The sequence below is a fragment of the Lentimicrobiaceae bacterium genome, from assembly GCA_023227965.1.
Classification (GTDB): Bacteria; Bacteroidota; Bacteroidia; order Bacteroidales; family JALOCA01; genus JALOCA01.
The window spans coordinates 1-52434 of the sequence record JALOCA010000023.1; the positions used below are offsets into that span (position 1 = coordinate 1).

Here is a 52434-nt window from a genome sequence, read left to right on the forward strand (position 1 = left end):
ATATCACTCGTTTTCAAAAGGAGGATGGAAATCTAATTTATAATTTTGATGATTATCAGATTGGTGATATGATAAGGGAAAATTCGTTACAAAGAAATTATTATGGTTATTCGCTTGACAATGTACCTGAAAGAGGTATGAAAATAAAGGATAACTATCTTATTTTTACTAATAATAACTTAGAAGAAAAAATTTACAATCTGAAAGATAAAAGGAAATTACTGGGTGAGCATAATATATTAAATATAATGGCGGCTGCAATTGTGTGTAATTTGTTGAATATTAAAAATTCTGATATTTCAGCCGGAATCAATAGTTTTTCTCCTCTGCCACATCGTTTGGAATATATTGGTGTATTTTGTGGCATACATTTTTATAATGATTCAATTGCTACAATACCGGAGGCGACCATTCGGGCAGTACAAACACTTAAAACAGTTGATACACTTATTGTTGGAGGTTTTGACAGAGGAATAAATTATCAGCCATTAGTGGATTTTATTGCTGCGTCAGAGATACAGAATATAATATGTACAGGGGATGCCGGAAAAAGGATTTCATATCTTTTGAATGAAAAAGAAAAAAAATATTTGTTTACGGAATCTTATGAAGAAATTATTCAATTGGCTATGAAGTATACTCGTAAAAATACAATTTGCCTGCTTTCACCTGCTGCAGCAAGCTATGATAAGTTTAAAAATTTTGAGGAGAGGGGAAATGTATTTAAAGAACTATTAAAGAATTATTAAAATTTTAAATTATATTCTTCTAAAAATTTTTGTTCTAATAAATTACTTTTTTTAATTGAATTTTTCATCCATAAAAGTAAAACATCTATTTTTTCTTCTTGAGTAAGTTTCCATGATAATTCTTGGTTTCTTATCTTATTTGCAAAATAAAACATGCTTATTGCAGCAGAAACAGAAATATTAAAACTTTCTGTAAATCCGTACATTGGAATTTTAACAAAATAATCTGCTTGTTTGTATGCCTCTTCTGAAAGCCCATTAAGTTCAGTGCCAAAAACCAGAGCAAATGGGGAGTCAATGGGTAGTGTATCAATCGAATAAGCATCCTTGTGCAAAACAGTAGCAACTATGCGGTACCCTTTATCCTTTAACTGTTGCAAACAGAATGTAGAGGCATCCTTTTTTTGTTTATATCTGTATAAACTTAGCCATTTACTTGCTCCCAGTGCTATATCGGAATTTATCTCAAAATGATTGGAGTTTTCGATGATATGCACATCCTGTACTCCAAAACAGTCACAACTGCGAAGAACGGCGCTTGCATTATGGGATTGAAAAATATTTTCAAGTACTATTGAAAAATATTTTGTTCTGTTTTCTATTATAGTATTAAATTTCTGCATTCGTTCAGATGTAATGAAAGAAGATAAATAATCTGACATCTGCTGTTTTGCGGTAAAAGAAAGGTTTTTGTGCATGAGAATATGTGTTAATTAAAACATAATTAATGAAATAATGGCGAAAAATAAAAAATTTTCAAGAATGAATAAAAAAAATTAATTTTGCCGCTCAAATTTAATAACTATGGCAAAAAAAACCGATGCTACAGAAGAAAAAATTCAGGCAGTAGAAGACGCCTTAGGAAAAACGGAATTATTCATTGAAAAAAATCGCAAAATTATTTCTATAGTGATAGGAATAATTCTTGTGGTATTGTTAGGATATTTCGGGTTCAAAAAATTCTATTTGGCACCTCGTGAAAAAGAAGCACAATCTCAAATGTTTATGGCTGAGAAGTATTTTGAACAAGACTCATTGGATAAAGCCTTAAACGGGGACGGAAATTATTCAGGTTTTTTAAAAATCATTGAGGACTACAGTATTACTAAATCTGCAAACTTAGCACATTATTACACAGGTATCTGCTTTCTGAAAAAAGGACAATTTGAAAAAGCTATTGATTATCTTGAGGATTTTAATGGTGATGATGAATTTGTAGCCCCAATGGCAGTCGGTGCTCTTGGTGATGCATACATGGAATTAGGAAAGACTGATAAAGCATTGGCATATTATATTAAAGCTGCTGAAAAGAAAACCAATGACCTGACCTCTCCTGCTTTTTATTTTAAAGTAGCATTGACATACGAAAAAATGAAGGACTACCAGAAAGCTTTGGATACTTATAAGAAAATTCAAACTGAATTTCCCAAAAGTGCCGTTGCACGTGATATTGAACGTTATATAGCCAGAGCAGAAGGAATGCTTGAAAATAAATAAAACTGTAAAGTAATTACTTTTCAATATAAATCCTGATATTTGCCTATCAGGATTTTTTTTATGATGAAAAAGGACGTACATATCGTTTTTATGGGAACTCCCCGCTTTGCCGTGGCTTCCCTCGAGATTTTGTTAAAAAACAATTATACGATTTCTGGTGTAGTTACAACGCCTGACAAACCTGCGGGCAGAGGGCAGAAGCTAAGGATGTCAGATGTAAAGGAATATGCGTTACATCATCACCTGCATATTTTGCAACCAGATAATCTTAAAAATCCAATATTTATTAAGGAACTTATATCATTACATGCTGACCTTTTTATTGTAGTAGCCTATAGAATGCTCCCAGAAGTTGTATGGCGCATTCCTCCTTTGGGTACCGTTAACCTGCATGCTTCCTTATTGCCTGATTACAGAGGCGCAGCCCCGATTAATCATGCAATTATAAATGGGGAAACAGTCAGCGGGGTTACTACCTTTTTTATTGACAATACTATAGATACGGGCAACATTATTTTGAGAAAGGAAGTCCCTGTTTTTCCTGAGGAAACTGCAGGTGAATTGCATGATAGATTAATGCATACAGGAGCAGAAGTTGTACTGGAAACGGTTAAAATACTACAGCAAAATGCCGTAGTTACCTTTACCCAGGAAACATTCTTACAAAATGATAAAAATAGAAAAATTGCTCCGAAAATATTTAAGGAAAACTGTAAAATTAATTGGAATCAGGATGTAAACATTGTATATAATTTTATCAGGGGATTGAGCCCTTACCCAGCGGCTTTTACAGAATTAAATTCACATGAAGGTGAAAAATTTATTATTAAAATATTTCGGGCAGAAAAAATAACAAATAAGCAAATAGCAACTCCAGGTACTGTAATTGTAGAAAACAATATTAATTTGTATTTGGCTTGCACTAACGGTTGGTTAAGGATTACCGAGTTACAGCTTTCTGGGAAAAAAAAGTTGTCTTCTGCTGATTTTTTGAATGGTTTTTCTGTTAATAACCTTTGGACGGCATTTTAGAGTGTCTATGGGAATTTTAGGTTAATAAATTTAAAAAAGTTATAAACAAAACAGCCTTTTTATTAACAATAAAGTTGCACTAATAGCAATATCATAAATTTTTATTAGAAAAAGGCTATATTTGCAATAGCTTTACCTTTTTATTCATAAAAAATTGAGAAAAATGAAAAAATCGGAAATTATTGATGCCGTTGCAAAAGAATCCGGGTTTACCAAGGTTATGTCCAAAAAAGCACTAGAAAATGTATTCACCGTGATTACACAAATCTTAAAAAGTGGCGAAAGTGTTACTATGAAAGGATTTGGAACTTTTAAAGTCATTAATCGTCCTGCAAGACAGGGACGTAACCCCAGAAGCGGGAAAAGTATGATAGTCCCTGCTAAAAAAGTAATAAAATTCAAAGCTGGTAATGAATTAGCTAAAGGAGTGAAGTAAATTATTTAATCTGAGGAAGATACATTTGTTTGTATTCTTCTTCAGATTTTATAAATGAAACGCCAGGGGAGGAGAGCATCTTCCCCAGCGTAAGATATTCCTATTCTTGGTGAAGTAATTATTGATTTTTCGTCAGGATGTAAGGGTGTGCTTTCAATCCAAATCCGGTTACCAAGAAGGTCTTCGCCACTTTGTGAACTATGAATACCTAACAATACGCTTAATTTCCCGGGCCCGTTTGCCGTTTGTTTGGTTATATTTTTACCTTGATTCCTTGCTACTACAATCGGGTTAGGTACTGAAAATTGCACTGCCCTGATAAGTACAGCATCGGGAATACCTTCTTTGTTGGTTACTACATTAAACAGGGAATGTATTCCGTAACACCGGTAAATATATGCTGTGCCGCCAATTTGGTACATGATTTTGGTGCAGGGAGTGTATCTGCCTCCATATGAATGGGATGCACGATCGACAATTCCTTTATAAGCTTCTGTTTCTGTGATAATTGCTGAGACTGTTTCTCCAGTAAAACAGGTAACTAATTTTTTTCCTAACAGGTCTTTTGCAATTTGCACTACACCGTCTCGTAAATAAAAATCCCGGTTAAGCTTCATTTCCTTTTGTCCAGCTAAATAAATTATTTTCAGAAGTGTAAATTTTCCCGTTTTCTTTTAGCCATTGAATGGCTTTAAGTACCTTGTCTTCGGAAATTCCGTGAACTATGCTGGTAATCTGTATAATATCCATTGGATAGCGTTTCAGATGGGGCTTAATAATTTGAATAATAGTATCCATTTCCAATTCGCTAAGTTCTGCTTTATTTCGTTCAACACAAACATCACAGGTTCCACAACGTTTGCCGTTTTTTTCTCCAAAATATTCCAGAAGTATTTGTAACCGGCAACGGTTTGTTGAACTGATATAACTGATAACATGTTGAAGCCTTTGGAATGCTGCTTGCTTTCTTTGAGCGTAATTTGCTTGTGAAATAGTTATATATTGATTATCAAGACGTTCTATTGCAAAGATGATTTCAGGAGAGTCAGGCTGAGGGATATATTCAATTACCTGCATTTTGTGTAGCGAATGCAAATACTTAATTACATCTTCTTTATGTATACTTCCCCTGTTTGCCAGTTCGGTTTCGCTAATTTTAACGAATTCAGAAAACACTCCTCCATAAGATCGTAAAATTAGTTTAATAAATGCCTCGAACCGTCCGTTTTCGACCTGAAAGCGGTACAATTCATCTTTTTGTAGACGAAAACAAATGCGTGAAGGAGTTCCAACGGCATCACTGACAATGATATACCCTTCTCTTTCAAGAATTTTTAATGTATTGTAAACTACGGTGGACTGGAAATTATAATTATTGCAAAATTGATTTATATCAAAAGGGAATGCCATGTCTTTACCTGCACCTAAAGCTATTTGAAAATAGTTACATAAAGCCTGGTAAACTTTCAGTATGGTTTCAATGGGTGGGTAAGTTAGTTCAAAACTATTGGTTAATTCAGCAATATCGCTTTCATTGTACATTAAAACTGCGTAAGCGGGAAGTTCATCACGACCTGCCCTTCCTGCTTCCTGAAAGTAGGCTTCCAATGAATCAGGAACATCGGCATGTACGACAAAACGTACATTGGCTTTATCAATACCCATACCAAAAGCATTGGTGGCAACCATTACCTTTTTTTGATTTTTAGTCCATGCGTTTTGTCGTTCTTCACGGGTTTTCATATCAAGACCCGCATGGTAAAAGGTGGCGCTAATACCATTTTTTTCGAGGAAAGCTGCCAGTTCATTAGTCTTTCGACGGTTACGAACATACACTATTCCCGTGTTTCCTGCCCATCTGGCAATCCTTAGAAGGCGGTTGAGCTTATCTTCTTCTTTTAAAACCACATAGGTAAGATTTTTTCTTACAAAACTCTTTTGAAAAAAAATAGGGTTTCGTAATGATAGTTTTTCTTTGATATCTATAACCACTTCTGGTGTTGCAGTGGCTGTAAGCGCCAGTATAGGTATGTTGGGCAGGTATTCCCGAATGGCTGCAATGGATAGATAGGAAGGCCTGAAATCGTATCCCCACTGCGAAATACAATGGGCTTCATCTACTGTAAGAAGGCATACTTTCATTATTTTCAGCGCCTCTTTGAAAATATCGTTTTCTAACCTTTCGGGAGAAATATATAAAATTTTCACATCTCCATAAATACAATTGTTGAAAACTACTTCCATTTCAAAATGGTGCATACCTGAATGCAAAGCCCTGGCTTTTATCCCTTTTTTTGTCAGGTTCTCTACCTGGTCCTTCATGAGCGCTATAAGAGGCGTAACTACAATGCATACACCTTCAAGAGCTAATGCAGGAATTTGAAAACACAAGGATTTTCCCCCTCCGGTAGGCATAAGTGCAAGGGTATCTTTTCCTTCCATTACCGAATGGATTATTTCTTCCTGTAAAGGGCGAAAAGAAGAAAATCCCCAATATTTAAGCAACAGATTTCGAAGTGGCATTATGCATAAAACTTTATACGAAAGTACAAAATTTGGAGTTTCTTAAACTGAATTAATGCGATTTTAATTAAAAATGTTGGAAAATGCTATTGGCAAACTTTTGTCTGACAATTATTAAATACGTATTTTTGGCAATTCGAATACCAATAATTGATGAAACTATCTGTAATCATCGTAAATTATAATGTAAAATATTTTTTGGAGCAATGTCTGCATTCTGTGATTAGGGCAACAGAAGGTATTGATTCAGAGATATATGTTGTGGATAACAATTCCGTAGATAGTTCCTGTGCCATGGTAAGGGAAAAATTTGGATTTGTACATTTGATTGAAAATAAAGAAAATAAAGGTTTTTCGGTTGCCAATAACCAGGCATTGCGATTAGCAAAGGGAGAATATGTATTGCTACTGAATCCTGACACCATAGTGGAAGACGAAACATTCAGGAAAACACTCTTTTTCATGGACTCGCATCCTGATGCCGGCGGTTTGGGTGTTAAAATGGTTGACGGTAGCGGACGGTTTCTTCCCGAATCGAAAAGAGGGTTACCAACGCCCATGGTGGCTTTCTATAAAGTTTTCGGACTTGCAAAGCTTTTCCCCAGATCAAAAACTTTTGGGAAATACCATTTAGGGCATCTTGACAAAGATAAAATTGCGGAAGTAGATATTCTTGCCGGAGCATTTATGATGATCAGGAAGAGCGTTCTTGATGCTGTCGGCTTACTTGATGAAACCTTTTTTATGTATGGAGAGGATATTGACCTCTCGTTCCGGATTCAGCAGTCGGGAAAGAAAAATTACTACTTTCCGGAAACCCGCATTATTCATTACAAAGGGGAAAGCACTAAAAAAAGCAGTGTAAATTATGTTTTTACCTTTTATAATGCAATGATAATTTTTGCACGCAAACATTTTTCAAAACAAAATGCGACCTTTTTTTCGTTCTTAATACATACTGCTATATATCTAAGGGCTTTTTTAGCCCTTATCAGCCGTTTTTTCAAAAAGATATTCCTTCCGTTTCTTGATGCCGGATTAATTTTTACTGGGATATTTTTCTTCAAAAACTATTGGGAAAAGTACCAGGTTTATAGTTATGGCGGACATTATCCACCTGAATATATGACAATTGTTGTTCCGGCGTACCTCTGTATCTGGATACTTTCGGTGCTTATCTGCGGCGGTTACGACAAACCATTAAGGTTGTCAAAAACAATGCAGGGAATATTTGCCGGTACTGTATTTATACTGGTTTTTTATGCACTTTTACCCGAGCATTACAGATATTCAAGAGCATTGCTGCTGCTGGGGGGAGGATGGGCATTACTTTCAATGATGCTTGATCGTGTAATACTTGCATTTACAAAAATAAAAGGTTTCAGGCTCAGCACAAACCGGAACCTGCGTTTTATTATTGCGGGAGAAAAAGAAGAAGCGGAAAGGGTTGCCGGATTATTACGAAATACTTACATAAACCCGGGTTTTATTGGATTTGTAAGTCAGGAGACGAATCCGGAAACGATAGAAGGCTGGATTGGTAATTTGTCGCAACTGAAGGATATTATTACTATTTATCAGATTGATGAAGTGATTTTTTGCGCCAGAGATATACCTGCCCATACTATTATTGACAAAATATCTGAATTCCAGACAATGGAAGTCGAATGTAAAATAGCTCCCCCCGAAAGCCTCTCTATCATAGGCAGTAAATCCATCAATACTTCCGGAGATTTGTATATCATTGATATTAACTCTATCGGAAAAATTAACAATCGCCGGAATAAACGTCTGTTTGATTTAATAACATCCATTTTATTAATAATATTTTCGCCCGTTGTTGCTTTTTTTCAGAAGAAACCACTCGGTTTTTTAATGAATTGTATAAGGGTACTTTTGGGAAACCGGACATGGGTGGGATATTATACAGACAATGAAATTTCCGTGTTACATTTGCCAAAACTCAGAACAGGAATTCTTTCCCCTTTAAACGCTGTTCAGAATATTTCATTGGATAATGAAACTATCAACAGGCTGAATCTGTTGTATGCCCGTGATTTCAAGATCAACAACGAAATAAAAATTTTTTATAAGGGTTTTTCAATGCTTGGCAGAGTCTGAACAAAACAATTTTTGTGAAAGTTTGTTATTTTTTTTGAATGCAATTCTTTTTTGTAATTATTTGATAAAAATACACTTTCATAATGGCAATGTTCGAAATAATCATGCCTAAATTAGGCGAAAGCATCATAGAAGCCACGATAACAAAATGGTTAAAAACAGTTGGCGACACAGTTAACGAGGACGATTCTCTGGTAGAAATTGCAACCGATAAAGTTGATTCTGAAATTCCTTCACCTGTTGAGGGCATACTAAAAAAAATTTTTTTTAAAGAAGGAGAGACTGTTGCCGTTGGTAAAGTGATAGCACTCATTGATATGGCAGGAGATTTGTTTGAGGAAACAAATAAAGCGCAAGGTTTGGCGAAAACTTCTCAGGAAATAATCCGGGATACAAATACTGAAATAGTTGAAAACAATCAACATACTTTAATAGGTACTGATAAACAGGTGCCTACTTCTGCCAGGTTTTATTCTCCATTAGTAAAAAATATTGCTAAAAAAGAAGCTATTTCCTTAGGTATATTGGAAAAAGTTCCCGGAACCGGGGCAGAGGGTAGGTTAACTAAAAATGATTTAATCAATTATTTAGCCACTAAGGGTGCATCAACTTTGGCTGATCGGGCGCTTGGCACGGAGGAAAATCCGCCGGTGTTAAAAACTACATCTGTTGTAATTGCCGGAACTGACGATATTGTGGTAGAAATGGACAGGATGCGCAAATTAATTTCCGATCATATGGTGATGTCGAAGCAGGTTTCTCCGCATGTTACTTCTTTTCACGAAGTGGATGCTACTTCTATTGTGAAATGGCGTAATGCAAACAAAGATATTTTCCTAAAGAATGAAGGTGAAAAACTAACTTTTACCCCATTTTTTATTGAAGCCGCGGCCAAAACACTTCGCGACCTGCCAGGTGTAAATGCTTCGGTGAATGGTTATAACGTAATTCTTCGAAAAAATATTAACATCGGGATGGCAACAGCTTTGCCCAATGGAAATCTGATTGTTCCCGTGATTAAAAATGCCGACCAGAAAAATTTATTAGGATTGGTGAAAGATGTTAACCGTTTAGCTTATCAAGCAAGAAATAACAAGCTGTTGCCCGATGATATTCAGGGAGGAACGTTTACAATCACAAACTTAGGTACTTTTGGAAGCCTTACAGGCACACCCATTATCAATCAGCCGCAGGTTGCTATTTTGGGAATTGGTGCCATAGTAAAAAAGCCGGTTGTGCTGGAAACCCCTGATGGCGATGTGATTGCTATCAGGCACAGAGTAATTTTATCTTTATCGTACGACCACAGAGTTGTTGATGGTGCTATGGGTGGAATGTTTTTAAAACGGATGGCAGAGCTTCTTGAGGGCTTTGATATCAACCGAAAAGTATAAATTTCCTTTTATGGGTTCTCCTCTTCTTCCTTTAACATGGAATTATTTCCGGTAAGTGTATCAGAACTAAGGCTGTCGTTTTTCGGAAGATAAGTATGGCATGTATATGATTTTGTAATATTTATATCGGGTTTTGGGAAGTGTTCCTTTAGATAATCGAAATGGGGGTCTCCGAGTATTTTTTCAAAGAATAAACCATAAATTGGAAGTGCCGTATGGCATCCTTCACCCAATTCGGCAGTCCTGAAATGAATACTCCGGCTTTCGCCACCCACCCATGCACCTGCTACAAGATTAGGTGTAACTCCCACAAACCACCCATCACTGTGGTTGGAAGACGTCCCTGTTTTCCCGCCAAATTCAATTTTTGAGCGAAATAAATCATACTCAAACAGCGCCTGGGTAGTTCCTCCGGGTTCGTGAAGCCCACCCTGCAACATCTGGCACATGTAAAAGGCTGCTTCCTGCGAAATGACCCGTTTTTTCTCCGGTTTATATTCGTAAAGTACGTTTCCTTTATTATCTTCTATTCGTGTAACTAAAACCGGTTCGATGGCATAACCATCATTAACTGTTGGACAATAGGCATTTACTAGTTCGAGCAATGAAACATCGCTTGACCCCAGGCATACGGAAGGAACATCCTCAAGAGGAGTTTTTATACCCATTTTTTTTGCATACTCAATAACTTTCCGCCAACCTAATTTTTTGGTAATCTGCACTGCTATTGAATTGATACTCTTTGCAAAAGCATATTTTAACGTTACAGATTGCCCGGTAAATTCCCACTCAACATTGTGAGGTTGCCAAACTTTTTTTACACCTTTTTCAATATAATCGTAAGTAACCGGAATATCCTGCATGATATCGCAGGGTCCATACCCATTTTCCATTGCTGCCGTATAAACAAAAGTTTTAAAAGTAGAACCCGGTTGGCGCTTGGTTTGGCGTACATTATCAAATTTGAAATATTTATGATTAATTCCTCCTACCCATGATTTTACAAAGCCTGTATGTTGGTCAATAGCAATAAAACCGGCATGAAGGAAATGGTTGTAATACCGGATAGAGTCCATTGGGCTCAGCGTAGTATCTTTGTCTCCATCCCAGGTAAAGACCGTCATTTTTCGGGGAAGATTCATATAATATGTCAATGAATCAGAATTTTTTCCAAATTTTTTCACCAATAATGCATATCGCTTAGTTCTTTTGGCAATATTGTTAATATAATCAGGAAGTTCCTTGTTATCAACATCTACCCAGGGATTTTCTCCTTCCCAATGCTGAAAAAAGCGTTTCTGCAACCGTTTCATATGTTCTGAAACTGCTTCTTCGGCATAAGTTTGCATTTTTGAGTCAAGGGTTGAATATATTTTCAATCCATCCTCGTACAAATTAAAATTATTTTCCTTCAGCCATGTTTTCAGATAGTTACTTACAGCATCCCGAAAGTAACTTATATCGTCGTCGCTATTGCCTTGTGCTGAAAAATGTAGAGTTAACTTCGTGTTACTTAACGAATCGCAAATTGCAGGGCTAATAAATTTATATTTTTGTAATTGGGATAGCACAATATTTCTGCGTTCGAGAGCCCGTTCAGGATGCAAAACCGGGCTATAATAAGTCGGGGCTTTTAATAAACCCACCAGTACAGCTGATTCTTCAACATTAAGTTGTAATGGTTTTTTTCCGAAAAAAGTTTTCGCCGCTGTTTTTAGTCCAAAGGTATTACTTCCAAAATCATTGGTATTGAAATACATAGTTAATATATCCTTTTTGCTGTACAGCAATTCAATTTTAAAAGCAGCAATCCATTCCTTCATTTTATATATTACTGTTCTTACACCCGGAATATATCCTAATAGACCTCTTGAATAATTTTCGCGGGTTTTAAACAAATTTTTTACTAATTGCTGTGTAATTGTACTACCGCCCCGTTTTTCTCCTTTACTCATGTACCAAAGGATGGAAAAAGTAGCACGCAAATCAACTCCATGATGAGCATAAAAACGTACATCTTCTGTTGCAATTAACGCATTGATAATATTTTGAGGTATTTCTTCATATTTCAGAGGCATACGGTTTTCATCAAAATATTTACCAATAAGCTTACCGTCGGAAGAATATAATTCGGAAGTAATTTTCAGGTCAGGATTATATATCTGATGAATGTGAGGTGATTTCCCGAAAAACCAGAGAAAATTAAAATCAACCAGCAAAAGAAAAATAATAAATATAATAAAAAAATGCAATAAACGCCAAAGTATTTTTTTGTATAAAGGAAGCTCTCTTGAAACAGAAAAGAATCCCCGGAGTTTTTTGCCTATTTGCAGACTTTTAATGTAATTCCAGGTAAAGCTAATTCCTTTATATATTTTTATTTTAACCAATTTATTCATTATTTATCTTTTCAAGATGGATAATTCGTTGTAGAAGTGTAGGATGCGAATAGTAAATAAAGACATAAGCAGGGTGGGGGGTAAGGTTGCTCAAATTATTAACAGATAATTTTTTTAATGCATTTATCAGCGTTTCTGCATTGTAATTATTTCCTGTAAATATGTCAGCCTGGTATTCATGCTTCCTCGAAAGTTTATTTAAGGCAATACCCGTCAGGGTGGAAAGAGGGCTGTATAATAAACCAAAAGCAAGAATACCTATGTGAAAACTTTCTGTTGTTGCTCCCAAAGCTTGGGAAAGCAAGGGAGAAGAAATAAAAAGCGAAACAAGGTAAAGTAGTAATCCTGTATGTGCCACAGAAAGGAGCATGCTTTTAGTGGTATGTTTCAGTTTATAGTGCCCGATTTCGTGAGCAAGTATTGCAACCAATTCTCCGGTAGTATGTTGTTGGATAAGAGTGTCGTAGAGAACAATACGTTTTTTGCGACCCAAACCGCTGAAGTATGCATTGGCTTTTCCAGAACGTTTTGATCCGTCAATTACAAAAATAGCATCAAGAGAAAAACCGGTTTTGCGTGCAAAATCTTCGATAGCATTGCGCAGCTCTCCTTCTTCAAGTGGCTTTTGTTTGTTGAACAGGGGCACGATAAGTGTTGAGTAAAACATGGTCATAAAGATGCTAAACAACGAAATTGCCAACCAGGTGAGTACCCAGAACCATTGCCCGGTTGCCGTGTAAATGAAAACTATAAGTGCAAGAATGCCCCCCCCGATGACGGCTCCAAGCAGCCACATTTTTATCTTGTCGAGGATGAAGGTTTTCACCGAAGTTTTATTGAATCCAAATTTTTCCTCAATAACGAAAGTATGGTATGCAGAAAAAGGAATGGAAAGAATATCGGCGCCCCATCCTATGAAACCAAAAAATAAAATCGCAAGCAAGATAGGATTCATTGTATATGTTTGCAGTAAGGAATTGAGCCAGGCAAAACCTCCCAATAGTAGCATCGCAATCATAATTAAAAATGAAAAGGTATCATATACAAAACTAAAACGATAGTTTTCTTTTTCATATGCCTGTTGTTTACGATATTTTTCGGCATCATATATTCCGGCAAGTTTGTCAGGTAGCATTCCGTTACTTTGGGTAGTATTAAGCCATTCCATTATCCTCTCAAAAAGGAAACTTATGATAACAATACCAATAATAATATTAAAAATGAGAGCTGCCATATAAATAATTATAAAAAATGCTTATACACTGATTGCATTACTTTTAGTAATAGTGTTAATAACTTCCTGCTCTTTTTCGTAAATACCATTCTGTGCTTAACAGTGTAAGTATTAATAATAAAATTAAAAAAATATTATTAAAATTAACATATTTTTTATGTAAAAAAGAAATATTTTTTATATCTTCTCTATTACGAAGTGTTTCACATAGTTTTGTGATTTCGGAAGGATAAAACATTTTTCCCTGATGGTTTTTTGCAAGTGTATAAAGCATGTTGTGATTAGCAACGGTATTTATGGATTCAATATTTAGGGGAACTACAACAAATGTACCTGTTTTCGTTTCTATTCTATTGTTTAACTTTACCTGCGATCTGAAAGTGTAATTTCCCGGTGGAAAACTGCCGGCGTTCAAATAATATGCTTGCGAAGTCTTTGAAAATGTATACGGATATTTTTTTCCTGAGGAATCCATGATTTCTATGCTTACTTCCGGGGTTGTGATGAGTTCGTAACTGTTATTGTACACTTCTGCTGAAAATTCTACCTGCTCATTTTCAAAATATTTATTGTCCCCATTGACCCTAAAAAAGCCCTTATCTTCTTTTACAGTGAGATACTGCATAATTTTCGAGATAAAACCGTCGAAAAGCAAATGGGAATTGTTCTTTACATAATCGTTGATTCTCCATTTCCAAATACCTTCTCCTGCGATGATGCCGGTTTTATTTCCCATTTTATTGTTAAAAAGGATAAGAGGTTTTTCGGTGGCTACACTGCCTATCTTCTGATAAAACAAGGCTACTGAAGCATTGGATGTTTTATAATCGCCATAGGGACAAATTAATGGAGGGGAATTTTCTATTAACTGTTTCAAATCGTTCTCGATAGTGAAAAAAGGAAAATGAGGATTGAAAACCGGTAATGCTTCATTAAAATTGGTTTTTGCCGCAAGAATTTTGGTAACGTTGTTTTGTTGATTGAATCCGGAAATATCTGTTTGTGCTCCAACTATGTAAAGTACAGGGATGTTCTGCTGCGAAATTTGCCTGAAAAGAGCAGATGTATGCTGAAAAACAGAAGGGAGTTGATGCAGAACGATTAAATTGTATTTTGAAAGCGCCTGATTCAATTCATTTACCCGCAGAACATCCACCGTATAATTCATGTTACTTTCAAGTGCCTTTTTAATGGATCCGATATCTGGATGGGGAGAATTATACAAAAGCAGAATTTTTTGTTTACTGTCAATCACCTCAATAAAAATATCCAAAAAATTATTGTCTTTGCTTATCTCACCGAGGGTAGGCGAAATACTGATATGGTAATGTTGCAAACCGGGTTTATCGGCTTTTAATTGCAGGGTAAATGTTTGCTGATAGGTATCTGTGTTTATATTCAGGTTTTGAGAACTAAGAATTTCTTTCCCTCTCTTGATGGTAAGTTGTACCTGGCTTCCTTTGCATTTTGCCGAGGTTATGGTAACTTCTATGGAAAAAGTATTTCCCAAGAAAGAAATCCGGTTGTAATCCACCCGCGAAATAAGCACATCTTTTGGGGGAATGGTATCGCCCATAGCGATGGTAAAAACAGGATATTGAAAGACGTCGGATGCGTAAACAGGATTTTTTCCTTTATTATATATCCCATCGCTGGCTATAACCACAGCTCCTACGTTCCGGTTGGCATATCGTGTAAGTAATTCATCGAATAGCTGTGAAATATCTGTTTGTTTTTCAGAAAAATCAGGAGTGTTATTTGCAGAGATACTATTGCCGAAAGTATATCGTTTTACATCGTATTTTGAAGCTAATTGCTGCGCGAGGCTATCAATCTTTTTTGTATATGCTGTCCGGTAAAATGCAGAATCGACAGATAAAAGCAATGAATGGGAATTGTCCTGTGCTATGATGATAATAGGTTTTTCTACCCTCCGGATAACAGCCATAAGCATAGGTGAAAGCAATAAAAAGGCTATGAATGTTACCGAAACAAAACGAAGTATCGCCAATATCCGAAGCAAACGGGGCGGAAAATCGTTTTTTTTATTTTTAAAATACAATATAAAGGTAAACACAAATCCGGCAAGCAGACAAAAAACAATTAACCAGAATGAAGATTCCGTAATTATGTTCACTTTTCCAGGTTTATAAAACGGATACTATTTTTTTGTAAAAAAACAGACGGTACAAATAAGGTAAATGCTTTCAGGATTTTTAGGTATGCATTCCTCCACAAACACTTATTACTTGTCCCGTAATATAATCGCTGAGGTCAGAAGCAAGGAAAAGTGCAACGTTAGCCACGTCCTGTGGCTTGCCCCCTCTTCTTAAAGGAATTTTTTCAGCCCAGCTTTTTCTAACGTCTTCCGGAAGTTTTGCCGTCATTTCCGTTTCTATAAAACCAGGTGCAATGGCGTTGCAACGTATATTTCTTGATCCTAATTCCTGGGCAATAGATTTGGTAAAGCCTATCAATCCAGCTTTGGAAGCGGAATAGTTGGATTGTCCTGCATTCCCTTCAATGCCTACTACCGAACTCATATTGATGATAGATCCGAAACGTTGTTTCAGCATGACTTTTTGAATGGCTTTGGTAAGATTAAATATAGATTTCAGGTTTACTTTTATCACCAAATCCCAATCGGATTCGTTCATTCGCATTAGCAGATTATCGCGGGTGATACCAGCATTGTTTACTAAAATATCAATTTTGCCAAATTCCTGTACAACATCGTTAATCAGTTTTTCTCCATCGTTATATGAACTGGCATCAGAGGCAAACCCTTTTGCTTTTATGCCCATTTCCCTGAGTTCGTTTTCAAGAGCTATGGTGTTATCGTCGTAAAACAGGTCGGAGAAAGCAATATCAGCACCTTCTTTAGCAAAAGTCAGAGCTATTGATTTTCCTATACCCCTTGAAGCTCCAGTGATTAATGCTGTTTTTCCTTCTAAAATCTTCATAGGTTGTTATTTTAATTTCAGGGTGCAAAGATACATTTTTCATACGAAAATAAATTTTTGATTATACCACGGTATTATACGCCTATGAACTTTATGTGTATTAGCTTTTAAGAGAGGTATTTGTTTCGTTTAATACAAGAATTTTATATTTTTTTATATGTGAACATAAAATCAAGATAAACAATACAATATAATGTGTTTTTTATTAAAAAAATAATTATCGTTTAATGTGATAATATTAATAGTTAAACATAATAATTTTAATTCTTTGCATTCTGATGTTTTTATGTAACCTTAATGACTATATACCGTCAAAAAAAATAAAACATATTACCATGAAAAAACATTTATTCTTTTACATTTACATTTTATTGATTTCTCTCTCTCTTTCTGCTTTTTGTACAGTAGTTCCTGAAAAAAATAATCAGGGAATATATTACAGGGTATTAATCCCAACCGGGAAAATTAAAAATGAACTTCCCATTTTAAAACCTTTGCCGGAAAGCGATCCCCGTTTTGCAAAAGCCAGATATTTGTTTGAAAATACTTTTGTTAGTGAGTCAGTGGGTTTATATCAATTATTACAGCAATATCTTGTAAATAACGGGGAAAAGAAGGAAACAGAACCGGCTTACCTTCTTCTTTCAGGCAGGCAGGGCGGATTTCCGATGCTTGGCTTTTATCTTGAAGAAAATGGAAAGATTTCAGATAAAAGTAAAACCTGGTATGTGGATATGGTAAGTCTTGATAAAGATTTTGCAACATTGAATTCGATGACGCAAATTTATCCGCACGAAATGGGGCATATATTTTTCGGTTTGCTTATGCCAAAAGCGCAGGAAAACTATAATGCTTTTTCTGCCGACATTCATTATTTCAGTGTAACGACCAATTATCTTACTGCTTTTACCGAAGGTTTTGCTGAACATTTTGAAAACGCTTCACGCCTTTATGAACAGAATAAAACAGTAAAGATCGGCATTGAAAAAGATGCCAAATTAATTTCGGAACGTTCACCCAAAAGAGTGAAGGGCTTGGATAAGGATTTTCGTTATTCGCTACGTTTGGGCTATTACCGTGCTGGATTGTTACTTTGGTATCAGCAATACGAAGATTATAAACGTTACCAGTGGGCAATGAATGCAGATGTGTTTCATCAGAATAAGGAATTGAATTCCGGAAATATAGAAAAAGACATGCTTTACCGCAACACAGGGCTTGGATATGATGAAACGAGGTTCCGCAATCCAGCACAATTGGCTTCCAATGAAGGAGTGATCAATACATTCTTTACTCATTTGCTGCAAAGCGATTTAAAAAACAAATACCTTGCACCTGCCTTCTATGTTCCTTTTTTAGAAAATAATGATGCAATAGAACTTATCCCTCAAAAGGTTTTTTCACCTATGCAAAATTATTACTTGAAACTCTTTACCGTATTGCATCGCCAAATGAATCATCCAACAGGTGACACATCTTTTTTGCAGCTATTCGCCGTGGCATGGGAACGACAGTTTCCGGAAGATAAAAAAACTATTGAAAAAGTTTATCAACAGGTTTGCGGAAAAGCTTTTTCGGTTCAGCCTATGTCTGAAATATGGCTGATGAACGAAAAACACAAACATAATTGCCTTGTAATGGATCAATATGGTGGCAATATGACGCCGTTTTATACCTTTAACCTGAATACTGCCGAAGAAATAGATTTGTTAACTTTCTCAGGAATAACAAAAACAGAGGCTGCTGCAATTATTGCTTTTCGCGAAAAATGCAAAGGCTTTACATCCACCAGCGATATAAAGCAAACCCCCGGAATTTCTTTAAATACAATAAAAACACTTACTCATGCATATGAATTACTAAGTAAACCGCAAAAAGATGATGAAGACGGCGGACTAAACATCAGAAATATTTTTATTGCCAATGGAGGACATATCTTGTTGGTGGGTTTTCTTTATTTCATCATTTTCTGGATAATTTTCTTTCTGCTGTTTCTTCGGAGAAAGTATTCTATCCGCAAAATTATTCTTATTTCGATACAGAAATTCCTTAAATTTTACCTGTTATTGATTGCCGGACTGGTTTGTTTTATGTTTTCGGCAATGCCGATATGGTTGTTTCTTACTGCGCTGGCAATTATTCTTCTTACCGACTGGCTAAAATCACGTAAAGAACCTGTAAAACTTTGCGAAATACTTTTTACTACTATTTTTATGGGCATCATGATTATTTATTCCTTAATTTAGCTTCGTTTTAAAAACCAAAACTTTTTGTTCTTTGTGTAATTCTTGGTGCTCTTTGTAATTATTTTTAAAACTTATTAAACCGCTAAGCACCTTTAGTTTGCACTAAGTACTTGAATTCAGGAAGGGAAAAAATACTATTAACAAATAAAATAATTACTTATGAAATCTTCAGAAATCATTCTTCATATTCGCAATTATTGCCGCGAAAATGCCGACCCGGCTATTGTATTGAAATACTCACGTTATTTTAAGGAAGGATATGATGCATACGGACTTACGCATGAAAAGACCTTAGCAGAAACAGATTATATTTTTGAAAATAATAAACATTTAACACAGCAGGATATATTGCTTTTGGGAAAAGAATTGTTTGCTTCGGGCAAATATGAAGAAGGTTCTATTGCAATGTTGCTTCTGATGAAATTTAAGAAACAGTTTTCTTCGCTTACGTTGGAAGGTGTGGGCGAATGGTTTAACGGAGGCATAAATAATTGGGGGCATACCGATTTTATGTCGGGAGAAGTATTGGGAGAAATGCTGTTGAAAAAAGCGATCAATTATACCGATTTTTCCGGATGGATTACTTCCAAATACCGTTTTAAACGTCGTGCAGTGCCTGTTTCACTGATAAAACCTGTTAAAAATGGAATGGAAATACCCCTATTACTATCGTTTATCGAACCATTGATGATGGATAACGAGAGAGTGGTTCATCAGGGTGTAGGTTGGCTTTTGCGCGAAGCCTGGAAAAGAAATCCGAAACCAGTAGAAGATTTTTTACATAAATGGAAACATAGTGCCGCCCGCCTGATTTATCAATATGCAACTGAAAAAATGACTCCCGAAAAGAAACAGGAATTTAAAAGGCCAAAATAGTTTTATTTTTTAGAAAGCTTGATTTCCAATATATTATAATTAATCCGTTTTATTCGCGTCTTAATTAACTTGTGTCTTATAAAACATAAATCGTTAATTTTGCATTTGGATTAATTCATATAAAAATATGGAACTGACAATTGTAAATGTCATTCAGGCTATGCTTGCCCCTGGTATAATGATTTCCGCTTGCGGACTGTTGCTGCTCGGCATGAATAATAAATATTCCCTGGTGGTAAACCGCATCCGCCAGTTGGACGACGAAAAACGAAAACTTACTACCCATCCGAAAAACGAAAATTTGCATCCCGACGAGCAGCAACGGCTCGAAAACGTTACATTACAAATCAATCATTTTGCCCACAGAGTGATGCTGGTTAAAAATGCAGTGATTGCATATTCAGTTGCAGTGGCATTTTTTATTATATCTTCCTTACTGATTGGTTTGCAATTTAAACTCAGCGATGAATGGATTTCGCAACTTGCAATCTTTGCTTTTCTTGCCGGGATGATTTCGGTATTAATCGGTATTTTGTTTGCAGCCCAGGAAATAAGAAAAGGGTACCAGATTGTTAAAATAGAAATCAGCAGCCTTTAATTTTTATCTTTGCTAAAATAACCACGACCTATGCAGCCCGTTCCTAATTCCACATTATTTCTTGATGCATTTACAGAGATAGAACAGAAGCTAAAAGAAATATGTCGCGAACGGAGACATATTGCTTTCCTCGAATTGCTGCGAAGGGCGCAGGGATTCAATCGTATTGTAAGTAAATTTGCTCCCGATTTACGCGAGTTTGCCGAATTGCGAAATGCCATCACACATACACGTCGCGAAAACTTTGTAATTGCCGAGCCCCACGACGAAGTAGTAAAACTGATCCGCCAAATCCGCGATTTGCTATACGATCCGCCACGGGTGAGTTTACTTGCTTCTCCAAAACCTTATTATGCCACTCCTGGTACATCTATCCGCGAAGTTTTGGAAACATTTGCTATTCGTGATTTTATTCGCTGTCCGGTTATTGACAAAAACACCATCGTTTGCCTGCTTACCGCCAAAACACTTACCCGTTGGGTCGCTTCCAACTTCAACGATTTGGAATCATTGCGAAATGCACGCGTATCCGATGTGATGCGCTTTTCCGAAAGGCAAGATTTTGCCATTGCTGGCAGAGAGACAGATTTGTTTGAAGTGCTCGATTTGTTTAAAAGGGCTTTACGTACAGGTATGCATCTGCAGGCTGTTATTATCACCGCCAACGGTAAACCCGACGGTACACTGCTCGGAATAATCACCCCCAGCGATTTACCGCGGATAGTTGAAATTACTGCGGGAAAATAAAACTATTGACCTTTGAATAATTTTAACAGAAACTCACTAACAAACTTTATCAGGAGTAAGATGATGAACTTTTTACTCCGTTCTATTGATTTATCTTACTTGTTTGCAATCAACAAATCCACAATCTTGTCGAGCAAACCCACATTAGCAGTAACAAAAGTTTTTCCGGCTTCTTCCAATGCGTGCATATTTTCCGATGTCGCCAGGTCCATTTGGCTACTTGCTGTGCCTACGGTAGGTTCCAGTCGGTAATAGTCGGCTTGATCTGGTGGTTTAATGGTATCAAACATCTGATTCAACTCGTAATGTACTGTTTCTGCATTGCTCGACATCAAAATATTGATGATTGGTAGTGCCCAATAGGCAGCACCCCATTTTTTTACCTTATTATAATTATAAGGGTCGCTGTGAGTGCCTGTACCAATAGATATCATTATCATGTTTTTTGCATTGGGATAATCCGGCTTATCAGGGCGGTTAAATATTTTGCTGAACTCTGTAGTTCTAGCTTCAGCGTATGCACACATTGCAGGATTGTTGGCAAATACACCACCATCAATCATATAGAGTGGCGCTCCAAACAATGATTCTATTTTAACAGGTTTAAAATAAGTAGGTGCTGCCGAGGTGGAGCGAGCAATATCGCGCATATGGTAATTGAATATGTCGCTTTTTATGGTATCTGTTTTATTGAAAAAAACAGTTTTGCGTTGAACGATGTCGTAGGCAGTAACCAGGCAGGGTTTAAGAGCATCTTTCAACATAACATTTTTAAGATAAGATTTCAGAATACGTTCAATGTTAATTACCGGGTATTTTGCACCTAGCAGCCCAAATAAAGTACGTAATTTATACCACCAAGATCTGCTGAAAATTATACCACCATTTTTCAGATAAAGATCAACGGCTTCAGAAGCAGTAAACAAGGGTCTGCCATCTGCACTGGGAGTAATATACATACAGGTAAGAATGCCACCCGTGCTGGTTCCTGCAAGCAGGTCGAAATAATCGCAAAGGCGAGCCTGTGCACCTTCTTTTTCCTGGAGCTTCTGTTCCAGGTAGGCTAAGATGACACCTGGAAGTATCCCCCGGATACCTCCACCGTCAATAGATAGGATGGTGATTTTTTTTGACATGGTTGAAAATATTTGAATGGTTAAAAAAAGATGTTAAATAAACAATTGGCTATAGTTTTTTTGTAAAAAAATAAGAATAACCAATTTGCAATTGCATAAAGTTATCGCTGGTATAATAACTCCTGTTTAGTTCAGCTCGAAAATAAAATTCATTAGTATCATTTGGCCGAAAGTAGCCTAACAAATAAGGAGAATAAAATGATAAATATCTTTTACCGTTTTCCTGTATAATTTTATTTTCATTTGCCCATATTCTAAAATTTTGAATTTTAAAACCATATGAAAGTCCCCATCTGCTATCCGGCATAAAATTGACTCTCAGCTCAAAGAAATGATTAAATGAATTGTAATTTGTAATTACGTTTTCATACGTTGAATCGTTGGTTCTATTTTTATTTTCAAATCCCGTTCTGTATATAAAAATTCCATAATTAAATTCGAAATGAGCTTTAAATCGTGGAATAACAATATCTATAACGTTTAATGTAGTTCCAATAGATCTGTTTGCATACTTATAAATATCTAATGTATTAATATTATTTGCAGTATCCCATAATAAAGCTAAATTTTTATTATCATTATCCAATTTGGAGAATAGCAATTTGGGTTCAGTATACCTAAGAAGGCTTATCCAACTACTATAATTACAATTTAAAAAGATAGGTTTAGATATTTCAGTTTGAATCAGTCCATTCGGTTCACTTTTGCTAAATCCAACAAAATCGCTGAAAACCTTAATTTTTATCAATTTTGAAGTAGGCTCTTTAAAAAAAACAGTTTCAATAGTGTCTGATTCTTCCTGTTTAAAATTTATTGAATATACTCCATCTGCCGGACTATAGTCCATTGATTTATAACCTAAATTTGGAACATAATTCATGAATTCGGATAAATCAAACAGGTATATTTTAGCATCTTTTTTGGAATTTACATTGTATAATGGACTTTTATAAAGTTTAGAATAATTTCTTTTTGTTGAAAATGGAATTGTATATGTATTTGTAAAATCAATCGGGCACCCATTAATATTCCCGGAAATATAAATATTAGAAAGTGAGCCATCACTAACCTCTAATTGTAAATATTTAATTTTATATTTTATGGAGTGGCATGATTTATTATATTTTAAGATTTCTTTTTGATCTCTCCGCGGACGTAAAAAACTTCTGCCTAATTTATAATATTTTATACTATTTACATTTTCCTTTTTATATTTTTTTTCAAAATGAGATGTATTAAATCTTTGGCAATATTTATTTGCAAGCCTATCAAATGTATTGTTTTTATCAAGATATAAATCTGTAACATCATATACAGATACATTTTTATAAGCATATAGGATTCCTGATTTTATAATTTCATCATTTTTTAACATACTATAATTAAATAGAATATTAATCCAAAGTTTACTAATATCATCATCATTTACACTTATACCAAGTTCTTTTATGTGTGATTTAAATAATTCTCTGAAAAGAATACCATCTTGATCTATGGTATTCATTTCAAATGAAATTTCATTTTTTTCTATACTAAAATAACTTAAATAATAGTTTATTTGTTTTTTTAATTCTATTATTAATCCAATATCAGGTAAGGGGTTAATAGTATCTTTCACCTTTTTAAGTGAGTCATATATAGATTTATATTGAGATTCTATATCTTTATTTTGCTTTTTAATTGCATCAATTACGAATCCGACATATTTATAAATTTCCAAATTAACTTCATATTCTTTATTACTATTAATTTCATTTAATAATTTTGTAATTGAATCTGAAATTTTGTTTGATTTATCTATTTTATCTTCTTCTCCTTTTTTTATTGTAAATAAACATACTGGGTTATTATTCCCATTTTTATAATTTGTAAAATACTTAGCCTTTATTTCATAGCTATTTGAATCTTTATCTTTAAAGCTACTTTTAAAGAAATATTCCTGAGCAAAAGAATGAATTACACATATCCATAATGCTGTAAATAAGTATATCTTTTTCATAAGTTTTTTAAATAAAATATTGTCTATTTTTTTAACCTTTCAACTTCCGTTTTAAAATATTTTCAAGCTTTTTTCCTTAACGGGCTTGCTTTTTGCAATAAATCATACCAGAACGGAGCACCGAGTGTTACTGCAAAAGCAGTAAGAATAATTCCGGCAATTTTCAATCCCCATGCGACAATAATTTCAAGATATGAGCCTTTGGGGCAAAGTGTATTGTCGTTGTACCAACCCACAGGAATAGGAAGTTTTTGCAATTCCTTTTTTATTTCTTTCATTTCGCCCAAAAGAGGTTTGCGTGCTTTCTTCGTCGTACTGTCATTTTCGATTGGCTGTGCGTTCATTAATTCCTTATGTTGTTCGGCAACTATGGGAGCCATAATGCTTATCATTTCTGCATTTTGAGTAGCAATGTTTTTGTTTTGCCACAATTGTTCTGTAATTCTGATGGTATCAATGTTTCCTACAATGGCAATCGCTATTGCAACAGAGAAAGAACATTTTTTTGCGTAAGAAGAAAACCAGCCTTTTACCCTGTCCATCGAATTGTTAAAAATAGATTCTATTTCGGCTAAAAGCTCTTCCGTTTTTATTCCTGGATAAGCAATCAGTATAGAAAGAATAGAATAAAGTTCCCCTTTGTTTTCCTTCTGGTTAATGATTTTTGAAAGAGTTTCAATGTCAGTTTTTCCCTTTCCAATCACACTGAGTAACGCCAATGCAAAATTTTTGGCAGGTATGGTGCTGGGAAATGTTTTCGGACTTTTTTTCAACGAAGTGATAAAAGGAGATTGCAACACTTTGGGCGCAATTTCTGCCCATTCTTCATCGAAAAAAAGGTTTTCCATCGCCTTTTTAAGTTTTATTGCCTTTTTGTGTAAAAATGAAAACCCCATTTCATTAACACCGGTAATAATCATAGCCAACAGAAAATAAACAAAAATTAGTGTGATGGCTATGTCGAGAATTTGTGAATTGAACATGGCTGAATGTATTAGTTAAAAAAATCCGTGAATTAGTATTGGCAATCTGCCGGAAACCTGTAACAGGATGTATTCTTTGCTTAGTTGTAATTTTCCCCCATTTTCCATTTTGTTTACCCTTTCGTAGCTTTTTAGCTTCCGATATATAAATCGGACTATGTAATAGCCTAATATACTTTCGTTTTGCCCCCTAAAGGCAAAGCCTCCAAAATCCTGTCTGATTTTTCACGCTCCCCAACGTGAGTACCCGTCGTTACCTGAAAAAGTGGGTTTTATTGGCAAAAAGGGATTGAAAAAGTTATACTCGATACAGAAATCGAACCCACAATTCAACGACGGAAAAACTAAGCTAAGGTAAGAAAAATTTTGTTTTGAATAGAAGCTGAAAAAAATAAAAAATAATATTACTTCCGGTGAAAGGGTAATAAATTTTGTTTCCCAACAGACAAATGTATTGTCTTAATTATAATGACAATAAAAAATTGAGAGTATCAACCCCATCGGCGTAATCCCATAACTCCGGCTCCTGGGCTGTGCCAAAAGGAATTGCCCCCGGATAATTTCCTACTATACATTGAATGTCATCACGGCGTTGGGCAATCGTTGTTTCCACCTCCGAAAGATTGTTGTAAACAGAATAATGTACTACCGACACTGCACTTTGTAATGTATTTTCTGGGCGGAAAAGCAGAATGCCAGTATCATAGTGCGCAATATTATTCATGATAAACAAAGATTTATGATAGTCGTAATTATTTCTGAATTTATTATGATCGATACAATAGCGAAAGGGAGCAATAGCATCTGATAACGGTTGGAAAGAATAGTTTTCAGGAACATATACAAAAGAAACACTGCGACAACCTAAGCCAAAATAAGTCAGCATATCGTTTCCCAATTTTTTGAGTTTGTCCGGCATTTCGTTCCCGGTAAGTATGGCTACGGAATTCCTGTTTTTCCGGATGATATTTGGATATTTTCCGAAATAATATTCGAAGTATCTCGAAGAATTATTACTTCCGGTGGCAATCACCGCATTAAAACCTGCAAGCTTATTTTCTGCAAATTCTATCTTTCCGGCAAAAGAAGGCTCTGCATCTATCAAAATCTGCGAAAGCACTGGCAGTAATTTATCATCGTTGGAGGACAACTTAATCAATGCTTTATGTCCGCTTACGAGTACACATAAAAAATCATGAAAACCTACCAGAGGAATATTCCCAGCCATCACGAGTGCAACTGTTTTTTGATCTTTAGATAAATTCAGTTTGTTGCGATAAGGGAGAAGCCAATGTTCCGTTTTGCTTTCTTCGAGAGAATTTCCGATGGAATGCAATGCTTTCAGGATATTTTCCCGGGTAAACCAGGGATTAAGATTACAGCTTTGCTGTATCGCTTCTTCCAGCTTTATAACATTTTCTTTAATAGCGTATCCACCCATTCCATCCGGAAAAGATTTCAAAAATTTCCCCAATAAATTAAATGCGTGTATTTGGGTTGCTGTTGTCATTTACTTTCCTAAATTTGTTGCTTAAAAGATTGTAAAATTACTACAAAAAATAATTGAAACTTATTTTAATAAACAACTTAAAATCATATTTTTATGAAAAAACATAATTTTAATGCCGGACCATCTATTCTTCCGAGAATAGCCATTGAAAACACAGCAAAAGCCGTTTTAGATTTGAACGGAATAGGAATGTCAATCCTGGAAATTTCGCATCGAAGCAAAGATTTTCAGGCAGTGATTGATGAAGCCGTAGCTTTATTTAAAGAAATGTTGAATATTCCTGATAATTATCACGTTTTGTTTCTTGGAGGCGGTGCAAGCCTTCAGTTTTGCATGGTTCCTTTTAACCTTTTGAATAAGAAAGCAGCTTACCTGGAAACAGGTGTTTGGGCAAAAAAAGCATTGAAAGAAGCTAAATTGTTTGGTGAAGTAGTTACTGTTGCTTCTTCTTCCGATAAGAACTTCAATTACATTCCTAAAGGCTGGACTATTCCTGCCGATGCTGATTATTTCCACATCACAACCAACAATACCATTTACGGAACCGAAATCCGCGAAGATTTCGACAGCCCTGTTACCTTAGTTGCCGATATGTCATCAGACATCCTGAGCCGTCCGGTGGACGTTTCCAAATACGGAATGATTTATGGCGGTGCACAGAAAAACCTGGGACCTGCAGGCGTTACCTTTGTAATTATTCGCGACGACATCCTCGGAAAAGTAGAACGCGCTATCCCAACCATGCTCGACTACCGTACGCATATTAAGGAAGGTTCGATGTTCAACACACCTCCGTGCTTGCCAATTTTCACCGTTAAAGAAACTTTAAAATGGATCAAAGAATTAGGCGGTGTAAAAGTGATGGAAGAAATGAACAAGAAAAAAGCCAACCTGCTTTATGATGCTATCGACAACAGCAAAATGTTTGTTGGAACCGTTGAAAAAGACAGTCGTTCGCGCATGAATATCTGCTTTGTGATGAAAGAACAATACAAAGACAAAGAAGAAGCTTTCATGGAATTTGCCAAAGGCAAAGGCATGGTAGGCATCAAAGGACATCGTTCCGTTGGCGGTTTCCGCGCTTCATGCTACAACGCACTTTCTATCGAAAGCGTTCAGGCATTGATTGATGCTATGCACGAATTTGAAAAAGCTAACGCATAAACCTCACCCCCTTACTCCCCCTCTCTAATGGAGAGGGGGCTGGGAGGAGAGGTGATAATTAAATTATAAAATCATGAAAAAAATATTAGTTGCAACCGAAAAACCCTTTGCAAAAGTTGCCGTGGACGGCATCCGCAAAGTAGTGGAAGCTGCCGGCTACGAACTGGTACTTCTGGAAAGTTATAAAAGCAAAGCCGAATTGCTTGGCGCTGTTGCCAATGCCGATGCTATGATTGTTCGCAGCGACATTGTTGACCGCGAAGTTGTAGAGGCTGCCAAAAATCTGAAGATTGTTGTACGTGCCGGTGCCGGTTACGATAACCTCGATTTGGCTGCATGTACTGAAAAAGGCATCGTTGCCATGAATACTCCCGGACAAAACTCTAATGCCGTTGCCGAACTGGCACTTGGCATGATGGTTTTTATGGCTCGCGGAATGTACAATGGCAAATCAGGAAGTGAATTAAAAGGTAAAAAATTAGGTATTCAGGCTTACGGCGCCGTTGGTCGTCTTGTAGCCAAAATTGCCAAAGGTTTTGGTATGGAAATCTATGCTTTCGATCCATTCGTTTCCAAAGAAGCCATTGAAAAAGATGGTGTTCATTGCATCGAAAAATTGGAAGATTTGTACAGCACCTGTCAGTATGTTTCGTTACATATCCCGGCAACTGCCGAAACAAAGAAATCAATCAACTTCAATCTTCTTTCAAGAATGCCTAAAGGTGCCGTATTGGTAAATACTGCCCGTAAGGAAGTTATCAACGAAGAAGAATTGCTGAAGATGTTTGCCGAACGTCCCGACTTTAAATACCTAAGCGATATTGAACCGGAATGCAAAGCCGAAATCGCCGAAAAATATGCCGGACGCTACTTCTTTACCCCCAAGAAAATGGGTGCCCAGACCGAAGAAGCCAACATCAATGCAGGCATTGCTGCCGCAAACCAGATTGCTGATTTCTTTACTACCGGAAATAAAAAATTCCAATTAAATAAATAAACTACCCCTCCCTGACCCTCCCCGAGTATTCGGGGAGGGAACTTCGGGATGGCGGAATCAATCAGATACTTTTTATCTGAAATCTCAAATTTTAAATCTTAACTTAAAAAATGGCTATACTAAAACCTTTTAAAGGACTGCGTCCTCCAAAAAAAATCGTAAAAGAACTTGCTTCACGTCCTTACGACGTACTTAATTCTGCCGAAGCACGCGTGGAAGCCGGTGGAAACGACTATTCGCTTCTGCACATCATAAAACCTGAAATTGATCTTCCTGTTGGCATTGACGAACACGACGAAGCTGTTTACAACAAGGCAAAAGAAAACTTTGAAAAATTCCAGAAAAACAACTGGTTGGTACAGGACAATGAAGAATGCCTTTATATTTATGCCCAGACCATGAACGGCAAAACCCAGTACGGGATTGTCGGCTGTGCCGGTGTGCAGGATTATATGAACGGTATCATAAAAAAACATGAACTTACCCGTAAGGACAAGGAAGAAGACCGCATGAAACATGTACGCATCACCAATGCCAACATGGAACCGGTATTTTTTACTTATCCCAACGTTAAGGAAATAGATGAAATTGTTGCTAAGTTTGTTAAGGAAAATGAACCGGAATATGATTTCACTTCCGTAGATGGCTTTGGACATCATTTCTGGGTAATCCGTGACAAGACTCTCGTACAGCGCATCGTTGACTTATTTGCTAAAGTACCTTATACTTATGTTGCCGACGGACATCACCGTACTGCTGCCGCTGCTTTGGTTGGAAACGAAAAGAAAAGCAATAATCCAAATCACACCGGTAACGAAGAATATAACTTCTTCCTTGCCGTACATTTTCCTGCCGACCAGTTAACAATCATTGATTACAACCGCGTGGTGAAAGACCTGAACGGACTGTCAAATGCCGATTTCTTAGCCAAACTTGGCAAAGTTTTCGATATTACCGAAAAAGGCAACGAAATTTACAAACCCTGCTGCCTGCATAATTTCAGCATGTATATTGATGGAAAATGGTACAGCATGACTGCCAAACCTGGAACCTTCAACGACAACGATCCGATAGGTGTGCTGGATGTTACCATACTTTCCAAATTAGTTTTAGACGATGTATTAGGCATCAAAGACCTGCGTACCGACAAACGTATTGACTTTGTTGGTGGAATCCGCGGCTTGGGCGAACTGAAAAAACGGGTGGACAGCAACGAAATGAAGGTTGCTTTTGCATTGTATCCGGTTTCTATGAAGCAGTTAATCAACATTGCTGATACCGGTAACATCATGCCACCAAAAACTACCTGGTTCGAGCCCAAACTTCGGAGCGGTTTAGTTGTTCATAAACTTGATTAAGCGATGAGTTTGGAGCTAGGAGCTATGAGCATATATATCCATAGCTCCTAACTCCCGGCTCCAAGCTAAACTAATTGCAGATTTGAGATTTAAAATTAAAAAGTATGGATGCCGCAGAATTAGTTCTCAAAACCTTAAAGGATGCCGGAGTGCCCATGAAATCCGGTGAAGTTGCCGAAAAAGCTGGCATTGACAAAGCGGAAGTGGATAAGATCATCAAGAAACTGAAAAAAGAAGAAAAGATCATTTCGCCTAAAATGTGCTTTTACCAAGCAAAGTAAACCACAAACACATCCCGCTGAAGGATGTAAACACTGAAACAACCTCTGTTATTTATTGTAGCAGGGGTTGTTTTGTTTTAATTTAAAAACCACGGAGGTACGGATATCACTGAAAAATGTTTAATGATTATTTGATACCCTACCTAAACAAATTTATTAATAAAAAATTCTTTGCGCCTATTTGCGAAGAACTCAGCGTATTCTTTGCGGTTAAATTTTTATTGCAAAGTTTGGAAAGAAATGCACAAAGAACCGCAAAGCCTGTCTTGTTGAAGAAATAACGTATCATACGGCGGGGAATTCAACTTATAAAGATTAAATTATTACAATATGTAATAATAGTTGAAATATTTCATAAATTTAACCATTTAATTAAATAGATTAATTAAATCATATAATTAATCTAAATGATTGATTTTTTGTTAACAAACTTTTTTCTGTATAAAATGCATATGATAAGCTTTTTGAAAAAAAATGTTTCAAATTAGGTTTAAGCGGATACGGGGATTTAAAAACGTCATTCAATGAGATAAAATTTTACAGAGAAAAACTAAAAAATACTTTTGTAAAAAATATTTACTGAGAACTGCAATGAAAAAGATGAACTATTTGAATTTATTTTTAATACTCCTTTTTTTCAACTTTACAAGCTGCGAAGATACTTTTCAATACAGCCCCTATGTTTCTATTGATAAGCTGAAATATAGAGAGTTAAATAATAAAAACTATAATGAAATAAAAAATAGCATTCAGAATCAGGATACATTTGCCTTTACTATAATCAGCGATAGCCATGCCTATTATGATGATTTTTATGGAGCCATTAATACTCTGAATAGAAACGTAGAAAGTGCTTTTACCATTCATACTGGTGATTTTTCTGATTGCGGATTGTTATGGGAATACAATAATAATTTCAAAATCATTGAAAAATTAAATAAGCCCTATTTAGTTGTTATTGGAAATCATGACTATTTATCTAATGGCTCTGATATTTATAATCATTATTTTGGAAAGAAAAATTTTTCCATAAGGATAGGGAAAAATAAGCTGGTATTTTTTGATGATATTGTTTGGGAAAGTATTATCCATCATCCAGATTTTGAATGGTTAGAAAATGAAATTTCTTCTACTGGAAGTGATACAAACGTATTTGTAGTAACCCATATTCCTCCCTGGACAGACCAGTTAGTCGGAGAAAAAGAAGAAATCTTCAGAAAAATGATGGCTGCCCATGATGTAAAAGCGGTTTTTTGCGGGCATGAACATAACTTTGAAATGAAAGATTATTACCAGGACAGCGTAATTTATGCAATTAGCGGTAGTGTTTGCAAACGTAATTATCTTCAGGTAAATATAACGGGAAAGACTTTTAATATAAAATGTATTAAATTTTGAAACAATATAAATACACATTAAAATTATTGCTTGGTTTTTCTTTGATACTATTATCTTTTAATTGTTATTCAGGCAAAGAAGTGAGTACGGAAAAAGTTTCCAGAGAAAACACTTTTTCGTTGATACCTGATTATCTTAAGCTACAATATGCTGGTAATATAGGTTATGGCTCAATTGGAATAGGTTATTTCTGGCAGAAAGACCATGCTCAAACCGAAATTTTTTATGGTTTTGTACCTTCTTGGGCTGGTGGAAATAATATTCGAACAGTAGCTATAAAAAATATGGCCAATCTTTTTGTTTTTCGCCCTGGTAGTAATATCCTTATCAAACAACAGGTTGGTTTTTCCACTAATTTTGCTTTTACCAAAAAAACCTATTTTGAACTGCCTGATTATTATCCAGATAATTACTATTCCACTAATGCAATTCATTTTATGCCGTTCCTTTCACAGGAATGTATAATTTATTTTAAAAAATACTGTTTCGTAAAAAAAGTAGGTTTTTATTCCGAATGTAGTGCCGTGGATACCTATTTATATCAAAGCCTGAAATATAAACAGATAAAATTTTCGGATGCCTGGAGCCTTGCTTTGGGAGCAGTTATTTCTTTTTAGTCTCAAAATATCTTATCTGATTAAAATATTTTTCTTATAAATATATAATGACAACTATTGCTACATGTAATATATATTTATCTTTGCAAAGTCCATTAAATCTATCAGTTTACTGTACATTAAGTATAATTTAATTAAAAAAAATATATATGATTAAAAAATATATTTCAATTGTATTGGCATCCATAGTTATTGGTATGACATTTATATTGTTTATTCGTTGTGGTTCAGGCGGAAATTCAAAAAATGAAGGCACCGGCAAAGAATTAAAAGGAAGAATAAGCATTTCCGGTGCGTTTGCCCTTTATCCTCTGACTGTAAAATGGGCAGAAGAGTTTCAGAAAATTCATCCGGATGTTAAAATTGATATTTCTGCCGGAGGTGCCGGTAAAGGAATGACAGATGCTCTTTCTCAAATGGTTGACTTGGGTATGTATTCTAAAGAAGTGAGTAAGGAAGAGCAGAAAAAAGGCGCCTGGTGGATTGCTGTTACCAAAGATGCTGTTTTGCCAACCATTAATGCAAAAAACCCACTCATTAAAGATATTCTCAGTAAAGGGATTACGAAAACTCAATTTTCAGATATTTACATCACAGGCAAAATAAAAACCTGGGGACAATTATACGGTAATGCAAGTAGTGTAAAATCCAAAATAAATATTTTTAACCGTTCGGATGCATGCGGAGCTGCCGAAATGTGGGGCAAATATCTTGGCAAAAACCAGGAAAGCCTTTTAGGAATCGGCATTTATGGCGATCCGGGTATTGCAGAAGAAGTAAAAAAAGACCCTTTATCCATTGGATTTAATAATGTTATCTATGCCTACGACATCAATACACGTAAAAAATATGTAGGCTTGGAAATTTTGCCAATTGATATAAACGAAAACGGGAAATTAGACCCCGAAGAAAATTTCTATAGCAATTTGGATAGCATTATGAATGCCATTAAAACAGGGAAATATCCTTCTCCTCCGGCTCGCGACCTTTATTTTGTATCCAAGGGTAAACCAACAAACCCTTTAGTTGTTGAATTTATACATTGGATTCTTACCGATGGCCAAAAATTTGTTAACGAAGCTGGTTATGTGGACTTCCCAGAGGAAAAGCTCAACAAAGAGTTACAGAAAATAAGTAATTAAAAAGTGCGAAGATTTTCCGTCAAACGGCATTTACGAAATACCCTTCATAGCTACTGGATGATTATCTGCTTGATTTTGCTGATAATCATTCCTATTTTATTAGGTATCGGGCTATACCTGAAATCCAAAATGCTGCTCGATAATCACCCTTTGTACCAATTGTTGTTTTCCAGTGAATGGAAACCACTAAGCGGAAAATTTGGATTTCTTTCATTCATCATCAGCTCGTTGTGGGTAACAATCCTGGCTTTGCTCATTTCCGGGCCAATTTGCCTGCTCACCTCCATTCACCTTACACAATATGCAAAAAAAAGGGTTTTGCGGTTGATGCATCCTGTAATTGATATACTTGCCGGCATTCCATCGGTAATTTATGGTGTATGGGGTATTTTAGTCATAGTTCCTTTTATTTCAGACTATTTAGCACCCATGATGGGAAAACAAACAACCGGTTTCAGCATCCTTGCTGGTGCTCTGGTTTTATCGGTAATGATCATTCCTTTCATGTTGAACATCTTGATTGAAGTTTTTAGTACTATTCCTGAAGAGCTTAGCGAAGCATCGCTCTCATTGGGAGCCACCAAATGGCAAACCATTAAGTTCGTATTACTTAAAAAGGCTTTCCCTGGAATAATTTCGGCGCTTGGCTTAGGGCTTTCGCGAGCTTTTGGTGAAACCATAGCAGTTTTAATGGTAGTAGGCAACGTTACCACCATTCCAAAAGGATTGTTCCAACCGGGCTATCCTTTACCTGCCCTCATCGCAAATAATTATGGCGAAATGCTTTCCATCCCCATGTACGATTCGGCATTGATGCTGGCTGCACTGGTGCTGTTTGTTATCATCATCTTTTTCAACTTTGCTTCGCGCATTGCCATCATAAATATAGAAAAAAACGACTAACCTATGTTGCAGCAATTCAGACATACAGAAGAAAAGATTTTCAGGATAATCATGTTTTTATCTACCAGCGTGATAATACTGGCACTTGCCCTGATCATTTTCAGCGTTTTGTATAAAGGTTTGCCTTCTTTAAGCTGGGAGATGATTAGCCAGAAGCCTAAAGGCGGATTTTATTTTGGTAAAGAAGGTGGTATCCTGAATGCCATTGTAGGCTCGCTATACTTAGCCATAGGCTCTACATTTCTGGCATTTATCATCGGCTTGCCAGTAGCCCTTTACATGAATATTCATCTTGTAAAGAGAAAAAAACTGGCAAACACCCTTCGCTTCTTCTTAGATGTAATGTGGGGTGTTCCATCCATCGTTTACGGAGCATTCGGCTTTACGCTGATGATTTTTTTCGGAATAAAGACTTCGCTGCTTGCAGGTATCATAACCGTAACCCTTTTTATCATCCCTATTATGGTACGTGCGATGGACGAAGTATTGAAAACCATTCCAATGGGATTACAGGAAGCATCTTTGTCGCTTGGCTCCACCAAATCAGAAACGGCATACCGGGTCTTTTTTCGTCAGGCTTATAGCGGAATGGTAACTGCCATTCTTCTTTCTTTCGGAAGAGCCATAGGTGATGCCGCTGCGGTACTTTTTACCACGGGATACACCGACAATATCCCTACCGGGTTAAACCAACCTACTGCCACACTGCCACTTTCCATATTTTTCCAACTTGGGTCTCCTTTGGAAGAAGTCAGGGACAGAGCTTTTGCTTCAGCAGTGGTACTTACATTTATTATACTTGTAATAAGCATATTAGCCAGATTTTTTTCCCGCCGGTACCAAAAGCATAAAATTAATTTTTAACAATGGGCAATCCTTCAAAAATCAAAATACAAAACCTTGATTTGTTTATCGGGAAGCAGCAAATATTGAAAAATATCAATGCCGAAATTCCTGAAAAAAAAATTACGGTGATACTTGGTCCTTCGGGATGCGGCAAAACCACTTTGTTAAAGTGTATGAACCGCCTCACAGATTTGTATCCTGACATCAAAGTGAAAGGCAATGTTTTTATTGATGACATTGACGTGCTGAATACAAACGAAGATATCACCCGAATAAGGCAAAAAATGGGCTTGCTTTCGCAAAGGCCTTATCCACTGCCAATGAACATTTACAAAAATGTAGCTTACGGACTGCGCATCAGCGGAAGGCTGAACAAAAACATTTTAGATAAAAGGGTAGAAAACTATCTTCGACAGGCAAACCTGTGGGAAGAAGTGAAAGACAGGCTAAAAGACCCTGCTTCCAAACTTTCTATCGGGCAGCAGCAGCGGCTTTGCCTTGCACGCGGACTTGCCGTTGATCCGGAAATCATTCTTGCCGACGAACCTACCTCTGCACTTGATCCCATTTCAAGCACAGTAATTGAGGAGAAATTTGTGGAACTGAAACAAAATTACACCATCGTAATGGTTACTCACGTGCTGAGACAGGCAAAACGTATCGCCGACAACGTGGTATTTATGTACATGGGCGAAGTTATTGAGCAGGGAACTGCCGGGGAAGTGTTTGAAAACCCCAAGGAAGAAATCACAAAACAATACCTTAAAGGCATTTTTAATTAATTTCTATGTACAAAACACATTGACTATGAAATTTAAAACTTTTACTCTAATTTTAATTGCTTTGCTTGCGAATACAGCACTTAGAGCCCAATTTGTTCTTGATGGCGAATTGCGTCCCCGCGCCGAACTGCGCGACGGATATAAAAAACTGCCAACTTCCGAAACCGATTTTGCCGCACTGGTTACCCAGCGTACCCGGCTAAATTTCAAATTTAATTATCAAAAATATTCCGGAAAAATTACGGTTCAGGATGTAAGAATCTGGGGAGACGAAAAGCTGAAACAGGATAATCCTTCTCTTGGCGTGTACGAAGCATGGGTGGAGCTTCCGGTTTACGATAGCATCTCTATAAAAATCGGTCGTCAGGAACTGGTTTACGACAACGAGCGACTTTTGAGCAACAACAACTGGCAGCAACAGGCACAAACCCACGATGCTTTATTGCTGAAATACAAACGCAACGGCTGGCAAATTGATTTTGGTACGGCTTTTAACCAGGCAAAGGACACCGTTTATTCCACCGATTATTCTTTAAAAAGTATTAAAGGCAATTATAAAACACTCAATTTTTTGTGGATTACCAAAAAGATTAATAACCTAAAATTATCCGCCATAGGCATTGCCGATGGTTTTCAGAAAGCCGGAACAACCAACACCAATTATGTTCGTTTAACTTATGGTGGCGTTGCCGATTACAAAGTTAAAAAATTTGGTGCTGCCATACGTGCTTTCTGCCAGTCGGGTAAAGATGTAACCGGTGTAAATATCGCTGCTTTTTATGTAAATCCGGAAATATATTATTCTCCAATTAAAGAGTTTACATTAAATCCTGGTATTGAAGTCATCTCAGGTAAGGATGGTAAGGATGCAGATAATGAAGATGTAAACTGTTTTTCCACCCTTTATGGAACCGGCCATTCTTTCGACGGGCACATGGATTATTTTACCGATATGCCCAAACATACCAAAGGTGCCGGGCTGATAGACGCATACCTGAAACTTACGTGTAAACTTTCCGCAAAGTCAACTTTCAAAACCGATTTCCATTACTTTGCCTTAGAAAACAATTATTTGGATGCCGGAAAATCTATTGATAAATATTTAGGAACCGAGGCAGATATGTCATTGAAAGTAGATTTTTCCAGAGAAGTAAGTCTGCAGATAGGCTATTCAGCCATGCTTGCCGGTAAGTCTATGGAAACCATTATTGGTGGTGATTCCAGCCGCATTGGCAACTGGGGTTGGACAATGCTTACCATTAAGCCAACCTTGTTTTCTTTAAAATAGGACAAAATTTTTTACTGAAATAAAAATAGCTTTTCGGGCATCCGGTAAGCTATTTTTTTTGACAAACATTATAATCTAAGAATGGCTTGCAACTTTACGTCGAAGTCGGGTTATAAATTAGTCTGAACTTGAAACAAATTATTGAAAATATTTCTGGAAATGAGCCCCTACTGCGGAGCAATGTCCTGAAAAGTTTTGGAAGCTAATCCAACTGCGGAGTAACAGAATAAGCTGCCGTAAAATGTGCTGTGTATTGCAATTGCATTATTCAACCCTTCCCGGGTACCCTTCCAGTGCTTCTTTCAAACATTTTACCGCATTTTTAAGGTCTTCTTTTTTAAGAACGTACGCAATACGGACTTCGTTTTTGCCCAAACCGGGTGTGGCATAAAAGCCTGTAGCAGGGGCAAGCATCACTGTTTGATTTTCGAAATTGAAGTCTTCGAGCAACCATTGACAAAACTTGTCAGAATCATCAATAGGCAAGCCAATAATGGTATAAAACGCGCCTTTAGGCATGGGTGCAACAACGCCTTTAATTTTATTTAATTCGGCGATAACAAAATTTCTGCGTGCAATATATTCGTTATATACTTCATTGAAATATTCAGGAGGAGTTTGCAAAGATGCCTCCCCAGCCACCTGCCCGAGAGAAGGCGGGCTTAAACGAGCCTGTGCATACTTCAGGGCAGCACCCATCAGGCATTTGTTTTTGGAAATCAAAGCGCCTATACGAACGCCACATTCACTGTAACGTTTGGATACCGAATCTACCAAAACCACATTTTCAGCAATACCGTCAAGCTTCATCACCGAAAAATGTGTGGTACCATCATAGCAAAATTCGCGGTAAACCTCATCGGCAAACAAATAGAGGTCGTATTTTAAAACAAGCAGCCTAAGCTGCTCCAATTCTTCTTTTGAGTACAGGTATCCCGTAGGATTATTTGGGTTGCAAACGAGAATCGCCTTTGTTTTCGGGGTTATTTTCTTTTCAAACTCGACGATGGGAGGCAGAGCGAAACCATTTTCAATATTTGAAGTGATGGGAATTACTTTTATGCCCGATTGTATAGCAAAACCATTGTAATTTGTATAAAACGGCTCGGGAATAATTACTTCATCCCCAGGATTTAGACAACACATCATTGCAAAAATAAGCGCTTCAGAACCCCCGGTGGTAATTATAATATCATCATATTCAATATTTATTCCAATCTTTTGGTAATACCCGGCAAGTTTACGGCGGTAGGACTCATTGCCCGCCGAGTGGCTGTATTCTATCACACGCTGGTCGAATGTTCTTATAGCCTGAATAGCAACTTCTGGCGTTTTAATATCAGGCTGTCCTATATTAAGATGGTAAACTTTTATCCCCCTTTTCTTGGCAGCTTCTGCAAAAGGAACAAGTTTTCGGATAGGTGAAGCTGGCATTACATGAGCACGTTCGGAAATTTTTGGCATAACTATTTATTTTGAAATATGATTACAGAGTTAATGATCGGCAAAATTAGTAACTTTTTTTACTAAGAATAGTAATTTGTAGAAATAAAAAAGCCCGTTGTATTAACGGGCTAAAATATATTTACTACATAAAGCTAAGTTTATTTTGCAACAGGCATAGTCCCTTTGTTAACATCTTTAATCGGGGCTTGGGTGGTGTTTTTGTCTACCACTTCACCTTGAATTTTCAGTACAATGGTTGAGTTTTTTGCATTGGAAACCACTGTTACTTGTTTGGCAAATTTTCCCGTTCGTTTTGTATCATACTTAACTTTAATCACATCCGATTTCCTGGGTAAAATAGGTTTACGAGGCCATTCGGGAATAGTGCAACCACAGGAAGAAGTAACACTTGTAAGAACCAGGGGTTCTTTTCCTGTGTTTTTAAATTCAAATTCACAGTTTCCATCACCTTCCTGCAAAATGGTTCCATAATCATGAACAATCTTGTTAAAGGAAATTTCGGGCGCATTTTTATCAGGTGCCTGATTCTTAACTGGCTCCTGGGCAAAAGCAAACGAAAACACTAACAGCAAAATAGTGGTAAGAACAATAAGTTTTTTCATAAGATAATTATTATTAGTATTTTATGTAAATTTTAACACACAGCAACAAAAATAAAAAAAAATATAGCTTGTAGGTAATATTTTTTATTTTTTTAACAAATTTTATACCGAAAGCCTATATAAAAGAAATATTTCGTAACTTAATTTTAATACTTTTGCAGCGTACAATGGACGTTAATGCTTAGCAGATCAAAATTAATATTTGTTTTAATTGCCTTATTTTTAGTTTTTAGCATGTGCTGCCCCTGTAAAAAGGGATCAGTTACAAAAGCTGGCAATGTTACGGGTGTAGCTGCATTACCCCACACAATTATCTATAAAACAAAGGGTGAATACAGCATTCTGGTTCCGGTCATACTTTCTGAAGACAAAAAAGAAATAGTATCTTTTCCGGGTGTTAACGATGTGTATTATCAGGGTAAATTGGCCTTACCCACGCTTCTATCTAATAGTTTCTGGCTTGACAACCGTGGAATTAATGAGAATGTCGCATTCATAAGTTTAACGTATTTACAATATAGCCAGTTAAAAATTACTCCTACTGGCAAGGAACTTTATCGCCTGATAATTGATAAAAATCCTCTTTTGCAGATGTATGACTGTGGTTTGAAAACAAAAATTACTATCGAACAAATAAATAATGCCATTGAAAAAGGTGATTTTTCTGCTTTTAAACGGTTAAAATAAACATTGTTAGAAATAACTTGTTTTTGAAATTTACTAAATTTGAAGAATTCTTGAAAAAACGAATAGAAACAATAAGCGAACTTGACGGGAAAAAATTTTACTTTAGTTTTTTAGCCGGAGCTCAACGGATATTTGAAAATCAAAACATTTTAAATAAAATTAACGTTTTTCCGGTTCCGGATGCCGATACGGGAACTAACCTTGCTTTTACGATGCGTTCTATCGTAGATAGTAATATCCCTACTGATAATCCTAAACTTGCAGCAACAGCACTTGCCGAAGCGGCTATGTCTGGTGCGCGAGGCAACTCAGGGATTATCTTTGCACAATTTTTATACGGAATCAGTTGTGAAATTGAGAATGAGGACAATCTTAATATTGATGCCTTTGCAAATATTGTAAAAAAGTCTGTGAAATATGCTTACGAAGCTATTGCCCATCCTGTGGAAGGCACTATGATAACAGTTATAAAAGCCTGGGCTGAATATGTTTATTTGATAAAAGATGCTTTCGATGATTTTGTAAAACTCATCATTGAGGCTTTAAGAGCAGCATATGAATCCTTACAAAAAACCACTCAACAATTGGAAGTACTGAAAAAAGCAAATGTGGTGGATGCAGGAGCCAAAGCTTTCGTTTTTTTTCTGGAAGGCATGGTGGATTTTTTCAGGCAACAAGAGGTGATAAAAATTGTACCGCCCGAAATAATATCAGCAACAGCAGATTTTGATGCATTATCTCATGAGGAAATTACTTTTCGCTATTGTACTGAAGCAATGATAACTCTTAATGACTTATCAGCAATATCAAAAAATAAAATTAAAGAAAAAATTGAACCGATGGGAGACTCGCTTGTAATAGCAGGTTCTCCCCAAAAAATGCGTTTACATATTCATACGGATAATCCTGCAAAGGTTTTTTCCGTATTAGCTTCTTATGGTACCATATCTTACCAAAAAGTTGATGATATGGCTAAACAAAAAGAAATTGCCATAAACCGAAAGTGGGATACAGCCTTACTCACTGATTCCGTTTGCGACATACCTGAAGAACTTCTTGAAAAATATCAGATTCATACTATCCCTCTTAATATTCATTTTGGTAAAAACAGTTTTCTTGATAAAATCACCATTACACCGAATGAATTTTATACAATGCTCGAAAAAAGCAAAGATTATCCCACTTCTTCACAACCCTCTTATGCCGATTTGGTAAGTAAGTTCAGCTATTTATCCACACATTATAAAAATATTTTTGCCGTACATATTTCGGATAAACTCAGCGGAACATTTTTTAATAGCGAAAAAGCTGCCCAAAATGTAACGGAAAACATGGGAAAACCTATATCTGTAGTTAATTCAAAATCAGTTACAGGCGCGGAGGGATTGCTGGTTTTGCGTATTGCCCGGGCTATCCAGAATGGAGAAAACTTCAAAAGTATTAATACCGAAATTCCAGAATGGGTTAAAAAATCCCGGCTCATAGTAAGTCCGAGTACTTTAAAGTATTTTATCCGGGGTGGAAGAGTCAGCCCCATGAAAGGATTAATTGCAAAAATACTTAATGTAAAACCCATTATTACAATTGATGCTGAAGGAAAACCCCAAGTGCACGAAAAATCCTTTTCTCAAAAAAGCAGTATCCGAAAAATTCTTCGGCAAATTGCAGCAATAGTGGAAAAAGAAACTATATGGGAATATGCTGTTGTTCATGCTAATAATAACGATTTAGCATCCGGTTTAGCTTTAAAACTTGAAAAAATTATTGGCAAAAAACCTGCTTTTATTTACAATATCTCTCCGGTGGTGGGTATTAGTGCCGGAGCAGGCACTGTTGCAGTATCTTTTCTCTTAGATTAGGATTTAAGGTGTAAAATCCATAAACAAAAAATCCCGGCAAATGCCAGGATTTTGCGGTCCGGACGGGACTCGAACCCGCGACCCCGTGCGTGACAGGCACGTATTCTAACCAGCTGAACTACCGAACCAATATATTGTAATGAACTTAATATAACTTTCCGTTTGGATCCGAAAAGCTGTGCAAAGGTAATCTTTTTTTCTACTCATCAAAATAAATGAGAAATTTTTTTAAAAAAATTCTCAAACTAACTACTCAATAATCAATTTTTTATAAAAAAAATGATTATCATCAGAAATTTTTACAAAATACAATCCCGCAGGTAATCCGGTGGTTTGTATTTGTATTTCAGTGTTATCAACAAAAGAATCCCGATAGACGCAATTGCCTGTTGCGGCATACATTTCCACATCTACCGCCTGCATTTCAGGAAGTCGTACCTGAAATGAAGTATTGGCTGGGTTAGGGTATAAAAGTATACCATCGCCGGTTTCTGTTTCGCAAATTCCAACAGTCGTACTTGTATACTCGGCATTCCATCCTGTAGATGTGTTTAACTCGTCGGTATAAAAAAGGATAAACAATTTATCGGTTGCTACGTGAATAGTTTCTGGTATGGTATTGCCCGAATACTCGCCGATAAGCTCCTGGGTGGTGTAATTATAAATCTTTAGAAAATCATTTTCCTGTTCAATATCAAATGAATTGAAATCGAGTGTTATGGACTGAGCGCCCGGTGGGCTGATTTTCCATTGACATATAGAGTTATTCTGGTAGTTATATCCGCCACTACCGTCAGAAAAAATACCAGAACTACCAGTAAGTGTTTGTAATCCACTGCAAAACTCTGCTATCGGAGCTTGATAAGTTGCAGTCCATCCCTGCATGGGAGTAGTGCTAGTTACTATAAAAGTAATAAACATTTTATCACCAGTAGAATGCAATACGGGAGGAAGGTTGGTTCCCGAAAAAATTCCCAACAATGGAGCGGTTGTATCAATCCCGTCGTACACTTTCATAACATCCATATCCTGTACCGTTGCAAATTTGTCAAAAGATAAGGTAATTGAAGATACGGTATCATCCGGAACCAGCAGCCAACTGCATGCTGCACTTGCCTGATAGTTGTTTACAGGTCCACTGCCATCATCAATAGTTCCACAATGGTAATTGAGAACATGATTATCACAAAAATAGGGATAATTATCCCCAGGAACTATATTTACGATAGCGCCTTGTCCTTCTGTAAAATTTTGTCCACCTGGGTTCAGATTATTAAGATAAAAATATCCATTATACGATCCGCTCCAGCCCCAGTTGAAATGGAAATAGGCATCACCCTGATAGCCATCCACATTAAAAGCATGTCCCCCTGAGCCATAGCCATTATAGTACAAGGGATGTAACTGATCAAGGTTATCTTTCAGCAGCGACGCCCATTCCTCTTCCGTATAATTTTCCTTATCGAGCAACGTAACTTCGTCAGAGTAATTAAAATACGTTTTCAATGCCTGGACAGCATCCCAACTGTTAGCACCGGAACCGCTTGGAGAATAGGTCATATTCACAGCAATCCCGCAATGATAAAGCAGCGTTGCCATGGAGACATTCCCTGTCTGACTGATAGAATTGGTCATATTTTCCCATTGATAAGTCGTGTTGCCAAAATCTGCCGATAGATAGCCATATTCAGAATAATAGCCATGTGATCCAGTTCCCTGCAAAGGGTATCGCCAGTAGTACATTACCTGTGCCATAGCGGTAGCCACGCAACCGGCATATACATGTCCGGAGGGTCCTCCGGGGTCGGAAGGGCATAATTCGTTGTAGTGCGAACCTTGATCCCATGATGAAGAAAGCAATGGTTCAATGGCATCTTCATTTTCCGGGAACGATTGCATTGTATTACACGCCCATAGTGTCCAGGCATCAGAGGTTTTTTTATCGGCAGGAAGTTGTTGTTGTTCAGCAAATACAATTTGTTGGGCATACCCCTGCATCCAGGCAGCAAAATTCGCAGGTTTTTCATCATTCCGGTAGCTTCCCTCAAAGGAGTAGCCCAGCACAGGATATGACCTGTCGCTTGCCGAAATGATTATAAAACCACCCTCCGAAAAATTAAAAACATAATATGCTGGCATTCCGGAAAAATTTTCGGTACAAACATATTCAGCCTTACCACCTGAAACTGTGTATTGTGGATGTAAAAAGATTTTTCCTGAAAAAAAATATTGTGCTACACTTTGGGCTTTTTTTTCAGGAACAAAACCAGCTTGACTTTGCAGAAAAAAACATACAACGATAAATAAAAATAAAAAGGTTTTTTTTGCCATTGAGATAATGAATTAAAAAAAATGCCATCCAAGGAAGGACGGCATTTTTAAAATATTTTTTAAATTAGTTAATTACAACTCTTTTGTTTACAACACCCTTGTCCGAAATAATACGGAGTAAATATATTCCGGCAGAAAGGTTTTTCACATCTATGGTTTCAAAATAATAACCTGAGAAATTATCCTCAGTTTGGTTATAAACTACATTGCCGGACGCAGATACCAACTGTACAGTAAGACTCTGCAATTCGGGAAGAGTGAAAGTAAGGTTCAGGTTTTCTTTTGTCGGATTAGGATATACCATAAAATTGTTAAAAATACTCTTGTCAGCTATCCCAACGTTTCCAATTTCCCATTGAGCCTCAAAACCTGCTGCAGTTCCATAATCCCCGGTTTTGAAAATAAGGTATAATTTACCACTTGCACAAGTAATAGGAGCAGGCAATTCAGAGCCAGTACATGCTGCAAGTAATTGGTTATTACTTAAATCGTAAACTTCCAGAAAGTCCTCTTCGTCAGCAGTTTCAAAACTGTTAAATGTTAAAGTTATTCCATCGGCATTTAATGGCTGGATTTTCCATCGGCAAATAGACCTATTGTTATAATTTTTATCGTCGCTTCCGTCGTTAATAGTTCCTGTTGGCTCCGTAAGGGTGGTGATACCACTGCAATAGGTAGGATAAACGGGAGTATACTCAATAATAAATCCTTGACTTCCTGTATTGTTATTGGTAATAAAATTAACAAATACCTTGTCGCCGGTAGAAGTGATGATAGCCGGTAACGTAGTACCTGAATAAGCGCCTAACAAGGGTGCATTGGCATCGGAGCCGTCGTAAATCTTAACGGTATCACCGGCTGCAATATCCATAGATGTAAAATTAAGGTTGAAATACCGTATTGAATCGGGGGGAGCAATCAACCATGAACAGTTTTTATTATCTTCATAGTTGGAAAGCGGACCACTTCCATCTTCGAACGAACCGGAAGTAGAGGTAAGCGTAGTGGTTCCGCATCCATAAGGATAATCCTGCCCCGGAACAAAGTTTTTTACCATACCTTGTGACAAATTAAAGCCATGTACATCCTGAAGCGTGAAATATCCGTTGTCCGATCCGCTCCATCCCCAGTTGAAATGGTACAAATTGGAAGGTGTAGTAATCTGGTATCCATCTAAAACAAAAGCATGTCCTTCACCCTCAGAAGTTATTCCCGAGTAGTAAAGAGGTTTTTTTTCGTTAATACTTTGCTGTATCATGTTCTCCCATGCTGTTGGGGTATAACTCATTTTATTCAAATACTGGGTAAGAGAAGAGTATTTAAAATAATTGATTAATGCTGGGGGTACATAGGTACTGTAAGCTCCCGAGCCGTCAACACCATAATCCATATCCACTGCCACTCCATTATGGAACATTATTTCCGCTACAGGGAGAATGCTGTTTCCACTGGTACCATTTGTCGAGTTGAGCATAGCGTCCCACTTGTAAAAAGTCTCTCCATAATTTGCCGTCAGAACACCGTAAGGTGGATTGTTGTAAGAATGCGAACCTTGTCCCTGCAATGGATAACGGTAATAATACATTATCATTGACATTGCGGTAGCTACACATCCTGTTAGGGCATGCCCACCAGTTCCTGCTGCATCTTCCGGGCACATTGCATTATACGGGTAAACCTGATCCCATGTCATAAGTACTAACGGAGACACATCCCTTGCACCATCAATGGCAGTAAGATTAGCTACTTGGGTGGTTAATAAATGATTCCATGCGCTTTGTGTTTTTTCATCAGCTACCAGAGATTGGCTACGAGCAAAAGCAACCTGTTCAGTATAAGTGCTCATAAAACTCTTAAAATTGGCATTTTCCATGCTGAAATTACTTTCAGTTGAATATCCAAGAATAGGTGTCAGCACATCTTCTGCCGAAACAATGATGAATCCTTTAGGCTCTATGCTGAATATATAAAAAGCAGCATCTCCATCTTTTTTCTGAATATACACATCGCTAAAATGGATATTATCATAACTGATACTGCCATAGTATTGGTTGTGAACTTCATAATAAAAATTTTGTGCAACACGCTCTGCATCTTTCTGCTCAACTTTCCATGCGTAACTGCTAGTTATTCCGAATAAGAAAAAACAGATAAATAATAGTAATGATTTGTTTTTCATGTGATTAATTGTTTTGATTTTTTATTTAAAACGGACAAAGATAAACGAAAAAACGAAACAATATATGGGTAAGTTAAAAAATATTTCATTTAAATAAACCCTGTTTTTGTAATTTTGAACAGCCTAAGTAATCAAAAACTTCACATGATGAAAATAGTAATCAAAAACATCAAAGAATTAATAAGCGTTGAATATAAACCCGTTACATGTATATCAGGCAAGGCAATGTCAAAATTGGAAACCATCAATAATGCATGGCTGCTAATAGACAATGGGAAAATTAAGGATTTCGGCAAAATGGAAGACCTATTTCCTTACCTGCCTGAAATACGGCAAACCACTATTAAAGAAATTGATGCCTCCGGCAAAATGGTTTTTCCTTCATTTTGCGACAGCCATACCCACCTGGTGTATGCTGGGAGCCGCGAAATTGAATACGTAGATAAAATCAGAGGGCTTAGCTATGAGGAAATTGCCCGTCGCGGGGGCGGAATCCTGAATTCGGCAAGGCGGTTGCACGAAACTTCGGAAGATGAACTTTTTGAACAGGCAATGCCCCGGATAAATGAAATTATCAAACTGGGAACTGGTGCAGTAGAAATTAAAAGTGGTTACGGATTGACCGTAGAAGATGAAATTAAAATGCTCAGGGTAATCAAAAAGCTGAAAGAGCATTCGCCGGTAACCATAGTACCTACTTTTTTGGGAGCACATGCCGTACCTGCTGAATTTAAAGGAAGACAGGAGGAATATGTTGACCTGATCATCAGTGAAATGATTCCTCAGATTGCCGGCGAAGATCTGGCAGATTACATTGACGTGTTTTGCGACCACGGTTTTTTCACCGTTGAGGATACGGAAAGAATACTGATGGCTGGTATGAAATATGGTCTCCGCCCGAAAATTCATGCCAACGAACTGGGCTATTCCGGTGGAATTCAAACAGGAGTAAAATACAATGCGCTATCGGTGGATCATCTGGAGTACACTGGTGATGCCGAAATTGATGCCCTGCTCGGTAGCGAAACCATGCCTACGGTATTACCGGGAGCCGCATTTTTCCTTAATATGGCATTGACTCCTGCCCGAAAAATGATAGAAGCTGGTTTGCCAGTGGCTTTTGCAAGTGATTTTAACCCGGGATCATCTCCCAGCGGCAACATGCAACTGGTACTCTCCATGGCTTGTATCATGTATCGTCTTACTCCTGAAGAAGCAATAAATGCCACAACAATAAATACTGCATATGCCATGGGTTTAAGTGAAACGCATGGAAGCATTGCCCGTGGCAAAGTAGCTAACCTATTTATCACCAAGGAAATTCCTACTTATGCTTTTATGCCTTATGCTTATGGCAGCAACAAGGTGGAAACTGTAATTCTTAATGGAAAAATAATTAAATAGATAGAAATAATGAAAACAATAGGACTCATTGGCGGCACAAGCTGGCAATCAACGCTCGATTATTACCGTATTATTAACCAATTTACGGCGGATACGCTCGGCGGACACAACTCAGCAAAAATCATTCTTAATTCTATCAATTTTGCCGAGGTGGAAATTTTTATGAAAGGATCAGATTTTAACGGGCTTGCAAATTTTCTAATCCAAAATGCAAAAATGGTTGAAAAAGCCGGAGCCGACATGCTTTTGCTTTGTGCCAATACTATGCACCTTATTGCCAAAGAAGTACAGCAATCTATTCATATTCCGTTAGTACATATAGCCGATGCCACCGTAGAGGAACTGATGAAGGCAAACATCCGTTCGGTAGGTTTACTGGGAACACTGATTACCATGGAACAACAGTTTTTTTCGTCAAGAATCAGGGACAAAGGCATCGAAGTACACATTCCTGAAGAAACCGACCGAAAATTTATTCATAACATCATTTTTAATGAACTTTTCTATGGCATCCGTAACCCGAAATCGAAAGAACAATTTCTTTCAATAATCAGTAAACTAAAAGGCAAAGGTGCCGAAGGGATTATTCTCGGTTGTACCGAAATTCCACTACTGATTGCGCAGGGAGATGTAAATGCACCTCTGTTCGATACCACAAAAATTCATTGCATGGCTGCAGTGAAATTGGCGTTGGCTTCCTGAAATATTTTTTCTTTATTTACTTGCATACCTTCTTATTTTTTTGTAATATTCCCATTCCTTAAGCAAGGAGGGTGTTATGAAAAATATCAATAAGTTAATTACAGTATTTCAAATGCTTATACTTTCAGGGGGAACATTGTTCAGCACGTGTTCCTTTGCGCAGTCTCCTTTGAAAACTACGGATACAACTATAATTAATAAATACAAGCTGCAATACCAACAAATTGAACTGAAGCGGGGAACTCGGACTTCTGAACTGGAATATATTTTCAGCGTTCCTGCCACCATAAGTGCCGAGCCGAAGGAAGAGTTTTTAAAAATAGGTGATAAACTGGTTTTAATAAAGGAAGAGCAGCAGCGGCTCCGCGAAAAGGGCTACTTAAAAATACGTAACTATGTTTTGTTTTACAGTAAGGATATGCTACATCTTTACAATATTCTGCCACCGAAATAAGGGAGATGGCACTATTTATTATCTTGCTTAGTTGTTCCATTAGGCATAACATATCCTAGTTTTATAGCTTTATCAATATATTTTTGAGATTTTTTTATATTGTTATCATTCTCAAGCAAACATTTTCCCAAAAAGTAATTTAACTCAGGATTTTTTTTGAATTTTGAATAAATATCCTCAAATATAGTTTGTGCCAATTTTTTATTACCACTCTTATATTCGATAAATCCTTTAAGTAAATCTACTTCTGGTCCTTTACGAATATTAGAAGTCTTATATTTCATATCTGCTTTATAAATGTTAATCCGAGCCTCAGAAATACTATCAATAGAATAAAGTACCATACTTTTCCCATAATAACCTTCTGGATCGCTTGGAATAATCCTTTGTAAATGATCAAAAGAAGTCAATGCCCGATAAATATCATTATTTAAAAAAGCTGCATATCCACAATTTGACCATGCACTCGCATTTGTAGAATCAATTATGAGCGAATGAAGCCCAGAGGTAAATGCATCTTCATAATTACCCATTCTTCTGCAACATATTGATAAGTTGTCCCAAGCATCGCAAAATAAAGAATCTTCATGAATTGCTTTTAAATAAAAGTTTTTTGATCCATTTAATTGATTTGTGCTAAGACCCCAATTAGCTAAATTGAAATACTCCATAGCCTTTTCACTTTTTGAGCCACATCTCATTGCCACATTATATGAAACTTGTCCATAACAAGCTATATTTATTATTATCAATACAATTAAACCTGGTTTTTTCATGTGAATCTGTTGTTTAACTTACGTTACAATATCTAAATAATCACTGGTTGCCAGTCATTTTCTTCTTGTCTCTTGCTTTTTTGCTCACAAATATAGTAAAGTGAATTACCCCGTACAAGTACCGAGGAATTCTCTTGATAAAAAAATACAAATTATAGAATTACTTTTTCCCAATTATTAATTGGCACAATAAAAATTAGCTAATTAAATATTACTATCGGAAAATTTTTACTTTAATATTATTGCAGGAATACATCCCGATGGCTATCGGGACCGCTCAGCCAGGGTTAAAATAAAAAATAAACCTGAGAATTAATTATGGCTTAGAAAACAGATATTCTCTAAAAAAATGATTTCTAATCTAAAAAACAACTAATTTTGCATACATATTTTGGAATGTCGGAAAATATTCAAAAGTCGGATATTTTCTTTTTAATTTTTAAAAGGAAGAATCAATGAATGATGAAATAAAGTTTAAGGAAGAATTATTTAATGCTTTGTTTGCATCAAGGGATTTTGGTGTTTTGTTGACAAATACGGAGGGAAGATTATATAAATGCAATGACACTGCATTTAGAATGATGGGATATACTAAGGAAGAATTTGTTAATCTTGCTAATGCGGAAATAACCCATCCCAACGATATAAAAGCAACAGAGGATTGCTTTAATAATTTCCTGAATGGGAACACAAGCAATCGTCATATTGAAAAACGATATGTACGGAAAGATGGCTCATTTTTTTGGGCGGAACTATCTGTTAACCCGGTTTATAATTCAAATGGCGAGATTATAGCTTTTTTTTGCCTCATTTTGGATATCACCGACCGGAAGAATGCTGATGAACGTGTGCGCCTGCTTTCGCATACGGTGAAAAGCCTCTCGGAATGTGTAAGCGTTACCGATACTGAAGATAAGATCATTTTTATTAATGAAAAATTTTTGAAAACTTATGGATATACCGAAGATGAATTGATTGGCAAAAATATTGCAATGGTACGATCGCCAAACAACGATCCTGAATATATTAAAAAAATTCTTCCTTCAACAAAAAGCGGAAACTGGCATGGCGAATTAATTAACCGTCGTAAAGATGGCACTGATTTTCCCATATTTATTTCCTCATCAGCAGTGAAAAATGAACGAGGGGAAATTGTAGCGCTGGTAGGTGTAGCTACCGATATTACCGAACGTAAAAAAACGGAAAAAGCCTTAGCAGAAAGCGAAAAAAAATACCGAAACCTGATTGAATCTATGCCCGACGGAGTATATAGAAGTACTCCTGATGGTAAATTTATAGATGTAAATCCTGCTATGTATAAAATGCTTGGTTATGCCAATAAAGAAGAACTTCTTGCCATAGATATTAAAACACAACTTTATTTTGACATCTCTGACCGTGAAAGTGCAATACTGCAAGAGGAACTGGAAGAAATTGCGGTATATTCTTTACGAAAAAAAGACGGATCCAAATTATGGGTGGAGGATCATGGCTGGTTAGTTATGGATGAACAAAATAATATTCGTTACCATGAAGGAATTTTACGCGATGTTACCGAACGCAGAGCTGCCGAGATTTTACTTAAAAAAAATGCTGGGGAGTTAAGGGATCTCAATGCAACTAAAGACAAATTTTTTTCTATCATAGCTCACGATTTAAAAAGCCCTTTTAATTCCATTTTGGGCTTTTCCGATTTGCTGATCAATAATTTTTCCGATTACGATAAGGATGAAATAGAAAAATATTTGCATACCATTGAAAGTTCTTCCAAACAGGCATTTGAATTGCTCGAAAATCTGCTGGTTTGGGCTCGTTCACAAACGGGAAGCATACATTATCAGCCGGAGGCTATTGAATTAAAAAATATAATTCATGAAAATATCAACTTATTAACCAATCAGGCGGAAAGGAAGAATATTCAAATCTTTTCGACGATTACTGATGAAGCCATGGTGAACGGAGATAGAAACATGATTAATACTATTTTGCGCAACCTTCTGGCAAATGCAATAAAATTTACTCCTCAACAGGGAAAGATCTTTGTATCCCTGACCAAAAACGACGAATTTTATGAAGTTTCTATTAAGGACAATGGAATTGGAATAGCCGAAGAAAATATTCAAAAATTATTCAGAATAGATAGCAAATTTAGTACGTTAGGCACCGAAAAGGAGAGGGGGACAGGCTTAGGACTTATCTTGTGCAAGGAATTTGTCGAAAAACATGGTGGCAAAATCCGGGTTGAAAGTGAATTAGAAAAAGGCAGCACCTTTATTTTTTCGCTAAAAAGCAACCCCACTAAACCTAAAGCGAGACTAAAGGCTCTTAGTGGTTAAAAAAATATAAACCACGAAGGCACGAAGCAGCACTAAGGTTTGTTTTTCTTTGTGTTATAATATTTTAACTTGTACGGAGAACCACGTAGCTTAATATTTATGTCTTTATAAACCACAGGAACAGCAATTTGTCTTTCTGCTTTAATCCTGCATTTCTTAATTCAAAAATCAAACATTCCTCATAAGCGGATTCAAGCAAACCAGGTCCAAGATTTTTATGTACTTCTATGGCACAGCCTATTATCTTTTCAGTAATTTGATTTATTTCCATATCTTACTTTTTAACCCCGCTGATTTATTTTATTGTCTTTAATGGTATTGTTATTAATTCTACTTCAAGAAATCCCTCTTCATCAGCATAATTTCGTGCACTTGAATAAAGATATTCAAAAGAATTCTTTACAATTCCAGCTCGTAC

Annotated in this window: 44 protein-coding genes and 1 tRNA gene; 27 read left to right on the plus strand and 18 right to left on the minus strand. The window is 36.5% G+C overall.

Annotated features, from left to right (window positions below):
* A partial coding sequence (locus M0R21_08755; GenBank protein ID MCK9617908.1) for a Mur ligase family protein occupies positions 1–749 on the plus strand: 749 nt, incomplete at its 5' end.
* On the opposite strand, the gene M0R21_08760 is transcribed toward M0R21_08755, so the two are convergent.
* A complete protein-coding gene (locus M0R21_08760) occupies positions 746–1447 on the minus strand; it encodes an RNA methyltransferase (GenBank protein MCK9617909.1) in 702 nt (233 codons plus the stop codon). The two genes, M0R21_08755 and M0R21_08760, sit on opposite strands and share 4 nt — an antisense overlap.
* Before the next feature lie 106 nt (positions 1448–1553).
* Here M0R21_08760 and M0R21_08765 point away from each other — a divergent pair, with 106 nt between their 5' ends.
* From M0R21_08765 to M0R21_08775, 3 genes are all read left to right on the plus strand, one after another.
* The gene (locus tag M0R21_08765) at positions 1554–2246 is read left to right on the plus strand and encodes a tetratricopeptide repeat protein (GenBank protein MCK9617910.1); all 693 of its coding nucleotides are present in this window, start codon (positions 1554–1556) and stop codon (positions 2244–2246) included.
* A gap of 60 nt (positions 2247–2306) precedes the next feature.
* Positions 2307–3278 (plus strand): methionyl-tRNA formyltransferase, encoded by a 972-nt coding sequence (fmt, locus tag M0R21_08770; protein MCK9617911.1) that lies wholly within the window; start codon positions 2307–2309, stop codon positions 3276–3278.
* A gap of 163 nt (positions 3279–3441) precedes the next feature.
* The gene (locus M0R21_08775; protein ID MCK9617912.1) at positions 3442–3714 is read left to right on the plus strand and encodes an HU family DNA-binding protein; all 273 of its coding nucleotides are present in this window, start codon (positions 3442–3444) and stop codon (positions 3712–3714) included.
* A 41-nt stretch (positions 3715–3755) separates the two neighbouring features.
* Here M0R21_08775 and M0R21_08780 read toward each other — a convergent pair whose 3' ends face one another.
* Complete coding sequence (locus tag M0R21_08780) at positions 3756–4331, minus strand: DNA-3-methyladenine glycosylase (protein MCK9617913.1); 576 nt, start codon at positions 4329–4331, stop codon at positions 3756–3758.
* Positions 4321–6237 carry a RecQ family ATP-dependent DNA helicase gene (locus tag M0R21_08785; GenBank protein ID MCK9617914.1) on the minus strand — a complete coding sequence of 639 codons (1917 nt, stop codon included), beginning with the start codon at positions 6235–6237 and terminating at the stop codon, positions 4321–4323. The genes M0R21_08780 and M0R21_08785 overlap by 11 nt, the downstream gene beginning before the upstream one ends.
* Before the next feature lie 153 nt (positions 6238–6390).
* Here M0R21_08785 and M0R21_08790 point away from each other — a divergent pair, with 153 nt between their 5' ends.
* Together M0R21_08790 and M0R21_08795 are read left to right on the plus strand one after the other, a co-directional pair.
* Positions 6391–8358, plus strand: coding sequence for a glycosyltransferase family 2 protein (locus tag M0R21_08790; protein MCK9617915.1), 1968 nt, complete (start codon positions 6391–6393; stop codon positions 8356–8358).
* 83 nt (positions 8359–8441) lie between these two features.
* On the plus strand, positions 8442–9752 hold the full coding sequence (locus M0R21_08795; protein ID MCK9617916.1) for a 2-oxo acid dehydrogenase subunit E2: 1311 nt from the start codon (positions 8442–8444) through the stop codon (positions 9750–9752).
* An 8-nt stretch (positions 9753–9760) separates the two neighbouring features.
* Here the strand turns inward: M0R21_08795 and M0R21_08800 are convergent, their stop codons facing one another.
* The 4 genes from M0R21_08800 to fabG form a co-directional block, all read right to left on the minus strand.
* Positions 9761–12151 (minus strand): transglycosylase domain-containing protein, encoded by a 2391-nt coding sequence (locus M0R21_08800; GenBank protein MCK9617917.1) that lies wholly within the window; start codon positions 12149–12151, stop codon positions 9761–9763.
* Positions 12144–13385, minus strand: a complete 1242-nt coding sequence (locus tag M0R21_08805; GenBank protein ID MCK9617918.1) for a M48 family metallopeptidase — start codon at positions 13383–13385, stop codon at positions 12144–12146. Before M0R21_08805 ends, M0R21_08800 begins: the two co-directional genes overlap by 8 nt.
* 55 nt (positions 13386–13440) lie before the next feature.
* Complete coding sequence (locus M0R21_08810) at positions 13441–15522, minus strand: hypothetical protein (protein MCK9617919.1); 2082 nt, start codon at positions 15520–15522, stop codon at positions 13441–13443.
* A 79-nt stretch (positions 15523–15601) separates the two neighbouring features.
* On the minus strand, positions 15602–16348 hold the full coding sequence (fabG, locus tag M0R21_08815; protein ID MCK9617920.1) for a 3-oxoacyl-[acyl-carrier-protein] reductase: 747 nt from the start codon (positions 16346–16348) through the stop codon (positions 15602–15604).
* Positions 16349–16683: 335 nt separating this feature from the next.
* On the opposite strand from fabG, the gene M0R21_08820 reads away from it, so the two are divergent.
* The 4 genes from M0R21_08820 (at position 16684) to M0R21_08835 (ending at position 20815) form a co-directional block, all read left to right on the plus strand.
* Positions 16684–18594 carry a helix-hairpin-helix domain-containing protein gene (locus M0R21_08820; protein MCK9617921.1) on the plus strand — a complete coding sequence of 637 codons (1911 nt, stop codon included), beginning with the start codon at positions 16684–16686 and terminating at the stop codon, positions 18592–18594.
* Between the two features lie 159 nt (positions 18595–18753).
* Complete coding sequence (locus M0R21_08825; GenBank protein ID MCK9617922.1) at positions 18754–19470, plus strand: DNA alkylation repair protein; 717 nt, start codon at positions 18754–18756, stop codon at positions 19468–19470.
* 127 nt (positions 19471–19597) lie between these two features.
* Positions 19598–20068: a DUF2721 domain-containing protein gene (locus tag M0R21_08830; GenBank protein MCK9617923.1), complete on the plus strand. Its 471-nt coding sequence runs from the start codon at positions 19598–19600 to the stop codon at positions 20066–20068.
* A 30-nt stretch (positions 20069–20098) separates the two neighbouring features.
* On the plus strand, positions 20099–20815 hold the full coding sequence (locus M0R21_08835) for a CBS domain-containing protein (GenBank protein ID MCK9617924.1): 717 nt from the start codon (positions 20099–20101) through the stop codon (positions 20813–20815).
* Between the two features lie 95 nt (positions 20816–20910).
* On the opposite strand, the gene M0R21_08840 is transcribed toward M0R21_08835, so the two are convergent.
* From M0R21_08840 to M0R21_08855, 4 genes are all read right to left on the minus strand, one after another.
* Positions 20911–21951, minus strand: a complete 1041-nt coding sequence (locus M0R21_08840) for a patatin-like phospholipase family protein (protein ID MCK9617925.1) — start codon at positions 21949–21951, stop codon at positions 20911–20913.
* Positions 21952–22000: 49 nt separating this feature from the next.
* Positions 22001–23950, minus strand: a complete 1950-nt coding sequence (locus M0R21_08845; protein MCK9617926.1) for a hypothetical protein — start codon at positions 23948–23950, stop codon at positions 22001–22003.
* 62 nt (positions 23951–24012) lie between these two features.
* Positions 24013–24933: a hypothetical protein gene (locus tag M0R21_08850; protein MCK9617927.1), complete on the minus strand. Its 921-nt coding sequence runs from the start codon at positions 24931–24933 to the stop codon at positions 24013–24015.
* Positions 24934–25396: 463 nt separating this feature from the next.
* On the minus strand, positions 25397–26395 hold the full coding sequence (locus M0R21_08855; protein MCK9617928.1) for a hypothetical protein: 999 nt from the start codon (positions 26393–26395) through the stop codon (positions 25397–25399).
* A gap of 141 nt (positions 26396–26536) precedes the next feature.
* Here M0R21_08855 and serC point away from each other — a divergent pair, with 141 nt between their 5' ends.
* From serC to M0R21_08910, 11 genes are all read left to right on the plus strand, one after another.
* Entirely contained in the window at positions 26537–27607 is a 1071-nt protein-coding gene (gene serC / locus M0R21_08860; GenBank protein MCK9617929.1) for a 3-phosphoserine/phosphohydroxythreonine transaminase, read from the plus strand.
* A 73-nt stretch (positions 27608–27680) separates the two neighbouring features.
* Positions 27681–28604, plus strand: a complete 924-nt coding sequence (locus tag M0R21_08865; GenBank protein ID MCK9617930.1) for a 3-phosphoglycerate dehydrogenase — start codon at positions 27681–27683, stop codon at positions 28602–28604.
* Between the two features lie 110 nt (positions 28605–28714).
* Positions 28715–29962: a DUF1015 domain-containing protein gene (locus tag M0R21_08870; protein MCK9617931.1), complete on the plus strand. Its 1248-nt coding sequence runs from the start codon at positions 28715–28717 to the stop codon at positions 29960–29962.
* A 104-nt stretch (positions 29963–30066) separates the two neighbouring features.
* Complete coding sequence (locus M0R21_08875; GenBank protein ID MCK9617932.1) at positions 30067–30243, plus strand: MarR family transcriptional regulator; 177 nt, start codon at positions 30067–30069, stop codon at positions 30241–30243.
* 600 nt (positions 30244–30843) lie between these two features.
* Positions 30844–31641 (plus strand): metallophosphoesterase, encoded by a 798-nt coding sequence (locus tag M0R21_08880; protein MCK9617933.1) that lies wholly within the window; start codon positions 30844–30846, stop codon positions 31639–31641.
* Entirely contained in the window at positions 31638–32258 is a 621-nt protein-coding gene (locus M0R21_08885) for a hypothetical protein (protein MCK9617934.1), read from the plus strand. The genes M0R21_08880 and M0R21_08885 overlap by 4 nt, the downstream gene beginning before the upstream one ends.
* Before the next feature lie 149 nt (positions 32259–32407).
* A complete protein-coding gene (locus M0R21_08890) occupies positions 32408–33400 on the plus strand; it encodes a PstS family phosphate ABC transporter substrate-binding protein (GenBank protein MCK9617935.1) in 993 nt (330 codons plus the stop codon).
* A 3-nt stretch (positions 33401–33403) separates the two neighbouring features.
* Positions 33404–34303 (plus strand): phosphate ABC transporter permease subunit PstC, encoded by a 900-nt coding sequence (pstC, locus tag M0R21_08895; GenBank protein ID MCK9617936.1) that lies wholly within the window; start codon positions 33404–33406, stop codon positions 34301–34303.
* 3 nt (positions 34304–34306) lie between these two features.
* On the plus strand, positions 34307–35167 hold the full coding sequence (gene pstA / locus M0R21_08900; GenBank protein ID MCK9617937.1) for a phosphate ABC transporter permease PstA: 861 nt from the start codon (positions 34307–34309) through the stop codon (positions 35165–35167).
* A 2-nt stretch (positions 35168–35169) separates the two neighbouring features.
* On the plus strand, positions 35170–35931 hold the full coding sequence (locus M0R21_08905) for a phosphate ABC transporter ATP-binding protein (GenBank protein MCK9617938.1): 762 nt from the start codon (positions 35170–35172) through the stop codon (positions 35929–35931).
* Between the two features lie 25 nt (positions 35932–35956).
* Positions 35957–37219 (plus strand): alginate export family protein, encoded by a 1263-nt coding sequence (locus M0R21_08910; protein ID MCK9617939.1) that lies wholly within the window; start codon positions 35957–35959, stop codon positions 37217–37219.
* A 264-nt stretch (positions 37220–37483) separates the two neighbouring features.
* On the opposite strand, the gene M0R21_08915 is transcribed toward M0R21_08910, so the two are convergent.
* Together M0R21_08915 and M0R21_08920 are read right to left on the minus strand one after the other, a co-directional pair.
* On the minus strand, positions 37484–38683 hold the full coding sequence (locus M0R21_08915; protein MCK9617940.1) for a pyridoxal phosphate-dependent aminotransferase: 1200 nt from the start codon (positions 38681–38683) through the stop codon (positions 37484–37486).
* A gap of 140 nt (positions 38684–38823) precedes the next feature.
* The gene (locus M0R21_08920; GenBank protein MCK9617941.1) at positions 38824–39288 is read right to left on the minus strand and encodes a DUF1573 domain-containing protein; all 465 of its coding nucleotides are present in this window, start codon (positions 39286–39288) and stop codon (positions 38824–38826) included.
* Between the two features lie 177 nt (positions 39289–39465).
* On the opposite strand from M0R21_08920, the gene M0R21_08925 reads away from it, so the two are divergent.
* Both M0R21_08925 and M0R21_08930 read left to right on the plus strand, forming a co-directional pair.
* Positions 39466–39975 (plus strand): hypothetical protein, encoded by a 510-nt coding sequence (locus tag M0R21_08925; protein MCK9617942.1) that lies wholly within the window; start codon positions 39466–39468, stop codon positions 39973–39975.
* Between the two features lie 50 nt (positions 39976–40025).
* Positions 40026–41834, plus strand: coding sequence for a DegV family EDD domain-containing protein (locus M0R21_08930; GenBank protein ID MCK9617943.1), 1809 nt, complete (start codon positions 40026–40028; stop codon positions 41832–41834).
* A gap of 54 nt (positions 41835–41888) precedes the next feature.
* On the opposite strand, the gene M0R21_08935 is transcribed toward M0R21_08930, so the two are convergent.
* The 3 genes from M0R21_08935 to M0R21_08945 form a co-directional block, all read right to left on the minus strand.
* A tRNA-Asp gene (locus tag M0R21_08935) sits at positions 41889–41962 on the minus strand.
* A 121-nt stretch (positions 41963–42083) separates the two neighbouring features.
* Positions 42084–44165: a C10 family peptidase gene (locus M0R21_08940; GenBank protein ID MCK9617944.1), complete on the minus strand. Its 2082-nt coding sequence runs from the start codon at positions 44163–44165 to the stop codon at positions 42084–42086.
* A 64-nt stretch (positions 44166–44229) separates the two neighbouring features.
* Positions 44230–46344, minus strand: coding sequence for a C10 family peptidase (locus M0R21_08945; GenBank protein MCK9617945.1), 2115 nt, complete (start codon positions 46342–46344; stop codon positions 44230–44232).
* Between the two features lie 147 nt (positions 46345–46491).
* Between M0R21_08945 and hutI the strand changes: the two genes are divergently transcribed.
* From hutI to M0R21_08960, 3 genes are all read left to right on the plus strand, one after another.
* Entirely contained in the window at positions 46492–47748 is a 1257-nt protein-coding gene (hutI, locus tag M0R21_08950) for an imidazolonepropionase (protein MCK9617946.1), read from the plus strand.
* Positions 47749–47757: 9 nt separating this feature from the next.
* Positions 47758–48450, plus strand: a complete 693-nt coding sequence (locus tag M0R21_08955) for an aspartate/glutamate racemase family protein (GenBank protein MCK9617947.1) — start codon at positions 47758–47760, stop codon at positions 48448–48450.
* 76 nt (positions 48451–48526) lie between these two features.
* The gene (locus M0R21_08960; protein MCK9617948.1) at positions 48527–48904 is read left to right on the plus strand and encodes a hypothetical protein; all 378 of its coding nucleotides are present in this window, start codon (positions 48527–48529) and stop codon (positions 48902–48904) included.
* 11 nt (positions 48905–48915) lie between these two features.
* Here M0R21_08960 and M0R21_08965 read toward each other — a convergent pair whose 3' ends face one another.
* Positions 48916–49680 (minus strand): hypothetical protein, encoded by a 765-nt coding sequence (locus tag M0R21_08965; protein ID MCK9617949.1) that lies wholly within the window; start codon positions 49678–49680, stop codon positions 48916–48918.
* Between the two features lie 455 nt (positions 49681–50135).
* Here M0R21_08965 and M0R21_08970 point away from each other — a divergent pair, with 455 nt between their 5' ends.
* Positions 50136–52016: a PAS domain-containing sensor histidine kinase gene (locus tag M0R21_08970; GenBank protein MCK9617950.1), complete on the plus strand. Its 1881-nt coding sequence runs from the start codon at positions 50136–50138 to the stop codon at positions 52014–52016.
* A gap of 97 nt (positions 52017–52113) precedes the next feature.
* Here the strand turns inward: M0R21_08970 and M0R21_08975 are convergent, their stop codons facing one another.
* Positions 52114–52287: a GxxExxY protein gene (locus tag M0R21_08975; GenBank protein ID MCK9617951.1), complete on the minus strand. Its 174-nt coding sequence runs from the start codon at positions 52285–52287 to the stop codon at positions 52114–52116.
* Positions 52288–52434 lie beyond the last annotated feature (147 nt).

Excerpts from the sequence above, each read along its gene's own strand:
- M0R21_08760 (MCK9617909.1), bottom strand. The coding sequence starts at position 1,447 with ATGCACAAAAACCTTTCTTTTACCGCAAAACAGCAGATGTCAGATTAT.
- M0R21_08765 (MCK9617910.1), top strand. The coding sequence starts at position 1,554 with ATGGCAAAAAAAACCGATGCTACAGAAGAAAAAATTCAGGCAGTAGAA.
- fmt (MCK9617911.1), top strand. The coding sequence starts at position 2,307 with ATGATGAAAAAGGACGTACATATCGTTTTTATGGGAACTCCCCGCTTT.
- M0R21_08775 (MCK9617912.1), top strand. The coding sequence starts at position 3,442 with ATGAAAAAATCGGAAATTATTGATGCCGTTGCAAAAGAATCCGGGTTT.
- M0R21_08780 (MCK9617913.1), bottom strand. The coding sequence starts at position 4,331 with ATGAAGCTTAACCGGGATTTTTATTTACGAGACGGTGTAGTGCAAATT.
- M0R21_08785 (MCK9617914.1), bottom strand. The coding sequence starts at position 6,237 with ATGCCACTTCGAAATCTGTTGCTTAAATATTGGGGATTTTCTTCTTTT.
- M0R21_08790 (MCK9617915.1), top strand. The coding sequence starts at position 6,391 with ATGAAACTATCTGTAATCATCGTAAATTATAATGTAAAATATTTTTTG.
- M0R21_08795 (MCK9617916.1), top strand. The coding sequence starts at position 8,442 with ATGGCAATGTTCGAAATAATCATGCCTAAATTAGGCGAAAGCATCATA.
- M0R21_08800 (MCK9617917.1), bottom strand. The coding sequence starts at position 12,151 with ATGAATAAATTGGTTAAAATAAAAATATATAAAGGAATTAGCTTTACC.
- M0R21_08805 (MCK9617918.1), bottom strand. The coding sequence starts at position 13,385 with ATGGCAGCTCTCATTTTTAATATTATTATTGGTATTGTTATCATAAGT.
- fabG (MCK9617920.1), bottom strand. The coding sequence starts at position 16,348 with ATGAAGATTTTAGAAGGAAAAACAGCATTAATCACTGGAGCTTCAAGG.
- M0R21_08820 (MCK9617921.1), top strand. The coding sequence starts at position 16,684 with ATGAAAAAACATTTATTCTTTTACATTTACATTTTATTGATTTCTCTC.
- M0R21_08825 (MCK9617922.1), top strand. The coding sequence starts at position 18,754 with ATGAAATCTTCAGAAATCATTCTTCATATTCGCAATTATTGCCGCGAA.
- M0R21_08830 (MCK9617923.1), top strand. The coding sequence starts at position 19,598 with ATGGAACTGACAATTGTAAATGTCATTCAGGCTATGCTTGCCCCTGGT.
- M0R21_08835 (MCK9617924.1), top strand. The coding sequence starts at position 20,099 with ATGCAGCCCGTTCCTAATTCCACATTATTTCTTGATGCATTTACAGAG.
- M0R21_08840 (MCK9617925.1), bottom strand. The coding sequence starts at position 21,951 with ATGTCAAAAAAAATCACCATCCTATCTATTGACGGTGGAGGTATCCGG.
- M0R21_08845 (MCK9617926.1), bottom strand. The coding sequence starts at position 23,950 with ATGAAAAAGATATACTTATTTACAGCATTATGGATATGTGTAATTCAT.
- M0R21_08850 (MCK9617927.1), bottom strand. The coding sequence starts at position 24,933 with ATGTTCAATTCACAAATTCTCGACATAGCCATCACACTAATTTTTGTT.
- serC (MCK9617929.1), top strand. The coding sequence starts at position 26,537 with ATGAAAAAACATAATTTTAATGCCGGACCATCTATTCTTCCGAGAATA.
- M0R21_08865 (MCK9617930.1), top strand. The coding sequence starts at position 27,681 with ATGAAAAAAATATTAGTTGCAACCGAAAAACCCTTTGCAAAAGTTGCC.
- M0R21_08870 (MCK9617931.1), top strand. The coding sequence starts at position 28,715 with ATGGCTATACTAAAACCTTTTAAAGGACTGCGTCCTCCAAAAAAAATC.
- M0R21_08875 (MCK9617932.1), top strand. The coding sequence starts at position 30,067 with ATGGATGCCGCAGAATTAGTTCTCAAAACCTTAAAGGATGCCGGAGTG.
- M0R21_08880 (MCK9617933.1), top strand. The coding sequence starts at position 30,844 with ATGAACTATTTGAATTTATTTTTAATACTCCTTTTTTTCAACTTTACA.
- M0R21_08890 (MCK9617935.1), top strand. The coding sequence starts at position 32,408 with ATGATTAAAAAATATATTTCAATTGTATTGGCATCCATAGTTATTGGT.
- pstA (MCK9617937.1), top strand. The coding sequence starts at position 34,307 with ATGTTGCAGCAATTCAGACATACAGAAGAAAAGATTTTCAGGATAATC.
- M0R21_08905 (MCK9617938.1), top strand. The coding sequence starts at position 35,170 with ATGGGCAATCCTTCAAAAATCAAAATACAAAACCTTGATTTGTTTATC.
- M0R21_08910 (MCK9617939.1), top strand. The coding sequence starts at position 35,957 with ATGAAATTTAAAACTTTTACTCTAATTTTAATTGCTTTGCTTGCGAAT.
- M0R21_08915 (MCK9617940.1), bottom strand. The coding sequence starts at position 38,683 with ATGCCAAAAATTTCCGAACGTGCTCATGTAATGCCAGCTTCACCTATC.
- M0R21_08920 (MCK9617941.1), bottom strand. The coding sequence starts at position 39,288 with ATGAAAAAACTTATTGTTCTTACCACTATTTTGCTGTTAGTGTTTTCG.
- M0R21_08925 (MCK9617942.1), top strand. The coding sequence starts at position 39,466 with ATGCTTAGCAGATCAAAATTAATATTTGTTTTAATTGCCTTATTTTTA.
- M0R21_08940 (MCK9617944.1), bottom strand. The coding sequence starts at position 44,165 with ATGGCAAAAAAAACCTTTTTATTTTTATTTATCGTTGTATGTTTTTTT.
- M0R21_08945 (MCK9617945.1), bottom strand. The coding sequence starts at position 46,344 with ATGAAAAACAAATCATTACTATTATTTATCTGTTTTTTCTTATTCGGA.
- hutI (MCK9617946.1), top strand. The coding sequence starts at position 46,492 with ATGAAAATAGTAATCAAAAACATCAAAGAATTAATAAGCGTTGAATAT.
- M0R21_08955 (MCK9617947.1), top strand. The coding sequence starts at position 47,758 with ATGAAAACAATAGGACTCATTGGCGGCACAAGCTGGCAATCAACGCTC.
- M0R21_08960 (MCK9617948.1), top strand. The coding sequence starts at position 48,527 with ATGAAAAATATCAATAAGTTAATTACAGTATTTCAAATGCTTATACTT.
- M0R21_08965 (MCK9617949.1), bottom strand. The coding sequence starts at position 49,680 with ATGAAAAAACCAGGTTTAATTGTATTGATAATAATAAATATAGCTTGT.
- M0R21_08970 (MCK9617950.1), top strand. The coding sequence starts at position 50,136 with ATGAATGATGAAATAAAGTTTAAGGAAGAATTATTTAATGCTTTGTTT.
- M0R21_08975 (MCK9617951.1), bottom strand. The coding sequence starts at position 52,287 with ATGGAAATAAATCAAATTACTGAAAAGATAATAGGCTGTGCCATAGAA.